The organism is Cohnella xylanilytica, assembly GCF_014212175.1.
In the GTDB taxonomy this organism is placed as follows: Bacteria; Bacillota; Bacilli; order Paenibacillales; family Paenibacillaceae; genus Cohnella; species Cohnella xylanilytica.
In genome coordinates this window covers 1-57,671 of sequence record NZ_JACJVR010000002.1, presented here as the reverse complement: position 1 = coordinate 57,671, position 57,671 = coordinate 1, and the positions used below count along the sequence as shown (strand labels likewise).

Here is a 57,671-nt window from a genome sequence, read left to right as displayed (position 1 = left end):
AGACGGCGATCGTCAGCTACTCCGAGGATCGCGCGATCGTCGTGCAGGCCAAGCTCGCGGAGGCGAAGAAGGAAGGCGTCAAGCTTCGCTTGATTCAAGGCAACGAGCTCGTCAAGAAGGACGGCAAATGGCTGTTCGACGAGGACGAGTACGTGCTGAAGCAAGAGGAATTATAAATCGATTCATCGATCGGGAACGACCCCCGTCCGAAGCGCCGGACGGGGGTTCGTTTCTTTTTATTTGACCGGCAAGGGAGGCATAGACGGGGAGTGCGGCGGAATAAAGTTGACTAGGAATGAGGAGAGAGAGGGAGAAAGAAGTGAACGTAGATGAAGCCGATCGTCGGAACCGCCCGTGGCTGTCGCGGTATCCGTGGCAGGTCGCCCCATCCTGCGAGTACCCCGCCGGGAACGCCGCCGGGCTGCTGGCGGAGCTGGCCGCGAAGGAGCCCGGGGCGAAGCTGATCTGGGGGAACTCCGCTTGGACATGTTCCCGGCTGTACCGCTCCTGCCGCCAATTCGCGAACGGCCTCCTCGGCCTGGGAATCTCCCGCGGGGAGCGGGTGGCGACGATGCTGCCGGAGGGCCCGCAGGCGTTCGTCGCCTTCTACGGGACGCTGCTCGCCCAGGCCGTCGCCGTGCCGATGGAAGACGATCTTCCGGACGAGGAGGCGCGCCGGCGGCTCGCCGAGACCGGGGCCAAGGTTCTCGTGGCGCCGGATTCCGCCCTGGCGCGGGCGGCGGCGCTCCGGACCGGGACGGAGGTCGGGAAGATCGTCGCGGCGGCCAAGACCGGCGCGCTCTCTTCGCTTCGCGCCAGGCTGCCGGCCTTCCCGCCCTTGCCGCCGCTGTCCCGGGGGGATAAGGCGGCCCTCTATCGTTCGGGCGCGGTCGTGCCATGGGGTTCCCTTCTCGGGCGGCTTCCGAAGGAGGACGGCTTCCCCGTCGATCCGGAAGCGGGAGAGCGGCTCGCGGCGATCCGCTACACGAGAGGGACGACGGGAACGCCCAAGGGCGTCATGCTGACCCACGCCAACCTGATCGCGGGGGCGGTTCAGCATGCGGCCTGGCATTACGGGGACAAGGAGGCTCTCGCGCGGATGCTGGCGGCTCTGCCGAAGGGCGGAGGGGCGCTGCCGCCCGGCCGCTTGAAGGGGAGCTACGTGCTCGCGGAGACGGCGGCTCCCTCTCTCGCCCAACCGGCGAACCGGTTCGGGCGGCCGGGAACGATCGGCATTCCGCTGCCCGATACGGAAGCGCGGATCGTCGGAGGGGACAGCCTGAAGCCGCTCGCTCCCGGAGAGGTCGGCGAGTTGGCGATCCGCGGCCCGCAGGTGATGGCGGGGTATTGGAACCGTCCGGTAGAGACGGACGCCGTTCTGCGGGAAGGGTGGCTGCGGACGGGGGATATGGCGACCGCGGACGAAGACGGCTTCTTCTCCTTCGCCGACCGCAAGCTGGATCTCATCCGGAAGGGAGATACGATCGTCTACCCCGCCAAGGTCGAGCGCGAGCTGATCCGCCATCCGGCGGTCGAGGACGCCGTCGTCTACGGCGTGCCTGCGGGAGGCGGCGAAGAGGAGGTGGCGGCCTGCATAGTCTTGCGGCGGGAGGTCAAAATATCGGAAGCGCAATTGAAGAGATGGGGCGCGGAGCGGCTCTCCGCCGCCGAAGAGCCGGCCTTCTACGAGTTCCGGGACCGCATTCCCTCCCGGCTGCGGCTCCGGGAACGGTCTCGGGCGGACGAGGAAGGCGGCAATCTTAAAATCGACTAAAAATTGGATGGCGATCGTTGAAGGCCGCCGTTAATTTCGGTATACTATCTATACGTCCAGCTCGTGAAGGACACTCTTTTTTAACTGGAATAGTAAGCGTTTACAATATAGATCGAGGTTCGCGTCGATCCGGGGGTGAAGCCGTTGGCCGTTCGTTCCGATATATATGGCAAAGGGGGGATTGAATTGATGTTGACGGTCGTGGACCGGATCGGACGATCCGGCCCGCGGGCGTTGGTGACGAGCGGGCGCGCGTTCGGGCGCGCCCGGGAACATCCGCAGAGAGAGACCGCCCCGGGAACGCGAATCCGTCGGAAGATCGCGCGATTGTCGGCGGCGGGAACCGCATGTTGGTTGGGATTCGGAGCAACGTCCGCGGAAGCGGCGGACCGGGCGGCGATGCCCGCCGCCCAAGGAGTCGGAACGCTGCCGCTGCTGGCGGCGATGGGAATCGGAATCGCGGCGGCGGCAGTGGCCGTCATCGCCTTCCTTCAGATGACGGCGAGGGCCAAGAATATCCCGGAAGACGACGACGACGTCCTCGAGGAGAAGGCGGACGCCGATAACGAGCTAGGGGGCGCCGATACGGCGCTCGGGGCCGCGGATACCGATCGCAGGGAGCCCGCGAGCGTACTCCAGACCGCCGGCGGCGAGCGGGCCGGCGATCCGGGGGACCCGGACGCCGAGTTCGCCGCCGGATTGGGGGCGCAGGCGCCCGATTACACGCGGCCGCTCCCGGCGATGCCGGCCGGGCCGGAGGCCGCGCTCCCGGCCGAAGAAGGAAGTCCGCGCCTCTGGGGCGTCGAAGGGGAGTTCGCCGGGAGCGGCTTCCGGGTGACGGAGCGCTGGCTCACTCTCGGCCGGGATTCTACCCAATGCGGCCTCGCCTTTCCCTATAACGCCGGCGAAGTCAGCCGCAGGCACTGTTCCTTGAAGTTCGAGGCGGAGAGGGGGCTGTTCCTGCTCGAGGACCACGACTCCTCCAACGGAACGTTCCTGTCCGGAGGCGAGCGCCTCGAGCCCGGAATCGTCTACGAGCTGAGGCCCGGCAGCCGGTTCTCCCTGTCCGGAACGAGACACTGGTTTGAAGTCCAAGTCTGACGGTTTCGCTTTCGCCCCCGGCCGATAACTGGTATAATGAGTTCATGCAGGATTAAATTTGTCGACAACAGGGGTGTATGTGAGCGTCAGATCAACTTGCGGGACTCGTTCCGCCGGGAGGGAATCGCAATGGCAAAACGAAGCCACAACGAAGTTCAGGAGAGTCTTAGAGAACTAACCAGAATTTTCCGGCCCAAGGACCCGCGCAAGTTTGTCAAGGATTACATCCGCAAATACCGAATAACAGGCGGTTACGAAGAAGAATTGACTCTCCTCGTGGAGCGAGAGTTGGTTAAATTAAATTCCCCGGCATCCTGACGAAGCGGGGAGGGGATCGGCCAGGCAGCCCTGCGGCATGCGGCCGGTCCCTTTTTGTTTCTTCTCCCGGAAGTCCCGATCGTTCGCCTCGCATAGATGCGCTGCCGGCCCTCGGCTCCTTCAACGCCGCCTTCACGAGCCTCACCCCGGATGGCGGGACGAAGGGGCAATGGAGCGCCGCGGGAGAGCCTGCGGAGAAGGCGCTATAAAATAGAAGAAACGGATGCAAAAGAACCGCCTTGGCCTAAGAGCCAAGGCGGTTCGATCGTTGCTATCGGGTCGCCGGCGGATGCTCGTACAGCGGCAGGGGGATGTCGCCGCCGTTCGCGAACATGTATTGCACGAGCCGGTTGAACGACTGCGTATGGGGGGCCAGCGGCTTGTTGCCCCACGAGAGCTTGGCGAATTCGAGCATCTGGTTGACGAATTCCCGGTTCGCGGAGATGTGGACCTCCTGAACGCGGGGGTGGCCCCGCCGAACCGTATCCCCGATCACCTGCTTCAGCTCCGAGGAGAGATCGGAGACGTCCTTGTGGGTAAAGTAAGAATTGTACGGGGTCGCCAGCCGAGGCCCGACGTTCGTCGTGCCGCCGGTGTCGACGTTGTACACTCCCTCGGTCGTCCCGGTATTGTCCTGCTCCCGGGTGGCCGCGCCGCCGTGGGACTTCGTTCCCGTCGCCGTCCAATCCGTCAGAATGGCGACGTAGGCGTTCTTGTCGGTCAGCATGACGATGGCCGAGTTCACGCCGGGGAGAGCCTTGACGTCGTAGGACAGCTTGGAGCTGTATTCGAAGTAACGGTTCTCGTGCTGCTTCGGATCGCCCGTGGACGCGCCGTAGGAGCGGACGCGCGTCATCTTGGGATCGTTCTTCGCGCGGCTGGAGTAATCGTGGGCGCTCTTCTGATAATAGGAGGTGTAATTGCAGGCGGCGAGACTTCCGACGAGAGCCAAGCCGCATGCGACGGCCAATATCCGATGCCCCAGGGGCGAGTGACGACGGGCAGCCATGGTTCCTTCCTCCTCGGGAGAAGCTTTCTAGGCGTAGGGTTAGCCGGGCGGACGAAAAGTATGCTCCCTTCCCGTACATAAAACCCGGTGACTTTGGCAAAAGATGATGGGGAGAACTTGTGTCGGACGGTTCGGATGTCCGGGACCGGAAAACGCTTGCGACGGTCGGCGGAGGGGGTCCGAAGACGCTTGCAAGCGGTTCGCCGGAAGGCGAAAAACCTTACGGCCCCAACGATTTTGACAGTTTTGAGAACAATTTGTGAACTGTTCTGTGAACATTGACAAAATGACATGCCAATCTTTATATTTATTAGAGTGATTAGGAACGTTTGTTGATTTTGCAGACATCCGTGAACCACACGTAGGCTGTTGCCGCCACGAGTTAGACAGTCTATGAAAACGTCGAGATGGGGATGAAAATGATGAATCGGTGGCGTGTTATGAAGCGGTTGATCCCGCTCTTGGCAGGGATGGCGTTCCTCTTGTCGGCTTGCGGCAGAGATGATCTGTCGACGCTGAAACCGCAAGGCCCTGTTGCCGAAGAGCAATTTAACCTGATGAAGCTGTCGATCAGCATCATGACGCTCGTAGTCGTTGTTGTCTTCGCGATTTGTATCTATGTCCTGATCCGGTTCCGCCGGCGCAAGGGCGACAACACGATTCCGAAGCAAGTGGAAGGCAACCACAAGCTGGAGATTATCTGGACGGTCATCCCGCTGATCCTGCTGCTGATTCTCGGCGTGCCGACGATCAACACGGTGTTCGGGCTCTCCAAGGATTACTCCAAGGATAAGGACGCCCTGCAGGTCAAGGTAACCGCGCATCAATACTGGTGGGAATTCGAATATCCGGAATACGGAATCGTCACCGCCCAGGAACTGGTCGTTCCGACCGGCAAGAAGGTCTCCTTCGAGCTGGCGTCGGCCGACGTCAAGCACTCCTTCTGGATTCCGTCCATCGGAGGCAAGATGGACACGAACACGGGCGTTACGAACCGCATGTACCTCGAGTTTCCGAAGGAAGGCATCTTCCGCGGCAAGTGCGCCGAGTTGTGCGGACCTTCGCACAGCTTGATGGACTTCAAGGCGAAGGCCGTCGACCAAGCGTCGTTCGACCGTTGGGTCGCCGCGATGAAGTCGCCTGCCGTCGTGCCGGAGGACGCCAAGATCAAGGAAGCGTTCGAGAGCAAGTGCTTGTCCTGCCACGCTGTCGGCGAGACCAACAGCGGAGCGAGCGCGCCGAACCTGACGGGCGTCGGCAGCCGCGAGACCATCGGCGGCATTCTCTACAACGACGAGAAGCCGATCGAAGATAACCTGAAGGAATGGATCACCGATCCTCAAAGCGTCAAGCCGGGTGCGACGATGCCTTCTGCCAAGGATGTCGGTCTGACGGACGAAGAACTCGACGGCATCTCCAAATACTTGGCAAATTACAAAATCGACTACTAATTCGGCTGTAACGAAGGGGGTACGCGGCTTTGGCTGCACACGCGCACAAGGTGAAGCGGTATCGCGGCTTGATGGACTGGCTGACGACCGTTGACCACAAAAAGATCGGTATCTTGTACTTAATGGCTGGCGGGTTGTTCTTCCTGGTCGGCGGTCTGGAAGCGGTCATGATCCGGATCCAGTTGATCAAGCCGATGAACGACTTCGTCGGAGCGGACACATTCAACGAATTGATCACAATGCACGGAACGACGATGATCTTCCTCGCGGCGATGCCTCTCCTGTTCGCCTTGATGAACGCCGTCATTCCGCTGCAGATCGGGGCGCGCGACGTCGCGTTCCCGTTCCTGAACTCGCTGGGCTTCTGGACGTTCTTCTTCGGCGGCGTGCTGCTGAACATCAGCTGGTTCGCCGGCAACGTTCCGGACGCGGGCTGGACGTCTTACGTCCCTCTCGCCGGTCCGACCTACAACTCGGGCCACGGCGTCGACTACTACGTGCTCGGCCTGCAGATCGCCGGTATCGGCACGCTGCTCGGCGGCATTAACTTCATGGCCACCATCATCAACATGAGGGCTCCGGGGATGTCCTTCATGAGAATGCCGATGTTCACCTGGACGATCTTCATCACGTCCGCCCTGATCGTCTTCGCCTTCCCGGTGCTGACGGTCGGTCTCGTTGCCTTGATGTTCGACCGCCTGTTCCAGGCGAACTTCTTCGAGACGGCGAACGGAGGAAGCTCGGTTCTGTGGGAACACGTCTTCTGGGTATTCGGTCACCCCGAGGTTTACATTCTGATTCTTCCGGCCTTCGGCATCATCTCCGAAGTCGTGAGCACCTTCGCGCGCAAGCGGCTGTTCGGCTACAGCTCGATGGTATTCGCGACCGTGCTGATCGCGTTCCTCGGCTTCATGGTATGGGCTCACCACATGTTCACGACCGGCCTCGGCCCCGTCGCGAACGGGCTGTTCTCCATCGCCACGATGCTGATCGCGGTACCGACGGGCGTCAAGATCTTCAACTGGCTGTTCACGCTGTGGGGCGGCTCCATCTGCTTCACCGCGGCATCGCTCTTCGCGATCGGCTTCATCCCGACGTTCGTCATGGGCGGCGTCACCGGGGTTATGCTCGCCGTAGCTCCCGCCGATTATCAATACCATGACAGCTACTTCGTCGTCGCTCACTTCCACTACGTTATCGTAGGCGGCTTGGTATTCGGCATCTTCTCCGGTCTTCACTACTGGTGGCCGAAGATGTTCGGCCGCATGCTGAACGAAGGTCTTGGCAAGCTGACGTTCTGGACGTTCTTCATCGGCTTCCATCTTACGTTCTTCGTTCAACACTTCCTGGGCCTCTTGGGCATGCCTCGCCGGGTATGGACCTATCTGCCGAACCAAGACTTCGATACGATGAACTTGGTCTCCACGATCGGTGCGTTCCTGATGGGCGTCGGCACGATCTGCTTCCTGATCAACGTCGTCGTCACTTCCGCGAAGGCTCGCAACGCCAAGGCCGACGCGTGGGAAGATGGCCGCTCGCTCGAGTGGACGATTCCTTCTCCGCCGCCTGAATACAACTTCAAGCAGCTGCCGCTCGTTCGCGGCTACGACGCATGGTGGAAGGAGAAGATGGAAGGCAAGTCCGCGATGACTCCGGCGGAACCGCCGGGACCGATTCATATGCCTTCGCCGTCCATCCTTCCGTTCATCATGAGCGTCGGATTGTTTATCGCAGGCTTCGGATTCATGTACGACAAGCTGTATCTGGCCATCGGCGGCATCGCAGTCACTCTCATCTGCATGTTCTTCCGCTCGGTATTCGACGATCACGGCTTCCATATCGAAGAGGACGAACAAGAGAAGGGGGTTCACGCATGAGTGCTCATGATCACGCAGACGGACATCTGCCTCATGAACCCGAGAAGGCGACGCTGGAAGGCCGCAACAAGGTTCTAGGCTTCTGGCTCTTCCTGGGCGCCGAGACCGTCCTGTTCGGCACCTTGTTCTCGGCATTCCTGGCTCTTCGCCACAATACCGGCGACGGACCGACATCGCAAGAGCTGTTCGAGCTCCCGATGGTATTCGCCGCCACGATGATCCTGCTGTTCTCCAGCTTGATGAGCGTCTTCGCCGTTCAAGCGATGCACAAGAACAAAGTGAAGCCGATGCTCGGCTGGCTTCTGGTCACGATTCTGCTGGGCCTCGGGTTCCTTGGTCTGGAAGTATACGAGTTCCTGAACTACATCGACGAAGGCCACAAGATGCCGACGAGCGCGTTCAGCTCCTCGTTCTACACGCTGGTCGGCTTCCACGGCGCCCACGTCGCGTTCGGGATTCTGTGGATCGGTCTTCTCATCCTTCAGGTTCTGAAGAAGGGGCTGACCGTCGTCACGGCGCCGAAGATCTACGTGTCCGCGATTTACTGGCACTTTATCGACGTCGTATGGGTATTCATCTTCACCGTTGTGTATCTGATGGGAAAGGTGGGCTAACCAGATGTCGAGCAATCATTCGGCTGCCGGCGAAGAGGCTAGACGCCATAAGGTGGAAGGCCCTCGCAAGCACATCGTCGCCTTCGTCCTGTCGCTCGCGCTGACGCTGATCGCGTTCGCGGCCGTGGCTTCGGGCGAGATCAACTCCCAATTCACCTACATCATCCTGATCGGCATGGCTCTCGTTCAAGTCTTCGTACAGCTTGCCTTCTGGATGCACATGAAGGATCGCGGACACCTGTTCCCGATTATGGGAATTATCTTCGGGGTCATCGTCGTGTTCACGATGGTCATTATGGCCAGCTATTGGGTATGGTGGTAATCGTCAAAGGTTAAACTTCAAAGAGGCGGGGGTCGATGTCCCGCCTCTTTTCTTACTGTCTAGGATCGATGGAAAGGAGGGGTTGCGGAAATGTTAGGACTCGAATACTTCTCGTTCGGCGACTTGTGGAGCCCTTATTTCCTCGTCTTCATGCTGGCGGTAGCGACTCTCTATTCGTTCGTCGTCGGGCCGTGGCGCGATCGCTTCGCCGGAAGCGAGCGGGTTCCGTTCGGGCGGCAGGCGGCATTCTACCTCGCGATCGTTCTGCTCTACGCGGTGCACGGCGGTCCGCTGAGCCTGCTCGGCCACTTGATGTTCACGTTCCATATGACCGATATGGCGATCTCGTACGTGATGGTTCCGCCGATGCTGATATACGGCATACCGGCTTGGCTGTGGCGCTCGATCTTCTCGCTTCGCGTCTGGAGGCCGTTCAAGTTCCTCGCGCAGCCGCTGTTCGGCTTGTTCCTGTTCAACCTGATGTTCTCGTTCTACCACATTCCGAGCATCCACGACTGGATCATGGTGCATTACTTCGTGCACGGCGTCTATTATGTCGCGCTGCTGGCGGCGGCTCTGCTGAACTGGTGGCATATCCAGTGTCCGGTGGCGGAATGGGCGAGGCTGACTTCGCTTCGCCGGCTCGGTTACATTTTCCTGAACGGACTGCTGCTCACTCCCGCCTGCGTGCTGATCATCTTCGCCAGCGAACCTGTATTCGCGGTATACAGCGATCCCGAAGTGTGGGCCAAGGCGATGAGGTACTGCGTGTCCGGAAGCGCGGCCGATCTGCTCGCCCAGTTCCAGGGGCCCGCGTTCTTCAACCTGATGGACGCCCGCGAGGATCAGCAGCTCGGAGGCATCATCATGAAGCTGCTGCAGGAGTTCATCAACATCTGGGCGCTGTTCACGGTGTTCATGCAATGGTATCGCAAGGAGCGGGCCCAGGAGGACGATCCTGCGTTCGATCATGCGTCCTCGGGACGTTTGAACAATGTGTGACGTTGCGTCCCGGACGTTTGAACATCTCGCCGGCGCAAGGTACAATGTTATCAGCCGGGAGCCGATCGCGATCGGTTCGGCACATCGTCCATTGGAGCAGGTGACCCGTTCATGTCATGGTACGAGATCTTTCCGACCGTTAGTACGAGCTTCATCGCCCTTAGCGCCATTCTCGTGGCGATCGGTTGGCGCTTGATCATTCTCGGCAAGAGAGAGGCGCATCAGAAGGTCATGCTGGCCGCGGCCATCGCGGCGGTGCTGTTCTTCATTATTTACATGTCGCGGACGATCTTCATCGGGAATACGGAGTGGGGCGGTCCCGACGATCTGAAGACGCTGTATACGATCTTCCTGATCTTCCACATCGTGCTCGCGATGGTGGCGGCCGTCTTCGGCATTACGACCTTGGTGCTGGCCTTCAAGAAGAACTTCGGCAAGCACCGCAGATGGGGACGCGTCACGGCGGTCATCTGGTTCATTACGGCGATCACGGGCATTACGGTGTACGTGCTGCTGTACCTGATGTATCCCGGCGGCCATACGAAGCCGGTGATCAACGCGATTTTCGGAATATGAGCAGAGAGTCAACGGTCGGGCAGGGCGAAGTCGCCTCGTCTCGGCCGTTTTCTTTTTCTCTTCGGATTCGTTGGAACTTGGCGGAAGAATTCAACGTTATATGGATGAAGATCGCCGATGGAGGTGTTAGCGAAGCCCGCGTTAGGGTGGAAAATGACGGAGGAATGGAACTCGAACGACGCGACGGAACCGTCCGATCTGTATGGATTACCCGAATTGGCGGAGCTCTCTGCCTTGTTGCCGGGGGAGGCGCCTTCGCGGTCTCGGCAATTCTCTGAACTAGCACGGCCTCGAACGCCATGCACCGCCAGGGAACCCGCTCTGACGGTGCTTTTGGTTTGCTTCTACGAGCATTGGCGATAGAACCGGTGAAGCTCCGTATCGGGAATCGGCTTGCTGATGAAGTAGCCTTGCAATTCGTCGCAGCCGCAGGAAGCGAGCCAGGCTTGCTGCTCTTCGGTCTCGACTCCTTCGGCCACGACGCGAAGGTTCAGATTGTGGGCGAGGGCGATGATCGTCGAGACGATCGAGCGGTCGTTCGCATCGGTGAGCATCGCGCGGACGAACGATTGATCGATCTTCAGGCAGTCGACGGGAAAATTCTTCAGATAGCTGAGCGAGCTGTATCCGGTGCCGAAGTCGTCGATCGAGATGGTGACGCCGATGTTCTTGAGCTGCCGGAGAGTCGAGATCGACCGGTTCACGTCGAGCGTCATCGACTCCGTGATCTCCAGCTCCAGCTGCTCCGGATTCATCCCCGTCTCGCTCAGCGTCCGCTGGATGGAAGAGACGAAGTCGCGGCTCAGGAACTGCCGGCCGGACAGATTGACGGCGATCCTCAGCGGCGGCAACCCTTCCTCCCGCCACCGCTTCCCTTGGAGACAGGCGGTCCGCAGCACCCATTCCCCGATCTGCACGATAACGCCCGTCTCTTCGGCCAGCGGGATGAAGTCCGAAGGCGGGATAAGCCCCTTCTTGCCGTGGTTCCAACGAAGCAAGGCTTCCACCCCGACCACGCGGCCGGTCGAGATGTCGATCTGGGGCTGGTACAGCAAGTAGAATTCGTTCCGCTCCAGCGCCTTGCGCAGCTCGATCTCGAGCAGCATCGTCTCGCTGAGATGGTCGTTCATGTCTCTCGCGTAGAAGGTGTACATATTCTTGCCGTTCTCCTTGGACGCATAGAGGGCGGTGTCGGCGTTCTTCATCAAGCCGACGAGGCCTTCCCCGTCCTCGGGATAGACGGCGATGCCGATGCTGGCCGTGATGTGAAGGTCGCGATCCCGAAGCGAGAACGGGGCGTCGACGCGGGAGACGATCCGCCCGGCGACGGCTCCCGCCCGCTCGCGCGCGGACGCTCCGGGAACGAGCAGCGCGAATTCGTCTCCTCCGAGACGGGCGACCAGATGATCGTCCTCCACGCATTCGAGAAGACGAGCCGCCACCTCCTTCAGCAGATCGTCGCCGTAATCGTGGCCTAGCGAGTCGTTCACGTTCTTGAAGCGGTCGACGTCGAGGAACAGCACCGCGAGGGACGACCGGTCCTTGGCGGCGGAGAAGAGAGCTTCGGAGACGCGCTGCTCGAACAGACGCCGGTTCGGAAGGCCGGTCAAGTCGTCGTGATGCGCCATATGGTGCATCGTCATCTCGGTGTTTTTCCGCTCGGTGATGTCCCGGACGATCGTATACACCCCGACGACTTGGCCTTCGACGACAACGGGGACGTTCGTGTTGTTCACTTCGATGCGCCTTCCGCTCCGATGCTTCAGCGCGCTGTCGAAGTTGCGGGACGCCCCTTGAACGGTCGCCATGAAGTGAACCCGCGTCGTATCGAAAAATTCGGGGAAGACCAGCGATCGGGGCGACATCGCGATCAGCTCGTGCCGGTCGAAGCCGGTGAGCCGCTCGGCCGCCTTGTTCATGTCGAGGAGCTTGCCGGTCAGGGAGAAGGAGAAGACGGCGTCTTGGCTATGCTGGAACAGCGACTCGATCCGCTTCTCCCTCTCCAGCTGACGCTTCATCTGGGTCGTCCATATTCTCTCGATATAAGCGTAAGACAGCGACAGGCCGATGAGAAAAAGAGTCGCGGTGCCGACGGAGAAGCCGAGCGAGGTGGACTGGGCCTTCAGCATGCCGGCCTGAAGGGCGCCGGGATCCGCATGGAACGAGGAACCGCCCATAGCGGCGAAGTGCAGTCCGAAGACGGCGGTGCCCAGAATCGCGCCCGCGCCGGCTTGAACCCAGGGCGAACGTCTTCCTTCCCGGCGGAAGACGAGCGAGAACGCGAGAGTCGCCGCGGCCGCCACGGCGAGAAGGGTCAAGACGAACGGCAGCGGCTCGAAGACGAGCCGGGCGGGCATGCGGAGGGCCGCCATCCCGGTCGCGTGCATGCCGGCGATGCCGGCTCCCATCGCGGCGCCGGCGGCGGCGATCCGCAGCCGGGAAGGCGCTGGCCGGCCGACGATGGCGAGAGCGGCGGCGGATGCGCCGGTCGAGACGAGCGAGGACAGGAAGACCCGAAGCGGGTCGTAATCGACGATAACGGGAAGCCGCAAGGCCAGCATGGCGACGAAGTGCATCGACCAGATGCCGATTCCCATCGCGAGGACTGCCCCCGTGCCCCAAGCCAAGCGGCTTCGGCCGCGCGAACGAACGAATCGCTGTCCCTGATTCAAGCCCGAGCAGGCGGAGATAACGGCCACCAAGTAGGATAGAACGACGAGAACCGGATGGTAGGATGTAGCCAGATGAGTCATGAATTCACCTTTGCATTGACATAAATCGACAGATTATGCAGTACTCTTATTGTAACTTCTCCTCGCTGGAAATCCTAGCGAAAAGATAAAAGACCGAATCCGCCCGGGGATTGGCCTCGGGCGGATTCGGTCTTCGGGTTCGCCTCACGCGTCCTACGGAGCGAAGCCGTTGCGGAAGGGGTTGAGGAATGCCTTCGGAATCGGGCTCTCGAACCGGAGCCGCTCCCCCGTCCCCGGGTGCTCGAACTCCAGCACGCAGGCATGCAAGCCGAGCCGTCCGATCGCCTTCGAGCGGGAGCCGTACTTCTTGTCTCCGACGATCGGGTGGCCGATGTCCTGCATATGAACGCGGATCTGGTTCTTGCGCCCCGTCTCCAGCCGAACCTCCAGCAGGCTGAAGCTGCCGTTCGACTGGAGCCTCTTGTAATGCGTGACGGCATGCTGGCCGTCGCCCGGATACGGGCTGGAATACATCTTGAGCGTCTTGCTCTCCTTGAGCCAGGAGGAGATCGTGCCTTCCGGCTTCTTGACCGAGCCCTCCACGAGAGCGATATACGCGCGCTCCTTGACCGCTTCCTGCCAATTCGTCTGAAGCGCCTGCTGGATTCGCTCGCTCTTGGCGAACATCATGACGCCGGAGGTGTCCCTGTCCAGCCGATGGACGACGAAGATCCGGTTCTTCGGATTCTCCCTGCGGACATGCTCCGTCAATTGGCGGTAAGCGGTCAATTCGCCGGCCTCGCGCGGAGACGAGATCGACAGAAGGCCGGCTTCCTTCTCGACGACGATCAGGTCGTCGTCCTCGTGAAGGATCGAGAGGCCGACCAGGGCGGGCTTCTCGTCGATCCGCTCCTTGCTGACGGAGACGAGATCGCCCGGCTTAAGCGGATGGTTATAGGCGGTGACGGTTTGTCCGTTGACCGACACCTGGCCGCGGGCCAGCATCGACTTCACGCTGTTGCGGCCTCTGCCCGCCAGTTTATCGAGCAGGTAAGGGAGAAGCTCGCCGGCTTCCGTAACGGAGAACGGCCTCGCGGCTTCCGGCTTGCGGCGAGGACCGGGCGGTTTGCGAATCATCGTGAATGCCTCCTAAGGATGAAGCCTCTTCTTCGATTATAAGGTCAGGCGGAGGCAAAGGGAAATCCTTACTCGTTCGCCGGCCGCGGAGAACCGGAGGAGCGCCCGCGAATCGCATGGAGCAACAGAAGAAGAACGGGAACCGCGGCGGTGAGGAGGAGATCCCAGAAGGGAAAGTATTTGAACAGGACGTCGTTGTAAAAAGGAACGTTGGGCGCCACGAGGTAAGCGAAGCCGAACAATATGAAGCCCGTCGGAAGAGCGAGGAACCGATAGTCCCGCAGCCGGAGCAGTTGGGCCGTTCCCACGACGAAGCCATAGTTGAATAGAGCCGCTTTGTAAAAAGTGGACAGAACCCAGTCGATGGCTTGAATCGCTTCGACGCGCTGCAGGAAGCTGCCGATGTTGATTTTCTTGGCCAGGGCATATGTCGGGTAGACGCTCGTCGCCGTCAGGTATGGGCCCAATACGAGGATGGCCAACAGAATGACGAGGAAGATCGCGAATCCCCCCAAGGCGGTCGCGAGCAAGAAGTCCCTCGTCAGGCGCCCGGAGGTTCTGACGCTAGGAAGAATCATCGCCAGCATGATGGCGTCCGAATACGGATAGATGATCATATACAAGGAGCCGTGCACGATATGGGACCATCCGCTGGCGAACATCGGCTGCAGCCTGGCCGCGTCGATCTTGGGCAGCAGGAACAAGATCAGGGACGCGAACAGCAGCATGAAGGAGGGGAAGAACAGCTCGGCCGAACGGACGAGCGATTCCAATCCGCTCCAGAGCGCGAACAGAAGAACGAGAATGAGAAGGAAGTGGACGGCTCGAAGCGGCGTCTCGGGCATGATCTGGATAGTCATGAAATCTCCGATCTCCCGAATGAGGCTCCCGGCTCCGAGCAGGAAGTAATACAAGTAGAGAAGCGACACCGCCGCTCCCGCCCAAGGCCCGCACAAGCGAAGGACGATCTCGAACAGATTGCATCCCGGATACCGGTTGTACAGGGCGAGCGTCAGGCCCAGCATCGGAATGCCCAAGGCCGCCCCCAACAAGCCCGAGATCCAGGCGTCCTGATCGGCCGCGTAGGCGCACAGGGACGGAACGATAAGGATCGAATCGCCGACGACGATCAGGAAGGCCAGCACCGCCATCTGCCTCGCGTTGATGACGCCGGGCTCCAACCGGGCACTCATCCTTTCCACCCCATGAACGAGAAGACGCGGTCGGCCACCGGCTTGAACAGAGAGACGATAACGTTGACGGAGCTCGGCGCCCGCGCGACATTGGCGGCCGCGACGCTCATCGCCGCTCCGGCCGCGAGCATGGCCGCGTAGACCGTTCCTTCCCGGGTCCATCCCTTGCGGAACAGTCGGGGCAAATCGATGGCCGCGGCCCCCGCGGCGGCGGCCAGAACCAGTATCGTTGCGAGCATAGGCATCACTCCTTGATCTCTTTGAGGAAGGTGTTGAGCGTCGTGCCGACTCTGCGTACTATTACTTCGATCTTGTAATTCACGGGCAGGCGTCCGAATTCTTCGGCCCAGGATTCCGAGATCGACTTCCAATACTTCGGGTGGGACCGATTGATCGCTTGCCCGAAGCCGAAGCTGTCCGTCTTGTTCGCCTTGGCTTGCTCGACCGCCGCCTGCATCGTCTCGATCCGTCTCTGCTTCAGCTTGTTCTCGATCCAGCGAATATTCTTCGGGACCGTGATGGAGAGATCGCACTCGACTTCCCCGATGTTCACTTCCGTCTTGAGCTTGACGTCGATGGCCGGACGCCCGTTCGATACCCGTCCCTTGACGTCCGTCTTGGAGCGGATCGTCTCCAGAACGATGTATCCGCCGTTCGGACAAGAGATGCGGCTGACCGTGCTCTTGACCTTGTCCTTGAGCAGGTTGTAGCCGATGCTCTCCTTCTCGTCGAACCAGCCGATAAGCTTATCCTTCCTGAAGACGGCGAGACCGGCCGTGCGAAGGTCCGCCCTGGCTTCGATTCGGGATACGTTGCGCATGGACTCTCCCTCTTCCTGAGCGCCCGCTACCTGAATGCCGGTCAACACCGGGTTCAACCCTTCGGAGACCAGTTGGTTGACGAATTCGTCCAAGGTGAAGGTCGTGGTCGGCGCCCACGCTTTGGCGGAGGCTTCCAGCATGTCGAACATTTTATATGACGGAATTTTATCGAGGGGGGTCAGAATTTGAAGAACCTTCTCCGCCGTCGTGTCTTTGGCGACCAGCATATAGAAGTCGGATCGAACCCCGGGATCCCTGAGGAGCAGATCGAGCACCTTCCCGACCCCTTCCCTGGCCAGCGCTTCTCCAATGATCAAGACCCGAATATGCGCAAGGCTTCGAATACCGTCGGCGCTTCCGCCTTGTACAGGACGACCGGCGATCGGCCCGGAGTCGTCGGCCGGGAAGAGGCGACTTCTCCCGGATCGACGACCTGGGCGCTGATCCGGTACCGGTCGCCGAACTTGTCGATGCCGAAGCCGAGCGCGATGCCGAGCGAATTGAGCTCGCGCCGGTTCCAGCATCCCGCGAGCAGCGCGGCCATCAGGAGAAGCGCCGCGACGGTCGCCCCCGTCCGTCCGAATCTGGTCATCGTCCCGCCCCCTTCCTCGAGCGATTGCCGTCGAATATTGTTCTGGCTGATCAGACGGGGTCTTGTGGTCATCTTCCGAATCGGGAGCCGGAACAAGGTGTCCTTGAGATCTTCCGGAATGATCGGCGCCCACGGAGCCATGTACGGAATCCCGAAGGAGCGCAGGCCGCTCACGTGCAGCGCGAGCGTGATCAATCCGATCAGAATGCCGTACAGGCCGAAGGACGCCGCCAGCCCCATGAACAGGAAGCGCAGCATGCGGACCGTGATGGACATGCTTCCGGAAGGGATGACGTAGCTCGCGATCGCGGTGATGGAGACGATGATGACCATGACCGCGGAGACGATCCCGGCCTGAACGGCGGCTTGGCCGATGACCAGGGTGCCGACGATCGACACCGCTTGTCCGACCGTCCTCGGCATTCGCACTCCCGCTTCGCGCAGAATCTCGTACGTGATCTCCATTAACAATGCTTCGATGAACGCGGGAAAAGGCACTCCTTCCCGTTGGGCCGCCAGGTTGATGAGCAGGTTGGTCGGCAGCATCTCCTGGTGGAACGTCGTCACGGCGATGTAGAGCGCGGGGGCGAGCAACGTAATCACCAGCGACAAGTACCGGATGGTACGGATCAGAGAGCTGATGTCGAAGCGCTGGGTATAGTCCTCCGCCGCCTGGAAGAAGTGGACGAACAACGCGGGCACGAGCAGGACGAACGGCGTTCCGTCCACCAGAATCGCCACGCGTCCTTCCAGCACTCCCGCCGCGATCGTGTCCGGGCGCTCGCTGTTGTAGACGGTCGGGAACGGCGTGTACGTCCTGTCCTCGATCCATTCCTCGATGTTCCCGCTCTCCAGAATGCCGTCGATATCGATCCGGTTCAGCCGAATGCGGACTTCCTCCACGATCTTGTCGTTCGCGATTCCGCTAAGGTAGACGAGGGCGACGTTCGTCTTGGTCACCCTGCCGATGTGCAGCGATTCCACCCGCAGGCGAGTATCCTTGATTCGCTTGCGGATAAGGGCGGAATTGGTCCGCAGGTTCTCGTTGAAGGCTTCCATCGGGCCGCGCGTCACCGATTGGGAGACCGGCTCGGTCACGTTCCGGTCCTCCGCTCCGGATACGCCGATCCGGACGGCTTCCTCGCAGCCGTCGAGCAGCAGAACGGCGTCTCCCGACAGGAGATTGTCGTAGAGGACGCTCAGCTCGGACGTGCGCCCGATGTCGCCCGCCACGAGAATCTCCTTGACGACCGAGTCCAGGAGGGAGGGGCCGGCCCCGCTCGCGCCGCCGTTCAACAAGGATTCCAGGATCGAATCGTGCAGCAGCTGCGAGTTGATCAGCCCGTCTATGTACACGAGAGCGGCTTCCGTGCCGCCCTGCAAGGCGAATTCGCGGAAGATGACGTCCTGGCTGCCGCCCATCGCGGAGCGGATCGCTTCGAGATTGCGCCGAAGCGAAGGGCCGATTCGGCCGTCTCCGTCGGCGGCGGTCGTACCGGAATTCATGGCAGCATCCCCTCCGAATAAGTTGGATCGGCTTCCTTATTATGGTCCCCGACGGCTCCGATTATGTTCCCTCGAAATGTTCCCTCGACGTGTTGACAGAGGTTGCCAAGTGTGTTTATACTGTGTATAAAGATATACACACTATAAACACTATAAACACTGCGAGTACGGCTAACACCATCGCGCACGATTACCTGGAAGCTCTAGAGAGGAGAAGAACACCATGAGAGGATGGCGGGCGGTAAGAACGATTATCGCGTTCGAGATGAGAAGAGAATGGACGGGGGTTCTCGTCACCTTCCTGTTCGCGTGCTACTTCGGCATCATCTTCTCCGGCTCGGCGATCGACCCGGCGGATCGATCGGCGGCGGCCCGGTTCTATGAAGGGGTGAGGGATTGGGTCTATCTCTTCGGGTTCCCTCTCTTCGGCTGCATGATGAACCGGACGATCTTCGCTTATTGGCGGGACGATCCCTTCACGAGAAGAATCGCCCACTGGCGGACGATGCCCATTCCGCTGTCGGCGATCGTCGGAGCGAGATACGCTCAGGCCGTTCTGATGACGGCGATCGTCGGGAGCGGGTTCATCGCCCTGCAGTATGCGATCCACGGGGGATTCCGGGAGCGGGTCGAATTATCGGATTGGATCGCGGCCGGACTCGTCTGGATCGCTTACGGGTTCGTCATTCAATCGGCCTATATTCTTCTGGAGCTCGGGTTCGCGGGCAAGACGTTCGTCAAGTGGTATCTGGGCTACTCGGCCATTCTGGCGCTGCTCTGCGCCTTGCTCGCCTGGCAGGACGTCAACGTCTTCGACGAAGTTCTGGCGGCGTCGACCGCAAGGCCGCTCCTCTGGTCCGCCGTCGCGCTAGCCGCCTTCGCCGCCGCCCTGTGGACCGGAAGCCGCCTTACGCTTCGGCGGATGCAGCGCCGGAGATATACCTTCTGAGCCGGATGGAAATGGGGTGGGCTTGTGTGGATACCGATACAGATTGACGAGAACCGTCCGGAGCCTCTATACCACCAGATCGAGTCCCAGCTCAGGGGGCTGATTCTGGGCGGACAGCTCACGGAAGGGACGCTGCTGCCCTCCATCCGCGAATTCGCGGCTTCGCTCAAGTGCAGCGTCATTACGGTGCGCCGGGTCTACCAGGACCTCGAGAGCGAGGGGCTGCTCCGCACCCGGCAGGGAACGGGCACCTTCGTCGCCGGAGTCGACGCGGCGGCCCGGGAGGGGCATCGTCTCGACCGGGTCGTCGAGGCGTTCGAGAAGGCGGTCGAGACGGGCCTGCAGCTAGGGTGTACGAGGGAAGAGATGGAGAAGATTCTGCGGGACGTCGTCGCCAGACAGACGGAAGGCAGAGAGGGGGAGACGAGATGATCGCGGATGGGAACCCGGAAGCGGCCGTATCGCTGCGGCAAGTCGCCGTCCGAAGGGAGCGGTTCACGCTCGGTCCGCTGAATATCGAAGTGCCGCGGGGGCTGGTCACCGCCGTCGTCGGGCCTAACGGCTCCGGGAAGAGCACGCTGTTCCGGCTCCTGCTGAAGATGGAGCCCTACGACGACGGCGGCGAGGTCGAGGTGCTCGGCCATCCGGTGAAGCCGGGGGCGGACGAGAGCTTCAAGACGGGAATCGGCTACCTGGCCGAGCTGCCGCACGCCTACGAGGATTCGCTGACCGCCGAGGAGAAGGCGCGCTTCGCGTCCATGTGGTACCCCGGCTGGGATTGGGACCGGTACCGCAAGCTGATCCGCAGCTTCGACGCGGAGAGCCCCGACAAGCTGAAGAAGATGTCCAAGGGAATGCGGCGGAAGGTGGAGCTCGCTTGCGCGCTGGCCCACAATCCGGAGCTGCTCCTCCTCGACGAGCCTTCGTCCGGGCTGGACCCGTTCGCCTGGAAGACGATGCTGGGAGAGCTGCAGCGATACATGGAGCAGGGAGACCGCACGATGATTATCGCCTCCCACATCACCGAGGAGGTTCGGCGCCTCGCCGACTGCATCCTGTTCGTTCATCGGGGCAAGGCGCTCGGCTTCTACGAGAAGGACCAGCTGTTCGACAGCTGGCGGGCGCTCGCGGTCGCGTCCCCGGAGCCGGGGCGGATCGCCGAGCTTGCCAAGTCCCCCGGCCTGCAGGGAGTGGCCGAGTCGGCGCCCGGCATCTATCAGCTGGAGACGGATCTCGCGGAGGAGGCCGAAGCTTACTGCCGCGAGAGAGGCTTCCAGGTCATGGGGAGCCGGCGAATGGAGCTCGAAGATATTCTAAGCTGTTTGATTCGGAAGGAGGACGCAAGACGATGAGACCGCTTGTATTGGAACGAGTCGTGAAGCATTACGGCGACAAGACCGCGGTTAGCGGCATCGGCCTGGAAGTGGCCGAGGGAGAGATCTACGGCCTGCTGGGAGCGAACGGGGCCGGCAAGACGACGACGATGAGAATGGTTTTGGGCCTTATTTTCCCCGATGAGGGCGACATTCGTTATTTCGGCAAGCCGTACGGGCCGGAGCAGCTCCGAATGCTCGGCTATCTGCCCGAAGAGAGAGGCATGTATCCGAAGGTGAAGGTGAGCGACCAGATCGTCTATCTGGGGCAGCTGAGAGGCTTGAGCCGCAAGGACGCCGACGCGAACCTGAAGAGGTGGCTGGAGCGGTTCGAGATCCCGGAGCATTACGACAAGAAGGTCGAGGAACTGTCGAAGGGCAACCAGCAGAAAATCCAATTTATCGCCTCCGTCATCCATCGTCCGAAGATCGTCATTCTCGACGAGGCGTTCAGCGGCCTGGACCCGGTCAACGTGGAGCTGCTGAAGGCGACGGTCAAGGAGCTGCGGGACTCCGGCACGAGCATTCTGTTCTCCACGCACCGGATGGAGCACGTCGAGGAGCTGTGCCGCAACATCACGATCATGCACCGCTCTAGACCGGTGCTGCAAGGCTCGATCAAGGAGATCAAGAGCCGCTTCCCGATGGAGCGGGTCGTGCTGGCGGCCGACAAGCCGATCTCGGGGCTGGACTCGATTCCGGGGGTCGTCAAGCTCGCCGTCCACGAGAACGACGGCTACGAGCTGAAGGTGAAGTCGCCGGACGTCGCCCAGCGCATCCTGCGGCACGCTCTCGAGCAAGGCCCGGTTCGCCGGTTCGAGCTGATGGAACCGACATTAAACGAAATTTTTATCCGAACGGTGGGTGAGAGCCATGAATAGCATGTGGACCGTCATGTCGTTCACGATGCGGAACAAGTTGAGAAGCAAGTCGTTCATCGTTACGACGATCATTCTCGGGGTTCTTCTATGCGTAGGCGCCAACGTTCCGTATCTGCTCGACAAGTTCGCCTCCGGCGGCGGCCCGACGAAGGTCGGCTACGCGGTAAGCGCTCAAGGGGAAGTCCAAGGCGAGGTCGGCGACATCATCAAGGGGCTGGAGATGGAGTTCGGCAAGGCGGAGGAGCAGGCCGTGCAGCTGGTGCCGGTCGAGGCTTCCGGGTCGCCGGACGAACAGGCGGCCGCTCTGAAGCAGGCGATCTCGGACAAGAAGATCCGCGGCTACCTGGTCTTTAACCCGAACGAAGCGGCCGGCTTCCCGGACGTCACCTATTATTCGAAGAAGATGCTGGACATGGACACGGCGCAGGCGCTGCAGAACGGCCTTCGGACGGTCAAGACCGAGCAGGCGGTGAAGGAAGCGAATCTGTCCCAGGAGCAGCTCTCGAAGCTGTTCGATCCGGTGAAGCTGGAATCGGTCCAGATCAATGAATCGGCGAACGGCAAGACCGAAGAGGAGCAAGGCACGGCGATCGGCTTGACGTACGCCATTCTCATCCTGCTGTTCATGTCGGTCATGATCACGGGGCAGCTGATCGCGACCGAGATCACGGCGGAGAAGAGCTCGCGGGTGATGGAGATCATCGTCACCAGCGTCTCCCCGCTCAAGCAGCTGTTCGGCAAGGTGATCGGCACGTTCCTCGTCGGGCTTCTCCAGCTCGTCGTGCTCGTCGGGGCCGCGCTCGCGAACCTGCTGCAGCCGCATAACCGCGACTCGCTGGAGTCGATGGGCATCCGGCTCGATTCGATCGAGCCGCAGATGGTTATTTTCGCGGTGCTGTTCTACCTGATCGGCTTCTTCCTGTACGCGATGCTGTTCGCGGCGGTCGGCTCCATCGTCAGCCGGACCGAGGACCTCGGGCAGGCGGTCATGCCGATCACGATTCTGACGCTGGCCGGCTTCTACATCGCGATCTTCGGCCTCACGCAGCCGGATAGCGCTCTGATCAAGGTCTGCTCGTTCATCCCGTTTTTCTCGCCGTTCATCATGTTCCTGCGCATCGGCCTCGCGAACCCCGCTTGGTGGGAGATCGCGCTGTCGGTCGCCATCCTGGCCGCAAGCGTGCTGCTCATCGGCTGGCTCTCGGCCAAGATCTACCGCGCCGGCGTGCTCATGTACGGCAAGCGTCCTTCCGTGAAGGACCTGATCAAAGCGATGAAGGCGTTCAACGTTTAAGACTCCAAACCGTTAGGAGAGTTTAAGATGAACCACAACAATCGTACGGCTCTGCTAAGCTTGTCGGTCGTCTGCATCACGGGCTCGACCGTGCTCGCGAGGGCGAACGTCGCCTCCGTCGGATTCCTGAGCGGCCTGCTCGTGGGAGTCGGAATCGTCGGCTGCGCGCTAGGGATCGCGCTGGTCGCCAAGAACCGGGGCAAGAGCAAGGCTTGATTGAGCCGGCTGTCTTTGCCTTTCAATAGGCCCGCAGGTCCGCTCGTTCCATTCGAGAACGCGGATCGGCGGGTCTTTCATTTTCGCGTCCGGATGCTCCGCTATAACTATAGGCTATAACCAGCTATAGAAAATTGGATACTCTTATCGCAAAGAAAGGCTTTAAGACGTAATTCCGAGGTGCTAAACTGGGATATAGAATCAAGCCCCGGCGGATAGGGGCCAGCGCTCGACATCCAGAACGTTAAGGAGAAGGCCATGCTCAAGCAGAAGATCGCGGACCGGCAAGCCGGCATATTGACATACGGAATTACGCCTCCCAAGGTGACCCACGACGCGGAGAAGATCGCCGAGATCGCGCGCAAGCAGATCGAGAGGCTGGAGGGCAGCGGCATCGACGGACTCGTGCTGTACGACGTGCAGGACGAAGCGGACCGCATCGACCAGGACCGCCCCTTCCCGTACCTGGAGACGATCGACCCGACGCGGTACAGCAAGGAATATCTGAGCGGGTTCGACGTGCCGAAGATTATCTACAAGGTGGTCGGCAAGCAGTCGAAGGAGGAGTTCGCCGATTGGCTTCGGGCCGACGGCGGCGAGGACCGGTTCTCCGTCTTCGTCGGAGCTTCCTCGAGCCGGCAAGCCGTTACGATGAGGCTTCCGGAAGCGTATCGGCTCGGGGCTCGGCTGAACGCCAATCTGGCTCTGGGCGGCGTCGTCATTCCGGAGCGCCACGAGAGCAAGGGCGACGAGCATCTGCGGGCGACGGGCAAGCAGCAGGACGGCTGCTCCTTCTTCATCTCGCAGGCGGTCTACGACGTCGAAGCTTCGAAGAACTTCCTCTCGGAGTACTACTATTATTGCATGGAGCATGGAATAGCGATGGCGCCGATCCTGTTCAACCTCGCGCCCTGCGGCTCTCAGAAGACGCTGGAGTTCATGAAGTGGCTCGGCATCAGCATTCCGAAGTGGCTGGAGAACGAGCTCGTCCATTCGCAGGACATTCTGGACAAGTCGATCCGGCTGTCGCGGAAGATTTTCGAGGAGCTGTTCGAGTTCGGATTGGAAAAGGGGATCCCGATCGGCTGCAGCGTCGAGAGCGTGTCCACGCGCAAGGTGGAGATCGAAGCGTCGGTCGAGCTGCTTCGCGAGATGAAGCTGTTCATGGAGAGCCGCTTGCAGGTCGGAGCGGCGGCCTTGAGAGGCTGATGGGGGCAGATCGGTCTTATATCCTATTGATTCACCGTCTGGAATCAGGCGTCTAGCAGCCTTGGTCGGACTCTTCGGAGTCGGCCGGGGCTTTTTTTCTACGAAAGATCCTTTTGTTAACAGGCTTCTTGGGGTATGGAGACAGGAAAGTCTCGTTTATGGCTGCAATCGGAATCCCAGGGGTCCGGTTTGTCACATTTCGTAGAAAATGATAAGGGGCTTCTGGTAGAATTGGAATAGATAGCGTACGGTGGGCTTGCCGCGGTGCAGTTCCTCTGAAAGGAGGGATGCCCGTGGCACATGACAAGCTTTATGACGTTTTGAAATGGATTTCCATGTCTCTAACGCTGTTCTTCGGCGTACGGAAGTTCATTCGCTTCATTCGTCGTAAGCTTCGTAACATGAAGAAACCCACCGCATAAGGTTGGCTCCTTCGGTGGGTTTCGCTGATATCAGCGCGCCGTGGTTGCCCACTACGCTATCGAAGCGGTGCCGTGCGGGAACACGGCACCGTTCTTTATTGTTACCTTCATTATAACCGGTAAACCAAATGGTTTACAAGCGCATATCCTTTCTGTTCTCCGAATTGGCCTCGATAAAGATCCCCTTTCTATCTGCCACTTATCCCCAGAGTTGTGGATAGAGTGTGGGTAAATCTGGGGATAAAAATTCAAGCGTGCTTTTGCAATCGGGCTCGGAGCAAGGTATCGTTAAGATATTCGGAACGAAAGGGGAGACGAGGGCAGGATGACGGACAAGCGAGTCGTGAAGTGGGGGATCATGGGACCGGGAGGCATCTCGGGCAATTTCGCGTCGGAACTGAAGCACGCTCCGGGGGCGGAGCTGGTCGCCGTGGCCGGCAGATCGAAGGAGAAGGCCGACGCCTTCGCGGAGAAGCACGGGGTGCCGCGGGCTTACGGAAGCTGCGAGGAGCTAGCGGGAGATCCCGAAGTCGAGATCGTCTATGTCGGAACGCTTCATCCGGTTCATAGGGAGAACGTTCTGACCTTGCTGCGGGGAGGCAAGGCGATCCTGTGCGAGAAGCCGTTCACGATGACCGAGGCGGAAGCGCGGGAGATCGCGGAAGAGGCGAGGAAGCGGAACCTGTTCGTCATGGAAGCGATGTGGACCCGGTACCTCCCGGTCATTCGCCAGGTGAGAAGCTGGCTTCGCGAAGGCGCGATCGGCGAAGTGAAGCTGCTTAAGGCCGAATTCGGCTTCGACGCGGGCTGGAATCCCGAAGGTCGGCTGCTGAACAAGGAGAAGGGCGGCGGAACGCTGCTGGACGCCGGCATCTATCCCGTCTCGTTCGCCTCCATGGTATACGGGGAGCGGCCGTCGCGCATTCTGAGCACCGCGTTCATCGGAGAGACCGGCGTGGACGAGCAGTATTCCTTGCTGTTCGAATACGAAGGAGGCCGCATCGCGTCTCTGCACGGCGGCGTTCGGCTGGCTATGAACAACGACGCCTGGCTCTATGGGACGAAGGGGAAGATCCACGTCCCCAACTTCTTGGCCGCGAAGGAAGCGACGCTGTACGCGAACGGCGAGGAGCCGGTAACCGTGACGGACGACCGCGACTTCGTCGGGCACGCCTTCCAAGCGATCGAGGCGATGGACTGCCTGCGCGAAGGGCGCAAGGAGAGCGCCGAGATGCCGCTGGACGAGACGATCGAGCTGATGGGCACTCTGGACGAGATCCGGTCGCAGTGGAACTTGACTTATCCGTGAACATAAGGCTAAACCTTCGCCGTCGACGGACGGCCAAGGAAGGGGCTTCGCTTAGGCGGAGCTCTTTTTTTGGGCATTCGGAAGTCGCATCTTCTCGCCAAACGCACTGTAGCACCTCCGGCCTCACGCAGTAATCCCCATATTCGAAGCAGATTGGACGAAAGAGAGTAACCACGTTCCTCACATCTAGCTATGCGTTGCAGAATGGCCGAAGAGAGTAACTGCGTTCCTCACATCCGGCTAATGTATCGCAGGACGACTGAAGAGAGTAACCACGTTCCTCACATTCAGCTAAAACCTTGCCCCGCCGCCTCGGCAACTTCTGCGCTGTGCTCTCGCAAGTCGAAAAAATCGACTTGCAGCGTCCACGCCTAGCGCGGCGCCGCGCGGGGGAGCTGCTTCGGCGGCCGCAAGACGGCGGAAGCGGCACTCGCGCGCCGGCGGCGCGGCGCAGCCCCGCCGATCCCTCAGCCGAGCTCCCCCGCCGGATTGACCGTCGTTGCTCACTTTGCTCATTCGCTTAACTGTGGTTAATCAATCCGAGAAACCAAGCTCCAGCCTCCCCCGCATATGATACAATGACCCTGAAATCGCATAGGAAGCGCTTAACAACCGACAAAATCGGCGTTCTAACGAAGGCCGCCCGCCAGGACAGGGAGCCGGCCGACGCGCGAAGCCGCCGATAATCACAATCAAACGCGGGGAAAGCGGGGAAGGGCCATGACGAACCCATCGCAAGCTCAGACACAATCGCAAGCTCAGACGCAATCGCAAGCTCAATCGGAGTCCCAATCCACGAAAGTCCGCTACGGCATCATCGGCGTCGGCAACATGGGCAGCGGCCACGCCGAGCTGCTGCGCTCGGGCCGGATCGAAGGAGCCGAGCTCGCCGCCGTCTGCGACGGATCGGCCGAGCGCAGGGAGTGGGCCCGTCAGAAGTGGAGCGGCGTGCCCGTGTTCGAGACGTCCGCCGACATGCTCGACTCCGGCCTGGTCGACGCGGTGCTGATCGCCTGCCCGCACTACGACCACCCGTCCGAAGCGATCCAGGCGTTCGAACGCGGCGTCCACGTGCTCGTCGAGAAGCCGGCCGGAGTGTACGTCAAGCAAGTGCGCGAGATGAACGAAGCCGCCGCGCGGAGCGGGAAGAAGTTCGGCATCGTCTACAACCAGCGGATGAACCCGTTGTACCGGAAGCTGCGCGAGCTGATCTCCTCCGGCGAGCTCGGCGAGATCCGGCGCACGAACTGGATCATCACGAACTGGTACCGGCCGCAGGCGTACTACGATTCCGGAACGTGGCGCGCGACGTGGGCCGGCGAAGGAGGCGGCGTTCTGATCAACCAGTGCCCGCACCAGCTCGACCTGTGGCAGTGGACGATCGGCATGATGCCGACCCGCATCCGCGCATTCTGCCAGGAGGGCAAGCACCGGGACATCGAAGTGGAGAACGACGTGACCGCCTACGCGGAGTACGCGAACGGAGCGACGGGCGTATTCATCACGTCCACCGCGGACGCGCCCGGGACGAACCGGTTCGAGGTGACCGGCGACAGGGGCAAGATCGTCATCGAAGACGGCAAAATGACGTTCTGGAGACTGCGGGTGCCGGAATCGCAGTTCAACGCGGAGAACGAGATCCCGTTCGCGTCCCCCGAGTGCTGGAAGATCGAAGTTCCGCACCAGGGGGAGAGCCCCGAGCACGCGGGCATCATCCGCAACTTCACCGACGCGATCCTCCGCGGAGCCGAACTCGTCGCCCCCGGAGAGGAAGGCATCCTCGGGCTGTCGATCTCCAACGCCATCCACTTGTCTTCCTGGACGGACGACTGGGCGACTCTGCCGCTCGACGAGGAGCTCCACTACGCCGAGCTGAAGAAGAGAATCGACGCTTCGACCTACGCCAAGAAGAACGTTCGGGCGGCTTCCCGTCCCGCCGACCTGAGCGGCACGTTCTGACGGCCGCGCGACCCGACGCATCGTAACTATCGACCATGCTCATCGATCCTGTCGCGAGCCAATCGAACTACCGAATCCACCGACGCAAGGAGACCGAACGCAGATGAACCGATCCGATGGAATGAACTACGCGCCGGTCGCGGCGAACAAGCCGAAGCCGGTCTGCCGGCCGGGAGAGTTCGTCTTCGCCGCGGCCGCTCTCGACCACGGCCACATCTACGGCCAGACGAACGGCCTGCTGGAAGCGGGCGGCACGCTCAAGTGGGTGTACGATCCCGATCCGGCCAAGGTCGCCCAATTCGTCAAGACGTACCCGCAGGCCGCCGTCGCCCCGACCCTCGAGACGATTCTGGCCGATCCCGGGGTCAAGCTCGTGGCCGCCGCCGCGATCCCGTCCGAGAGGGCGGCTCTCGGCATCCGGGCGATGGAGGCCGGCAAAGACTATTTTACCGACAAGACGCCCTTCACGACGCTGGAGCAGCTGGATGCGGCCAAGGCGGCCGTCGCGCGAACCGGGCGCAAATACATGGTGTACTACAGCGAGAGGCTCCACGTGGAGAGCGCGGTGTACGCCGGGCAGCTCGTCCGCGAAGGCGCTATCGGACGCGTCCTGCAGGTGATCGGCACCGGCCCCCACCGGCTGAACAAGGCGTCGCGTCCGGACTGGTTTTTCCGCAAGGAGAAGTACGGCGGCATCCTGTGCGACATCGGCAGCCACCAGATCGAGCAGTTCCTCTACTACGCGGGCTGCAAGGATGCCAGGGTGCTGCACAGCAAGGTGGCCAATTACGCCAATCCCGACGTGCCGGAGCTGGAGGACTTCGGGGACGCGACGCTGCTCGGCGACAACGGGGCTACGAATTATTTTCGCGTGGACTGGTTCACTCCGAACGGGCTGGCGACTTGGGGAGACGGCCGGACGCTTATCCTGGGCACCGAAGGCTACATCGAGATTCGCAAATATATCGACCTGGAGCGGGATCCGTCCGGCGACCACGTCTACTTGGCCAACCAGGAAGGGCAGTGGCGCTTCCACGTCTCCGGGCAGGTCGGCTATCCGTTCTTCGGGGAGCTCATTCTCGACTGCCTGAACCGGACGGAGAACGCGATGACGCAGGAGCACGCGTTCAAGGCGGCGCAGCTGTGCCTCGAAGCGCAGAAGGCGGCGATCCGCATCGAAGGATAAGGACGAGGGCGAGAGCCGGGCCATCCGTGATACAATCGGGGTAAACGAGTTCGCGGAGGAGCCCGACGTGACCTTCTCTATGTATCGCATGGAGCATCCCTTCGAGATGTCTTACCGGAACGATTGGCCGATCTCGGGCACGCTGTTCCATTCGCACGCTTTTTACGAGATCTATTACTTCCAGGAAGGCGAGTGCACCTACCTGATCGGAGACAAGCTCATGGCGCTGCGGCCGGGGGATCTGATCCTCATGCACGGCATGACGCTGCACTCCCCGAATCCGTCGCCGGGCCGCCCGTACGTCCGCTCGATCGTGCATTTCGATCCCGGCTACGTGCACCGTCTGCTGCAGCCCGAGCCGGCCGGGGCGCTGCTGAGGCCGTTCGAGGAGCTGCGCAACCATCGGATCTCTCTGGGAGAGGCCGAACGCGAGCTGGTGGAAAATCTGTTGTACTCCATGAACGAGGACTTCAAGAGTCGGAGACGGCAGGCCTCTACGGCCCCCGCGCCCGTCGACCGCCTCGACATTCGGTTCCTGGAGCTGCTTCAGCTCGTCTCGGAGTGGTGCTCCGGACCGATCGACGACCGGAGTCCGTCCTCCGAGCGAGAACGGCACGTCCAGGAGGTCGTCTCGTACCTGGAGGAGCACTACCGGGAGGAAGTGACGCTCGAAGCGATCGCCGCGTCCCTTCATCTCTCGAAGCCGTACCTCGCGAACCTGTTCCGAAAAGTGACCGGAACGACGATTTTCAAATATTTGCACAACCGTCGCTTGAACCAGGCGAAGATTCTGTTCCGGTTCGACCCGAACCGGTCGGTCTCATCGGTGTGCCGGGAAGTAGGGTTCGTGCACCCGGCCCACTTCAGCCGGCTGTTCAAGGAATTGGAGGGCGTCAGCCCCGAAGTCTACCGCCGCCGCATGAGAGAGCTGTCGGAGCGATGAGCGCCGCTTCTCCTTCGCGCGCGGAGCATTCACCAATCGGAAGGGAAGTGGCAGCGCATGGACAAGAGCCGAATCGGCGCCCAGTTGTATACCGTGCGGGAATTCACCAAGACCCCGGAGAGCCTGAAGGAGACGCTGCTCCGGGTCAAGGAGATCGGCTACGCGGCCGTGCAGGTGTCGGCCATCGGTCCGATCCGGCCGGAGGTCGTGAAGGAGCTGGCCGATGAGGCGGGGCTGGCGATCTGCGCGACGCACGTCGGCTTCGACCGTCTCCGAGGGCAGTTGGACGAAGTCGTCCGCGAGCACAAGCTGTGGAATTGCCGCTACGTCGGGCTCGGATCGATGCCTCCGGAGTACCGGGATTCCAAGAAAGGGTACGAGAAGTTCGTGCGGGAGACGGCTCCGATCGCTCGCAGGCTGCATGAAGAAGGGCTGCAATTCGTCTACCACAACCATCGCTTCGAGTTCGCGAGAATCGACGGAACCCGTACCGGGATGGACATTCTGCTGGAGGACACCGACCCGGACGCGTTCGGAATCGAGCTGGACGTCTACTGGGCGCAAGCCGGAGGAGGCTCGCCCGACGCCTGGGTGCGGAAGGTGAAGGGGCGCATGGCGGTCGTTCATCTGAAGGACATGGAGATCGTGAAGGACCAGGCGGTCACGGCCGAGCTCGGGGAAGGCAATATGGACGTCTCGGGGATCGTCCGCGCGTGCCGGGATACCGGCGTGGAGTGGTACGTCGTCGAGCAGGACGACTGCCGCAGAGACCCGTTCGAGAGTTTGGCCATCAGTTACAGACGTTTGATGAGAGAAATGAGTTTCGAACATTAAGGAATTCTCACGATTTTCTCAGAAACCCTTCCGATGCGCTGATAGAGTTGGATTCGTTTTCACCTTGGGAAAAATTAGGCTGTTTCAGATGTGTTATAGTGATCCCAGCGAAAAAACGGTTCGACTCTACAGCAATGTCGGGAGGAAATACGATTCATGGCGCGTAAGATCACCAAGACGAGAACGAAGTTGTTATCGATATGCCTGCTCGCTTCCATCGGCTGGTTCGGCATGGCGGCCGGCCACTCCGGCCAGGCGAGCGCGGCTACCGCGGAATCCCTTGAATTGTTGTCCATCGGCAAAGAATATATCGGCACTCCTTACGAATTCGGCGCGACGGCCGGCGATACGGAGAGCTTCGACTGCTCTTCCTTCGTGCAATACGTCTTCAAGCAGATGGACGTCTCGCTGCCCCGCACTTCCGTCACTCAAGCCAAGATGGGAGTCAAGGTGGAGAAAGGGTACTTAAGCGTCGGAGACCTGGTGTTCTTCCGGACGGGAGGCTCCGGCATCAGCCACGTGGCCATCTACGCGGGCAACGGCAAGATCCTTCACGCCAGCAGCAGCAAGGGCGTCGCGATCTCCGACATGAACACGAGCTATTGGAAGAAGAGCTACGTAACGGCGCGCAGAGTGCTGTAATCGATCGATAGAAAAGAAAAGGTCCTTCGCCGGGCGGAAGCGCCCCGGCGGAGGATCTTTTTTTGGTTCTCGGCCGCAGGCTCGCGCGATTACGGACGCCGTCCGATATAGGCGTACGAGAGCACTCCTCCGGCGAGCAGGACGAAGAAGGCGGCCAGCAGCGCGAGATGGAGGCCGGAGAGGAACGAGCCGCTGGCGGCGATAATCGCTCCGGGGATCGCGACGCCGAGCGCCGAGCCGACTTGGCGGCTGGAGTTGAGGGCGCCCGAGGCGGCTCCCGTCAGCTCCTTCGGAGCCGAGGAGAGAACCGCCGCCGTAAGCGGCGGAATGATAAACGGGATGCCGATGCCCGTCAGCAGGAGCCCTGCGGCGGGGACGGCATAAGGAGTATCCGCCCCGATCCAGGCTTGCACGAGAGTGCCCGCGGAGACGAGGACGAAGCCGACCGTGAGCGGGATGCGGGGACCGATCCGGCTCGCGAGGCGACCGGTCAGAATCGGGCCTACCGCCATCGGCAGCGTCAGCGGAAGCAGGGCGAGACCGCTCGAGCCGGCGGACCAGCCGAGCGTCTGCTGGAAGTAGAGAGGCAGCAGGAACAAGATGCCGGCGAACCCGACGTTGATCGCCATGCCGGCGAGCATGCCGGCCGATACCGTCGGATGGCGGAAGAGCGACAGGGGGAGCAGAGGGCTTCTGCCTCTCGCTTCGATGACGACGAAGGCGGCGGCCGCGGCTATGGCGATAGCCAGCGCGCCTAGAACCGGGGCGGATCCCCAGCCGTAGCTCTCGCCTTCCATCAGCGCGTAGGAGAGGCCGGCGATCGCCGCGATGGCCGCGAGCTGGCCGGCGGGGTCGAAGCCGCGGCTCCTCTGCCGGGGAGTCTCGGCGGCGAGCCGAACCGTCGCGGCCAGGCTGGCGAGGCCCAGGGGCACGTTAAGCAGGAAGATGCTGCGCCAGCCGAACGCGTCGACGAGCACCCCGCCGGCGACGGGGCCCGAGGCGAGCGCGACGCCGGTGACGGCGGCCCAGATGCCGAGGGCGCGGGTGCGCCGGGCCGGGTCGGGGTACTCGTTCGCGACGAGGGCGAGCGACGCGGGCAGCAGCGCCGCGCCGCCGAGGCCGAGCAGCGCGCGGAGGGCGATCAGCGCGCCGAGCGAGGGCGCCGCTGCCGACAGCGCGGACGCGGCGACGAACGCGGCCAGTCCGGCCGCGTAGATCCGCTTCGCTCCGAGGCGGTCGGACAGGGCGCCCATCGTGAGCAGCAATCCGGCGAAGACGATCGTATACGCGTTCGCCACCCATTGCAGGCCGGCCAGCCCGCCTCCCAGGTCGGAGCGGATGGCCGGCAGCGCGACCGAGACGACCGTCGTGTCGAGAAGGACCATGAAGTAGCCGAGGCAGAGGCCGGCGAGCATCCAGAATCGGCTCCGGCTTCGGACGCGGGAGGAGGCGGAGGGGGATGGAATGGTTTTGGCGTCAGAATGAGGGGCGGAATTAAGGTTGGGGGACATAGGCGATGAGGACTCCTTTCCGGGTCGGATCTATTCGGGAAGACGTGGCGGCTTCCACGGGCAATAGTGTATGATGGCATCGATGGGCAAGCGAGATGAGGGTTTATCCTAGGAGGATAACTCCTAGTTATTCGATCGAGAGGAGAGTGCGGCCCGGTGTCGGAACAATCGGAGAGCGACCGGCTGAAGGAGCTGGCCGAATTCCTTCGTTCGCGAAGGGCGCGGATCTCGCCGGAAGAAGCCGGCTTCGCGGACGGAGGACGGAGGCGGACGCCGGGGCTCCGGCGCTCGGAAGTGGCCCAGCTGTCGGGGATGAGCGTGGACTGGTACACGTGGATGGAGCAGGCCCGTCCGATCCAGGTGTCCGCTCAAGTGCTGGAGAGCCTGTCCCGCGCGCTCCGGCTGGACGCCGGGGAGCGCAAGCATCTGTATCTGCTGGCGCTGCGGCAGCTGCCCGCGGATGCTCTCGGGGGCGAAGGCGTCGCGAGCGAGACGCTGCGCCTGTTCCTCGAGCGACAGGAGGACATGCCCGCCGTCGTCTACGATCTTCGCCTGAACGTGGTCGGCTGGAACCGGCCCGCCTGCGTCGTCTACGGCGATTACGAGCGGATGACCGCGAGAGAGCGCAACACCGTCTGGCGGACGTTCACCTCCCCGTACGTCCGGGAGCTGCTCCGAGACGGCTGGGAGGCTCAGGCGCACCGCAGGCTGGCGCAATTCCGGGCCAATTACGCCAAGCTCGCCGGCGATCCTTGGTGGAAGGAGTTCGTCGAAGAGCTCGGGGTAGCGAGCCCCGAGTTCCGGGAATGGTGGCCCCGCCATGACGTGAAGGAAGCCAAGGAGGGCAGCAAGCTGCTGTATCATCCGGTCGGGGGTCCTTTGGCGTTCGGACACCTTTCTTTTCAACCGTTCGACGCTCCGGACCTGACCGTGACGATTAACCTGCCTCTGGAGGAACACGACACGGCGGCGAAGATTCGGAGGCTGCTCGCGGGCGGATGAGCGGCGCTAATGGATCGAAGGGCTCTTCGTCGCGAAGGGTCGGGACGGCCTTACTTTATTTCGCTTTTGGGATTACAATAGGTAGCGGTGAACTTATTGGAGCAGGAGGATGAACCATGCGGATTGGCGCCATCGAAGCGGGCGGAACGAAGATCGTCTGCGGATACGGCAACGAACAAGGAATCATCGAAGACCGCGTCAGCTTCCCGACGGAACAGCCGGAGAAGACGCTGGAGAAGGTCATCGCTTATTTTAAGGACAAGCAGGTCGAGGCGATCGGGGTCGGTTCCTTCGGACCGATCAATATCGATCCGGCGAGCCCCGAATACGGATACGTCACGACGACGCCGAAGCCGGGCTGGACGAACTACCCGTTCCTGCCGACGCTGAAGAGCGCGTTCGACGTTCCGTTCGGCTGGGATACGGACGTGAACGCCGCCGCCTTCGGGGAAGCGACTTGGGGAGCGGCCAAAGGCTTGGATAGCTGCGTTTATTATACGATCGGAACCGGAGTAGGCGTCGGCGTGTACGCCGAAGGCAAGCTGGTGCACGGCCTCGTGCATCCGGAGGGCGGCCACATTCTGACGAGGCGGCACCCGGACGACACGTACGAAGGCTTCTGCCCGTACCACGGCGACTGCCTCGAAGGCATCGCGGCCGGCCCGGCCCTCGAGGGCAGATGGAAGGTCAAGGGCAGCGAGCTGCCCGAGGATCATCCGGCTTGGGCGATGGAAGCCTTCTACATCGGGCAAGCGGTCGCCGGGACGATTCTGATGCTGTCGCCGAAAAAGGTCATTCTGGGCGGCGGCGTCATGCATCAGAAGCAGCTGTTCCCGCTCATCCGCGAGGAAGTGCGCCGCAACCTGAACGGCTACGTCCGCGCGTCGGCCGTCCTCGAAGGCATCGACGACTACATCGTCCCGCCGGGCCTCGGCGACAACGCCGGCCTGTGCGGCTCGCTCGCGCTCGGCCTGAAGGCTCTGCGCAGCCAGTGATAGGGCCTCTTTTTTACGCCACGGTCTCCCGCGACAGCGGGGGGCCGTTTTTATTTTGCTATGGGGCGCGTTGGAAGCCCGGTAACCCCTTCGCAGCTCCGTAAGTCTAAGACCCTAACTTCCGAGCCCCCGATCAACCGCCACCCACCATCAACCGCCGCACACATCAACCGTCACACACATCAACCGTCACACACATCAACAGCCCCACACATCAACCGCCACGCACATCAACCGCCACGCACATCAACCGCCATACACATTATCCGCCCTACCAGCCCTTCCGTTCTCCGTAATTCCCAGCCTCTAACTGCGGCCACAAAATCGACGAAATGATGAAATCGCCTTGCACCGCAAAGGCTCGGAGAGCGCAAGTCATCCCATAACCCGCCCTAATTGATATTGACAATCATTATCATTGAGTTATAATCATAAAAGCCGAATCGTTGATAATGATTATCAATGAGAGGATTTGTTTGGAATTGATTAGGACAATTTGGAATTCGATCGAACGGCCGAGTCCGCTAACTCGCGAAGCCATCAAGCCCAATCCCATGGAAACGCGAAGCTGTCGAACCCAATCCCATGGAGCGCGAAGTTATCGGATCGTTCGAATCCATCCTCTCCGTCCGTCGAATCGCCAAATCATCGAATCTCGAATCCAACGAATCTCGGCCGTAGCGAAAAAACGGCCAATCCCGAACGACCCGAGTCTATAGAAAGCGAACCGATAGCCATGAGAAGAAGTTACCTGATCGCCGCTCTCGTCCTGTTATCGTTAATCTCGCTGTTCGTCGGCGTCAGCAGCGTGTCGCCGCTTCACTTGTTCAACCTGCCCGACGACGAGCGGCAGGTTCTGTGGATCAGCCGGATCCCCCGGCTCCTCAGCATCGTGATCGCCGGAGCGAGCATGAGCGTCTGCGGTCTCATCATGCAGCAGCTGACGCGCAACAAGTTCGTGTCGCCGACGACGGCCGGCACGATGGATTCCGCCAAGGTCGGCATTCTCGTCTCCATGCTGCTGTTCACGTCCGCGGCGCCGCTCGTCAAGATGGCCGTCGCCTTCGCGTTCGCGCTGGCGGGCACGCTGCTGTTCATGAAGATCCTGGACCGCATCCCGTTCAAGGACGCGATCTTCATCCCGCTCGTCGGTCTCATGGTCGGCAACGTCATCAGCTCGGTCGCGACCTTCATCGCGTACAAGTACGATCTCGTCCAGAACATGTCGTCCTGGCTCCAAGGCGACTTCTCGGGCGTGCTCAAAGGCCGCTACGAGCTCATGTACGTCAGCGTCCCGCTCATGGTCGTCGCTTACCTGTACGCGAACAAGTTCACCGTCGCCGGAATGGGCGAAGAGTTCTCCGTCAACCTGGGGCTGTCCTACCGCAAGGTCGTCAATCTCGGCCTTGTCGTCGTGGCGCTCTCCAGCTCGGCGACGATTCTGACGGTCGGCACGATTCCGTTCCTCGGCCTCGTCATCCCGAATATCGTCAGCCTTTATCTCGGGGACAACCTGAAGCGCACCCTGTCGCACACGGCGCTGCTGGGCGCCGCGTTCGTGCTCGCCTGCGACATCGTCGGGAGGCTGGTCATCTACCCGTACGAGATTCCGATCAGCCTGACGGTGGGCGTCATCGGCAGCGCGCTCTTCCTGTACTTGCTCGTAAGGAGAAGGACGTATGGCTAACCGCGCGAACCTCAATTGGAAAATCGTCGTCCTCGTCGCCCTGTCGCTCGCGCTCATCGCGCTGTTCCTGTTCCTGCACGTCGGCAATTGGGACTACGCGATCCCCAGAAGGTCGCTCAAGATCGCGGCCCTCGTCATGACGGGATGCGCCATCGCGTTCTCGACGACGGTGTTCCAGACGATCTCGAACAACCGGATTCTGACGCCGAGCATTCTCGGGCTCGACTCTCTTTATATGCTTTTGCAGACCGCCATTATCTACTTCGTCGGGTCCGGGTCGATCCTCGTCAAGAACGGCAGCTACAACTTCCTGCTGTCCGCCGTCCTGATGATTCTGTTCTCGGCCGTGCTGTACCGGTTCGTCTTCCGCAAGGACCGTCAGAACTTGTACTTCCTGCTGCTGATCGGCCTCGTCATCGGCACGATGTTCCAGAGCTTCTCCACCTTCATGGAAGTGCTCATCGACCCGAACGAGTTCCTCATTCTGCAGGGCAAGATGTTCGCGAGCTTCAACAACGTCAATACGAAAATCGTCGCGATCTCCGCCGCCGCTCTGCTGCTTACGACGGCTTACTTCCTGAGGTACGCCAAGTATCTCGACGTCCTGTCGCTCGGCCGGGATCACGCGGTCAACCTCGGCGTCGATTACGAACGCATCGTCCGCCGCCTGCTCGTCGTCGTGTCCGTTCTCGTCTCCGTCTCGACGGCGCTGGTCGGGCCGATCACCTTCCTCGGGCTGCTCGTCGTCAACGTGGCGCACGCGTTTTTCCGGACGTACCGGCATCGTTACCTGATCGCGGGGTCCATTCTGATCGCCGTCGTGGCGCTGGTCGGAGGACAGCTGCTCGCGGAGCGGGTCTTCGTCTTCTCGACGCCGATCAGCGTCATCATCAACTTCGCCGGCGGCTTGTACTTTCTATATTTGCTGCTAAAGGAGAACCGATCGTGGTAGAGGTCAGAGACGTATCCAAGAGCTACGGAGGCCGCAAGGTCGTCGATCGCGCGTCCGTCCGGCTCGCGAAGGGGAAGATCACTTCGTTCATCGGGCCCAACGGGGCGGGGAAGAGCACTCTCCTCTCCATCGTCAGCCGGCTGATCGCCAAGGATGAAGGAGAGGTTCGGATCGAAGGCAAGGAGATCGGGGAGTGGAAAAGCAACGAGCTGGCCAAGAAAATCTCCATTCTGAAGCAATCGAACCACGTCAACCTGCGTCTCACCGTCCGGGAGCTCGTCTCGTTCGGCCGCTTCCCGTATTCGCAGGGGCGGCTGACCAAGGAGGACCAGGCCTTCGTCGACGAGGCGATCCGCTATATGGATCTCGAGGACCTTCAGCACAAGCATCTCGACGAGCTGAGCGGAGGGCAGAACCAGCGGGCGTACATCGCCATGGTCATCGCCCAGAACACCGAGTACGTCCTGCTGGACGAACCGCTTAACAACCTGGACATGAAGCATTCGGTCCAGATCATGAAGACGCTTCGCCGGCTGGCCGACGAGCTGGGCAAGACCGTCGTCATCGTCATCCACGACATCAACTTCGCGTCTTGCTACTCGGACTTTATCGTGGCGCTCAAGGGCGGCCGGGTCGTCCGGCAGGGCCCGACGGAGGAGATCATCGATCCCGAGGTGCTTCGGGAGGTCTACGACATGGAGATGGACATTCGCGTTCTGAACGGCAACAAGATTTGCCTGTATTACGCGTAACATCGGTAAATTCGCCGCCGAACCCGCGCCTGTCCGCGGGAGCTGGCGACGCGATTTTATAAAACTTTTTTCGTAGAGGTGGAGAAATGAAAAAGGCATTATCCGTGCTTCTGGTAGGTCTGTTCGTCCTGGTCATGGCCGCGTGCGGCTCCAATAACGAGAAGAACTCCGGGGCTTCTTCGTCCCCGTCAGCGAGCCCTTCGGCTTCCGCGTCGGCAAGCGCGTCCGCTTCCGCCGGCGAATCGCCTGCGGCCAGCGAATCTGCGACTCCGGCCGAGATCAACGTTAAGCACGCTTCCGGAGAGACGGCCGTCAAGACGAATCCCGCCAAGGTCGTCGTGTTCGACTTCGGCACGCTCGATACGCTCGACAAGCTGGGCGTCGAAGTGACCGGCGTTCCGCAGCAGAATCTGCCTTCCTATCTCAAGAAATACGAAGATGCCAAATACGTCAACGTGGGCGGGCTGATGGAGCCGGACTTCGAGAAGATCGCCGAGATCAAGCCGGATCTGATCGTCATCTCGGGCCGCCAGGCGTCCTCGTACGAGGAGTTCAAGAAGATCGCCCCGACGATCAACCTGGCGCTGGATACGACGAAGTACATGGATTCGTTCAAGGCGAACTTGACGACGGTCGGCCAGATTTTCGGCAAGGAGAAGGAAGTGACGGGCGAGCTCGCCGCCATCGAAGGCGAGATCCGGGCGTTGCACGACAAGGCCGCCGCGAACGGCAAGACCGGGTTGATCGTGCTGACGAACGAAGGCAAGATCAGCGCATACGGCCCGGGCTCCCGCTTCGGCCTCATCCACGACGTCTTCGGCGTGAAGCCGGCGGACGACAAGATCGAAGTGTCGACCCACGGCCAGAGCGTCTCGTTCGAATACGTCGCGGAGAAGAACCCGGACTATCTGTTCGTCGTCGACCGCGGCGCCGTCGTCGCCAGCGAAGGCGGAGAGTCGCAGCCGGCGAAGGCCGTCATCGAGAACGATCTCGTCAAGAAGACGAACGCCTTCAAGGACGGGCACATCGTGTACCTCGATCCGAACTACTGGTACCTGTCCGGCGGCGGGCTGGTCTCCCTGTCGGAGATGGTGAAGGAAGTCTCCGCGGCTTTTAACTGATCGAAGCAAGGGAAATCAAAAAAACGACAATTGCAGGCGGTTTAACGAGTGCGATATTTCGTATAAAATCGTCGAAATCATCGCAAACAAATGAAGTCTGTATGATTTTTCACATAAAACGCAAGCATCGCACCGTCATAAGGAAGAATTTGTATGGTTTTTCATACAAACCTAACGGTGAGTACCTTCTTATGGCGTATTTTATACGATTTTTCATACACGAGTACGAATCGAAAAAAGCGGTTCGCCGAACGGGCGACCGCTTTTTTTGTCGTTCAGTGCGGAATGATCCCTCAATCGGCCGCGAGCCCCAGCGATTCGCGTAGGCGCTTGGCGTCCCGAATCGGGGGCAACCCGAACATCCGGGCATACTCCCGGCTGAACTGGGTGGGGCTCTCGTACCCGACCCGGAAGCCGGCGTCCGCGGCTTCGGCCGCCTCCGACAACAGAAGCCGTCGAGCCGTCTGCAAGCGGACCTGCTTCTGATACTGAAGCGGGCTCATCGCGGTAATCTCCTTGAACCTGTGGTGGAGGGACGACGGGCTCATATGGACGGCGGCGGCCAACTCGGCGATCGAGAGCGGCTTATCGTAATCGCGTTCGATGAGGCGAACCGCCTTCGCGATCCGTTCGGCGTGGCTTCCGATCCTGGCGAACTGCGCGAGGGATTGGCCCTGCTCCGCCTGGAGAATTCGGAACAGAATCTCCTGCGTGAAGAGAGGCGCCAGAACGGGAATGTCCCGCGGCCGGTCCAGAAGGCGCGCGAGCCGGACGACGGCTTCCAGCAGCTCCCGGTCGACGCGGTTGACGTATAGGGCCCTCCGGGAACCGGACGGTTTGACGATCGGAGGATCGCTGCGGCTGACCAGATCGAAGATGCGGCCCGGGTCGACGTTCAGCCTCAGGCATAGATAAGGCCGTTCCGGCGAGGCTTCGATCACTTGGCCCGTCACGGGCAATTGAAGGGACACGACCAAATAGCTGGAGGGGTCGTACAGATAGTTTTCCTGAGCCAACAGGACCAGCTTGGTGCCTTGAGCCACGAGGCAGAGAGCGGGTTCATGCACGGAGTGGATCGGCTCGGACGGCTTGGACGCCCGAATCAGCTGCAGATCGGGGATCGGCGTCGAATGCGTTCCGTCTTCTCCGGAGTGCTTCTCGATCAAGGCGACCAGCTCGTTTTGCAGCTTCTTGTCTTCCTCGTCCGCGATCACGATGCATCCCCCTTCTCGCTTTGTCAATTGAACGTCGACACCATCTCATCGTAATCGATATTGCAGGATTAGGCAATAATCGTGGCGGATCCGGCTACCTGGTCGGCATCGGTGTTCGGCATAATGAGGATGCAGGCAGGAACAGACAAGGGAATGAGGAGTGGGCGAGATGAATGCAACCGGCCAAGACGATCGCAAGCCGCATCCGTACGTCGGAATGTGGGTGACCAAGGACGGCTATATCCGTCACGAGCTGCTGCCGAACGGACGATACGACGAAGCTCGCGGCAATCGCAAGAGCGCCTATCAAGGCCGTTACTACCTGGTGGGCGACCACATCGAATATATCGACGACACCGGTTTTACGGCGGACGGCGACTTTCGGGACGGGATTCTATATCACGCGGGAATGGTTTTGTACCGGGAAGAATAGGGAGCTCGCCCCGCTCGGGAGAGCGGAGCGAACCGAACCGGATATCTGGAGGAGGAGATAACGTTATGTCTGCCATTCAAGGAAAAGTCGTGGCGATAACGGGAGCGAGCAGCGGGATCGGAGAAGCGGCGGCGCGGCTGCTGGCCAGCCGCGGGGCCCAGGTCGTGCTGGGGGCGCGGCGCGAGGACCGGCTGGAGAAGCTGGCCGCGGAGATCGCCGCGGACGGAGGAACGGCGATCTGCCAGAAGCTCGACGTCACGAAGCGGGAGCAGATGGAGGCGTTCGTCCGGACGGCATGCGACCGGTTCGGCCGGATCGACGTCCTTCTCAACAACGCGGGCATCATGCCGCTGTCCCCGTTGGAGTCGCTGAAGGTGGAGGAATGGGACCGGATGATCGACGTCAACGTCCGGGGCGTGCTCTATGGCATCGCCGCGGGATTGCCCGTCATGAAGAAGCAGGGCTATGGCCACTTCGTCAATATCGCTTCCATAGGCGCCTACTCGGTCACGCCGTCCGCGACCGTCTACTGCGCGACCAAGTACGCCGTTCGCGCCATCTCGGACGGGCTGCGCAAGGAGGTCGGAAGCGACATCCGCGTCACCCAGGTCTCGCCGGGAGTCACGGAGTCGGAGCTGGCCGACAGCATTACCGACGAGGGGGCTAGGCAGTTCATGAAGGAATACAGAAGAATCTCGATCCCCGCCTCGTCGATCGCGCAAGCGATTCTGTTCGCCATCGAGCAGCCGCCGGAAGTGGACGTGAACGAGATCATCGTCAGACCGACCGCCAGCGCGGTCTAAGCTTGGGCCGAGCCTGTTGCCAGGCGAAGAAGCGAATAGGCTGCCGAGAGCTTCTCGGCGGTCTTTTGTGCGCCTGCACCAAGAGACGCGAGTCCTTCGAATCAAGAGAAGAGTATCGACAGGCATTATCCATAACGGGAAAGCGTAACGGACACCACGGCCATTATGGAAGCCGAATTCGCCTTTTTTGAGATTTAACGGACATAGATGCGCTTATTTTCGGAGAAAACGCTTATTCCGGACGTCTGTCGAGACATTAAGGGCCGTGGTGTCCGTTGCGTGTCGCAAATGGCTGTTTTTGGCGAGATAACGTCTGTGGCGTCCGTTAGAAGGATGGCTGGTGCCAAGCGAGGACCGCGGTTTGCGGAAGGGGCAGAAATAGATTTAAACCAGAGGATAATCTCTTACGTCTCTTCATAATAGAAGAATTTGGCATCATACGGCAAATAACCAATATAAGGGCGATGTCCGGTGAGAAAAGGGAGCTGGCTCGCGTTAGGCTGCTCGGCGGTTCTGTGGATCGCGTTGACGGGGTGCGACGGAGGAGGCGGAGGGGAACGAGCGGGCGAGGCCGAATCGGCAGAGGCCTCCGTCACGGCCGCGTCTCCTTCCGCGGCCGCCAAGGAAGAGATGGTCCAGCTGCTCAAGGAGCTGCAGGAGGAGAACCGAACGCTGCGCGAATCCGTCGAGCGATATGAACGAATCGAACGCGCACAAGAGTACGGTCTGGACGCTTGGAAGAAGGAGTATCCGAAGATCGCTCCCTTCGGCGAGACGCGCGAATGGACCTCCATCGAGATTATCGCGGACGGAGAGTCGGTCAAGCTGACGGATCCGCTTCTTCTGTCGATCGTCGGCCCCTTGCTTCAGATCCAAGGAACCGCCGACTACACGAACGGTCCGCAGAGCGACATCGATCCGTTCTCTCTTAGACTGACGGATAAGGACGGCTCGTATCTCCTGAACGTGACCAACCGAGAGTCCGTCGAATTCCCGGAGCTCGATCAGGCGGGAGCGTTCCGGGTCTCGCCGGAGATCGCCAACTTCGGCCGGGCGTGGATGAAGCGTCCAACGTAGTCCTTCGGATTCGAATGAAGAGCTGCGGGCGCACTTGCGGAAGCTTCTCTCGAGAATCGAGCCGGACTCGCCGAGACATGAGGAGGTCGATGTGGGTATCGAAGGAGATGAACTCATTTGAGCGTACCCTCTCGCGGCGATCTCATCTGGCTGGATTTCGACCCGCAAGCTGGACGGGAGCAAGCCGGCCGTCGGCCCGCCATTGTCCTGTCCGAAGCGAATTTTAACGAATTGACGGGATTTGCGGTCGTGTGTCCGATTATGAATCAAGCGAAGGATTACGCCTTCGAAGTAGCCTTGCCGGAGGGGCTGCCTTTTACGGGCGTCGTACTGACCGATCAGTTTAAGAGTTTGGATGTCAGGACTAGGAAGATTAAGATTGCGGGCAGCCTGCCGTTCGATTCCGATACAATGGCGAGTATTCTCCGTAATGTTCGCTCCATTCTTGCCTAACCCCGCTTTCCGACCTCATCCGAATCCCCTTCCCGCCCGCGGGTGAGGGGATTTTTGGCCGTCTTCCTTGCGAATCTCCTCGTGAAGCGTTATCATGCGACCGGGTGAGGCCAATTTCCTATTCTATTGTTGAAAAAAGGCGATGCCCTGTTTAAACTAAAACCGACTTCTACGTTTTGAGACCGTGACAAAGGGATCGTCCGACGATAGAGAAGGATGCGGCGGGGTTCAAGCGGCCGGCGGAAGCCAGGCGCGAATTCCGACGGGAATGGAGGCCAAGATGACGGATTCGACCATTATCCGCTTCGACAAGGTAACGCTGCAGTACGACGGAGACGACGCCGTTCTAAGCGACGTCAGCTTCGAGATCGAGCACGGCAAGTTCTACACGCTGCTCGGTCCCTCGGGCTGCGGCAAGACGACCATCCTGAGGCTGATCGCGGGCTTCATCCAGCCGACGCAAGGAGACATCTATCTCAGCGGCCGAAGAATCAACGACGTGCCGGCGAACAAGCGGCAGGTCAACACCGTGTTCCAGGACTATGCCCTCTTCCCCCATCTGAACGTGTACGAGAACGTGGCGTTCGGCCTGCGCATCAAGAAGATGAAGCAGGCGGCCATCGACGCGAAGGTGAAGGAGGCGCTCCGGTTCGTCAACCTGACCGGCTACGAGAACCGGGAGATCCGCGAGATGTCGGGCGGTCAGCGGCAGCGCGTCGCCATCGCCCGGGCGATCGTCAACGAGCCGGAGGTGCTGCTGCTGGACGAGCCCCTCTCCGCGCTGGACCTGAAGCTGCGCACGGAGATGCAGGTCGAGCTGCGCGAGCTTCAGCGACGCCTCGGCATTACGTTTATTTTCGTCACCCACGATCAGGAAGAGGCGCTGGCGATGTCCGACGAGATCTTCGTCCTGAACCAGGGCCGCATCGAGCAGAGCGGAACGCCGACGGACATCTACGACGAGCCGATCAACCGGTTCGTGGCCGACTTCATCGGGGAATCGAACATACTGCCCGCCGTCATGGTCCGCGACTACCTCGTCGAGTTCGCGGGGCGCGAATTCGAGTGCGTGGACGGAGGCTTCCACCCGGGCGAGAACGTGGAGATCGTCATCCGGCCGGAGGATCTGGAGATTACCGCTCCGGGAGAGGGCAAGCTGAAGATTCGCGTCGACTCGCTCCTGTTCCGCGGCGTCCACTACGAGATCGTCGGCAGCGACGAAGACGGCAACCGCTGGCTCGTCCACTCCACGCGGAAGGCGAAGGTAGGCGACGAGATCGGCCTCGACTTCGAGCCGGAGGCAATCCACATTATGCGCTTCGGCGAGTCCGAGGAGGACTTCGACAAGCGGATCGAGGAATTCACCGAGGTGGGCGATGAAGACTAATTCCCGCAACCTCTATCTGATTCCGTACGCCGCCTGGATCGCGCTGTTCGTCGTCGCTCCGATCGTCCTGATCGTCTATTATTCGTTCCGGGACATCGAGGGGAACTGGTCGCTGTCGAACTACGCGCATTTCTTCACGCCGGTATACATGCGCATGACGCTCAGCTCGTTCTGGTACGCGCTGCTCATCACGCTGTTCTCGCTGCTCGTCGCGTATCCGACGGCGTATCTGCTGACGAAGGCGAAGCATAAGCAGCTGTGGCTGCTCCTTATCATTCTGCCGAGCTGGGTCAACCTGCTGCTCAAGGCGTACGCGTTCATCGGCCTGTTCGGCACGTACGGCTTCGCGAACGCGTTCCTCGAATCGGTCGGCCTCGGCCGGCAGCAAATTCTGTTCACCGACTTCAGCTTCGTGTTCGTGTCGGTGTATATTTTCATACCGTTTATGCTGCTGCCGATCTTCAACTCGCTCGAGGAGCTGAACCCGACGCTCATCCAGGCGGCCCGCGACCTCGGCGCGTCCCCGTGGACGACGTTCCGCCGCGTCGTGTTCCCGCTGACGATCGACGGGGTGAAGTCCGGCTGCCAGGCCGTCTTCATCCCGGCGCTGTCGCTCTTTATGATTACGCGGCTGATCGCCGGCAACCGGGTCATCACGCTCGGCACCGCGATCGAGCAGCACTTCCTGGTGACGCAGGATTGGGGCATGGGCGCGACGATCGCCGTGTTCCTCGTCATCGTGATGGCGGTCATCATGGCCGTCACCGGACGCCGCAGAAGGGGGGCGAGAGGATGAACGCACGGGCCAAGGGCCGGGGCGGATGGTCGTGGGCGAACCTGTATCTGATCGCGGTGTTCGTCATTCTGTACGCCCCCATTCTGTATCTCGTGTATTACTCGTTCAACGCCGGGGGAACGATGCACGGTTATGACGGGTTCACGCTCGAATGGTACGGGGAAGTGTTCTCCGACACGCGGCTGCTCATTATCGTGCTGAACACGTTCGTCATCGCGCTGTTCTCTTCGGCGATCTCGACGGCGCTCGGCGTCGTCGGCGCGCTGGCCATTCACAAGGTTCGCAGGCTGCAGGCGAAGAACGCGCTGCTGTCCCTCAACAACGTGCTTATCGTCAACCCGGACGTCGTCATCGGCGCTTCGTTCCTCATCCTGTTCACGATGATCGGGCTGAAGCTCGGCTTCGGCTCCGTGCTCGTGTCGCATATCGCGTTCAGCGTGCCGATCGTCGTCCTCATGGTGCTGCCGAAGCTGCAGGAGATGAACGCGACCTTGATCGACGCCGCGCGGGACCTGGGGGCGAGCGGCTGGCAGGTGCTGTCCAAGGTCGTGCTGCCGTTCATCAAGCCGGGCATCTTCGCGGGCTTCTTCATGGCGCTGACCTATTCGCTGGACGACTTCGCCGTCACGTTCTTCGTGACCGGCAACGGCTTCTCCACGCTGTCCGTCGAGATCTACTCGCGGGCGCGCCAAGGGGTGTCGCTGTCCATTAACGCGCTGTCGACGCTGCTGTTTCTGTTCACCATCCTGCTCGTCATCGGCTATTACCTGATCAATCGCCGAAGCGGCAAGATCACGGAAGCGGGGGCCCGGCCATGAAGCAGATCGTTCGCCTGTTCGCGTCGGTGCTGATCGCGGGCTTCGCGCTTATGTACTTGACCTCGTACCTGAACTCGGAGCAGGGGTATTCCGGCGGCAACACGCTGACCGTGTACAACTGGGGCGACTACATCGACCCCGACCTGATCGGGAAGTTCGAGAAGGAGACGGGCGTCAAGGTCATCTACCAGACGTTCGATTCCAACGAAGCGATGCTGACGAAGGTCGCCCAAGGCGGCACGACGTTCGACGTCGCCGTTCCGTCCGATTATGCCATTAGCAAAATGAGAGAAGAAAACCTGCTCCTCCCCATCGACAAGGAGCAGATTCCGAACCTGAAGAACATCGATCCCCACTTCATGGACCTGTCGTTCGATCCGGGCAACGTCTACTCCGTTCCTTACTTCTGGGGAACGGTCGGCGTCGTGTTCAACCCCGAGCTCGTGAACGGCAAGACGTTCGAGAGCTGGGAGGACCTGTGGTCGCCCGATCTGCGCAACCAGATCCTGCTCGTGGACGGCGCCCGCGAAGTCGTCGGCATGGGGCTGAACAGCCTCGGCTATTCGCTGAACGATACGAACGAGGAGCATCTGCAGGAGGCTTTGAAAAAGCTGAACAAGCTGACGCCGAACGTCAAGGCGCTCGTCGGGGACGAGATCAAGATGCTGCTCGCGAACGAAGAAGCGGCGGTCGGCCTCGTCTGGTCGGGCGACGCTTCGGAGATTCTGAGCGAGAACGAGAAGCTGGACTACGTCGTGCCGAAGGAAGGGTCGAACCTGTGGTTCGACAACATGGTCGTCCCGAAGACGGCCAAGAACCTGAAGGCGGCGCATCAGTTCATCAACTTCATGCTCGATCCGGAGAACGCGGCCAAGAACGCGGAGTACGTCGGCTACTCGACGCCGAACCGCGAAGCGTTGAAGCTGCTGCCGGAGGATATCTCGGGGGACGAGAGGTTTTACCCGCCGGCGGAGCTGACCGAGAAGCTGGAGGTGTACGACAACCTGGGGAAAAAGATGCTCGCGCATTACAACGAGCTGTTCCTCGAGTTCAAGATGCACAGCAAATAAACAAGGAGGAACCGCGCACTCTACGAGAGAGGGCGCGGTTCTGTCATTCGCGACCAAGGGAGGAGCTTCGCGCGATGGAATTCATTACGTTGGACCGGTTGGACGACCGGTATTGGCCCGCGGCGCTGGTCCTGTACCGGGAGGCGTTCCCGAACGGGAAGCCGCTGCGAGTCCTGGAGAATACGTTCGCCAAGGGAGTCGGCTATCTTCATGTAGAGCTGGAGGACGGGGAAGTCGTCGCGATGGCGCTGACCGGGAAGCTCCCCAAGGCGAACGCGCTATTGATCGACTACATAGCGGTTCGCGCGGAGGAGCGGGGACGCGGCCGGGGAACGAGGCTCGTTCGGGAGATCGAGGGGGAGGCCCGCACGATGGGGCTGGACGGGCTCATTCTCGAAGCCGAAGCCGGGCCGGAGCCGGAGAACGAGAAGCGGATCCGGTTCTGGGAGGGCTGCGGCTTCACCGCGACGCCTTACGTGCACCAATACATCTGGGTGCCGGAGCCGTACCGCGCCCTGTACTTGACGTTCGATCCGAAGAAGCCGCTCCCCGCGGACGGCCGGGAGCTGTTCCGGCATATCACCTCGTTCCATTCGCTCGTCTTCCGCACTGCGAGAGGCCGCTCCGATCCGGAATAAGCTTCTTGCCGCGAACGTTAGGCGGAAGTCCGCTCCGATCGTTCCGCGGGCGGGGCGGCGGGCAGCTCCAGCTCGAACGCCGAGCCTTCCGGCGAGCTCTCCAGCAGCCTCAGCTCTCCGCCTTGCGCCCTCGCAAGCAGCTGGCTGTACGTCAAGCCGAGGCCGAGGCCGCGCGTTCGCAGCTTCTTGCTCTCTCCCCGGTAGAACCGCTCGAAGATGTGAGGCCGATCCTCCGCGGCGATGCCGGTTCCGTTATCCGCGATCTCGATCGAGGCGCGGTTCTCCTTCGCGCGCAGCCGAATCGCGATAACCGTCGGGCGGCCCGGATCGGCCGCCTGAAGCGCGTTGTTCAGCAGATTGACGACGATCTGCTGGATGCGGAGCGCGTCTCCGGCCGCCTGGACGGGGGCTTCGGGGAAGTCCGTCGACACGGAGAGAACGGCTCCCTCGTTCTTCGACGTCAGCTCCCACTGGTAGGCGATCTCGGACACGAGCGCTCCCAGGTCGAGCCGGTCCCGGCGCACCTCGACGCTGCCGGCGGACAAGGCGTTGTAGTCCAGCAGATCGGCAACCATGCGTTCGAGCCGTCCCGATTCCCGCAGGGCAATGTCGAGGAACTCCTTCGCCTCCTCCGGCCCCACGACGTCGTCGCGCACCGCCATGACGAGTCCCTTGATCGAGGTGACGGGCGTCTTCAGCTCGTGCGTCACGCCGGCCAGAGACAGCGCCCGCCATTCCTCGAGCTGCTTCAGCCGGCTGGCCATGTCCTTGAACGACACGACGAGCTCGTCGATCTCCCTCTCCTTCGTGTCCACTTCCAGATTCACGTCGTAATGGCCTTCGCGGATGCGGCGCGCGCTCTCGGCGACGCGGCGAATCGGCAGCGACAGCTTCCGCGACAGCAGGTAGATCGTGAGCCAGCCGCACAGGATCAGGGCGACCAGCAGGACGCAGGCGAGAGCCAACTCGTTGGGGCTGGCGGCCAGCGACCTCTTGGACAGGAGCAGCGATACCTGGCCGTACGTCCGCCCGCCTTCGTCCCCGATCGGGATGCCGATAACCTTCTTCGCCGGGTCCCTGGACTTCAGATCCTTGGTCAGCCATTGATGCAGTTGCTCTTCCTTGATAGGGGGTCTAGAAAAGACCAAGTCTCCGTCTTTATCGGTGATGATCAGACAGAATTCCCCTTTGAAGTTGAAGTAGCCCATTCGGCTGTCCAGCAGCTTGTTCATCGTGTAGGGGACGCTCAGCTTCCCGTCCTGCCCCACTTCCACCCGGTCGGCGATCTCCTGTCCGAGCAGCCCGGCCGTCTTCTGCCGGTTGTCGGAGGCCGTCTCGCGAATCCAGTACACGGCGAACAGGGTGATGAGCGTCATCCCGACAACGAGAATCAGAATATATCGGCGCGTCCAGTAAGACAGGATGGACGTCATCTTCTTCCGCTTCATTCTCCGATCCACAGCTGATACCCCGTTCCCCTTAGAGTGCGGATCTCGCCAGCTTCGGCGGACCAATGCGACAGCGATTGGCGCAGCCTTTTGACCGCCAGGTCCACCGCCCGGTCGCTTCCCTCGTAGTCCATGCCCCATACCTGCTCGATCAGTTGCTCCCGCGTGAAGATCCGGTTCGGGTATTCGGATAGGAAAAGCAGAAGGGACAACTCCCGAGGATTCAGGTCGACCTCGGCGGCGTTCAGGTACACGCTTCGCGAGGCCAGGTCGACGACCAGGTTGCCGAAGATGCGCTTGCTCTCCCCGTCCGTCCAATGCGGCCGCCTGCGCAGAACGGCGTTCACGCGCGCGACGACCTCCTCCGGGACGAACGGCTTCGTCATGTAATCGTCGGCGCCTCCGTTCAACCCGCCGAGCCGATCCAGCAGCCCGTCGCGGGCGGTCAGCATGATGACGGGGCAGGCGCTTTTCTCCCGGATTCGCCGGAGCAGCTCCCACCCGTCCATGCCCGGGAGCATGACGTCGAGCAGCACGAGCGAGAAGTCGCGCGAATCGAACATCCGCATCGCCTCGTTGCCGTCGGCCGCCCTCTCCGGGGCGAAGCCGCTCTTGCGAAGGTAAGCGGCCAGCACCCGGGCGATCGCCTCTTCGTCTTCCACGATAAGGATCGGCTTCACGACGCACCCTCCCATTCTCTCGATCCGGTCTCCTTTTATAGCTACTTTTGCACAAGAGCCGCCGGTCCGCAACCCTTCCGGAACATTTCCCAAGTCTTTTTGCGCCCGACATTCGCCCGACACATTCCTTTGATATCTTGGACCCGTGTCTATCTATCCGATAGAGAGAATGGGAGGAATCGATTGTGAAGAGGAAAACGAAGATTTGGCTCATTGCCGGAGCGGCCGTCGTCGCCGTCGCGGTCACCGGGGCGTTCGCGTTCTCGGACAGCTACCTCGGCAACAACATCGACATCGAGGAAGTGCTTCCGGCCGCGGCGGCGACCGCTTCTCCGGCGGCATCGGGGGGATCGCCGTCCGCATCCCCGGAAGCGGCCGGAGAGTCGGTCGCCGGAGAGCAGCTCAACGGGAATTGGAGCATCGCGGATTCCTCGAAGGTGTATTTCTCGGTGACGACGTCGCGGGAGACGGTCAACTTCGTGGACGAGGCGGTCAGCGGCAGCTGGACCGTGGACGTGGACGATCCTTCGAAGATGCAGGCGGAAGGGCGGATCGAGATGGCGTCCGTCGATTCGGGCAACGGCCAGCGCGACGGGCACGTCAAGGGAGAGGAGTTCTTCAACGTCGCGGAGTTTCCGCAGGCGGCCTTCAAGGCCTCGTCGATCGAAGGATTGCCGCAGGAGTGGACGGAAGGTCAAACGTACGATTTCAAGATCGCGGGCGCTCTGACCGTGCGCGGCATCGAGAAGGAAGTCGAGTTCGCCAGCCGATCGGCGTATCAGGACGGCCAGCTTCTCCTGTCGGGGACGACGACGGTTACGTTCGCCGACTTCGGGATGAAGAACCCGCACAACGTCGTGCTGGACACCGAGAACGACATCGGCGTTCGGCTGGAGCTGGTATTGACGAAGTAAGAGCGGAACTTGGCGTGAAAATAGAGAAGACCCGGCGCGCGATGGCGCTCGGGTCTCTCGTTGTTTTTCTGGGGCGGGGGGAAGGGTCATTCGGGATGGTTCCCGGTGGAGCGGCCCGCCTCGTACGGCGTCGTCACTCCTTCGTACATGAGATGCATCGTCATGCCGACCACGGCGTGCGTCAGATTATGGCAGTGGTCCATCCAGACGCCCGGATTGTCGGCCCGGAACGCGATCTCGTAGGTGTCGCCCGGCAGGACGTCGAGCGTATCCGACCACCAGGGGGAACCGTCGGCCGGCTCCCCGTTGCGCGAGAGCACGAGGACGTGATGGCCGTGCAGATGCATCGGATGGTCGACCATGCCCCGGTTCACGATCGTCGTCTTGACGAGGTCGCCTTCGCGGACCATGAAGGCGGGCGTATTCGGGAACACTTCGCCGTTGAGCGTATACAGCATCTCGAACTTGCCGTCGTAGAAGCCGAGCTTGTTGTCCAGCACCATCGTGAACTCGCGGTCGAAGGCGCTGTCCGGACCGAACGGGGTCTTAGCCGGCTTGCCGTAATGCAGCGGGTCGAATTCGGAGCCGCCGCTCGGGGCGTCCGGGATGTCGCCGCTGCCGTCCGGGCTCATCAGGATGCCGAGCCGGCTGCCGGCCGCGAAGCCGATGCCGAGGAACACCGGCCGGTCCGGCATGACGAATGTGACGTCGTACCGTCCGCCCGTCGTCAGGACAAGCTTCGTTCCGCCGGCCAGATCGCCCGGCTCGTTCAAGTCGGTCCCGTCGATGGCGGCCACCTGGAAGTCCGATCCGACGAGCCGGTACGTCTGCCGGATCCAGTTGTCGGTGTTGATCAGGCGCAGCCGGACCGGCGTTCCGGGAGCGATTCGCACGCGGTCCACGCCGTCGGAAGCCCCGATCGCGATGCCCGCGTCGTCCCACAGGTGAGTCATCACCGTGATGTCCTTCTCGCGGGCGCGGTCGGGATCGGGATGGGCCGGTTCGACGACGAGGGAGCCGAACAGGCCCTTGGACACCCCCTCCAAGGAGTCCTGGTGGGTGTGGTACCAGAACGTGCCGACCTGCTCCGCCTTGAATCGGTACGTGTGCCGCTCTCCGGGCATCACCGCGTTCTGGGTGACGCCGGCGACCCCGTCTTCCGCGTTAGGGACGTCGAGCCCGTGCCAGTGGATGGTGGAGCCCGCATCGATGTCCTTGTTGACGAGCGTCACCTCTACGACTTCGCCTTCCTTGACGCGCAGCTCGGGCCCGGGAATTTGGCCGTCGTACGTCCACGCTTCGATCGTCTGGCCCGAGGCGAGCCGGACGGTCTTCTTCTGCGCGGTCAGCGTGAACCGGCGGTCCGGCTCGGAGTCGGGGCCGGTCAAGTCGGCCACGGACACTGGAGCCGGCGCGGCGTCGGCCGTCGCGGCGAGGTGGGCCGCATGGCCGGAGCCATGGTCATGGGCGGCGGCGACGTTGCCCTTCCCGTCGTCCATCGGGCCGGCCGTCATGTCGATTCGATCCGGAAGCGGGCTTGTGCTCGCTCCGATCGTCAAAGGAACCGCCGCGGCTGCGACTACGGCCGCCGCAATGGCGAGGCCGCGCAGCCCGCGCTTCCACAGCGGCGGCCTCGGGAACGCGCCGGGGGCGTGGGCGGCCCGGCCGGCGCGTTCGCCGCGGAGGTAGTGGCCGAACCAGATGGCGGCCATCGCCGCGGCGTAGACGAGAAGCGGAATCGTCGCCTCCGCGAGGTCGAACGGAACGGGGGCGTTCAGCACGTAGTAGAAGGCGGTCAGCGCTCCCAGGGCGGAGGCGCGATACGCCGTGGCGAGCCCGGGTTCGGCGGCCGCGCGGCGAAAGGCCGGAGCGATCGGGGCCGCGGCGTCCTGGAGGCCGGGATCCCGGAGCATCCGCCGCAGCTTCGGTACCGAGACGAGCCAGACGAACAGGAGCGGGACGGCGGCCAGAGGCGCCTGCAGGAGCACGCGGCCGAGCCAGAACAGCCGGTCGAAGGCGACGGCCATGGCGACGACGCTTCCCGTCGCGGCCGCGGCGGCGAGCGTCGTCGCGACGGTCCAGACGATCAGCCGGCGCCCTTGCCGGCGAAGCCGGTCGCCGGAGGGGGCGTGCGCCAGCTTGTAGGCCAGATTGCCCGCCATCCAGCCGAGCAGGGCGAGGATGAGCAGGCTGGCCATTTCTATGCTTACGAGTAATCCGTACATGGAGGAGATCTCTCCTTATCGAGTGTCGAGCTTATTGTAATGGTTTTGACGATCGGAGAGATCGGGCAACGGACGCAACCGGTGCCAGCCTGTTGTCGGGGGGGCGAACTGGCCTTAGGTCGAGGATGGCGGGGGCGGGGCTCGGGAGGGGAGGGGCTTGCAACGAAGAGAGCCGCCGCGCCCGATCGCAAGGGCGCGGCGGCTCTAATCATAAGCGAGGCTTATGCTTGAGACGTGCGGATCCAGACGCTCATCTCGCCGGCCTCGCGGTTGCCCCACAGGTAGTAGGGCACCGCCTTAAGCGGCTTCGGCTTGGCGAGAGGGCGGTACGGCGCGTACGGCTGGTCCTCGTCGGACCAGGCCGCGCCGTCCGTCGCGACGCCGTCCAGCTCGACGACGACGCAGCCGCCGAGCAGATCGGCGTCGAAGCGCTCGGCCGGCTTCGCGTCCGCGGACACCGCGAGCGAGGCGAGAGGCGCGCCGTTGTCCGCTTCTTCCAGGCAATACACGAGCGGCCCGCGCTGGATGGCGACCCGGCCGGCGTCGGCGCGAATCTGCGGATGCGCCGCGATCAGCTTCGTCTCCAGCGGCAGCAGCCAATCGGCTTCGTCGCCGTCCGCCCACGTCCGCTCCGCCAGCGCGTAGCCGTTCTCGACGCGGTACTCGACCGCCTGCCCGTTCACGCGCAGCTCCGGCCGCCCGCTCTGGAACCAGGCCGGCACGCGCAGCGCCAGCGCGAACTTCGCGCCGCCCGCGCCTCCGCCCGGCAGCGACACCTTAAAGCGGACGCGGCCGTCCCATGGCAGGGCGGACTGCTGCTCCAGCGATACCTTGCCGCTCCCCAGCTCGAACGTCGCTTCGCTGCCGATGAACAGATGCGCGTAGATCCGGTTCTCGTCCGGAGAGACGCCATAAATATATTCGTTCAGCGAGCTGAGCAGACGGGCGACGTTGGGCGGGCAGCAGGAGCAGCCGAACCACTTCTGGCGCACGGCCTTGACGTGATGCTTGCCCGGGTTCTTCGCGCTCGCTTCCGGCCACACTTCAAGCGGATTGACGTAGAAAAAGTGCTTGCCGTCCTTGGACATGCTGCCGAGCACGTTGTTGTACAGCGCCCTCTCCAGGACGTCCGCGTACTCGCTCTTCGCTTCGAGCTGAAGCATCCGCCGCGCGAAGAAGATAAGTCCGATCGAAGCGCAAGTCTCCGCGTAGACCGTATCGTTCGGCAGGTCGTAGTCGAACGAGAACGCTTCCCCGTGATGCGTCGAACCGATGCCTCCGGTGATGTACATCTGCTTGCGGGTCACGTTGTTCCACAGCCGCTCGCACGCCGCGCGAAGCTCCGCGTCCCCGGTCAGGCGCGCCAGGTCCGCCATCGCCGTGTACATATACACCGCGCGTACGGAATGGCCGACCGCCACGGATTGCTCCCGCACGGGAAGATGGCTCTGGTTATACTCGAGATTCGGCGAAGGAACCGTGCCTTGCACCCAATGGCTCGTCCTTCCGCGCCGTTCCCACTCCTCCACGAAGTAGCTCGGCTTGCGTCCGCGCTCGTCGATGAAGTATTGGCTGAGCTTCAGGTACTTTTCGTTCCCCGTCGCCTCGTACAGCTTCACCAGAGCCAGCTCGATCTCCTGGTGGCCGCAGTAGCCCCGCAGCTTGCCCGGCTCCGTGCCGAACGTCTCGTCGATATGGTCCGCGAACCGGCACATGATGTCGAGCAGCTTCCGCTTGCCCGTTCCGTTGTAATAAGCGACGGCGGCTTCCATCATATGGCCGGCGCAATAGAGCTCGTGGGCGTCGTGAAGGTTCGTCCATTCCTTGCCCGGCTCCTTGATCGTGAAGTACGTGTTCAGGTATCCGTTCTCGCGTTGGGCTTGGCCGATCAGGTCGATGGCGTCGTCCGCGATCTTCTCGAGCTCCGGGTCGGGATGGTTCGCCAGCGAGTAGCCGACCGCCTCCAGCCACTTGGCCAGGTCGCTGTCCTGGAACACCATGCCGCCGAATTCGCCTTCCTGCAAGCCGGCCGCGATCCGGAAGTTCCGGATGGCGAAGCTCGGCTCCGCCCCTTCCACGCGGTCGTTAAGCGCTTCCCATTGATACGGAATGACCGTCTGTCTCACCAGCTCCGAATAATCGTTCCAGAAGTCGTCGCGAATGCGAACCTCGGGAACGCGGAGGCCGTTCGTTGGCGTGATCATGGGCATTCTCCTCCCAAAACATCAGAAATTGACTCCTCACAGCAACGAGTATATCCTTTTGATGACGGACTGAATATGTCGAAAATGAACTCCTTTTTTATAAAATATCACACAGCGGGGAGGGACGGAGATGAGCGCGGAACCGATCGTGATGCTGAAGGCGCCGCCGCTGCCGTACTATCTGGGCTCCGGCTTCACGGAGTACGAGCCGGGCGAGCAGCACCCGAACCGCAAGAGCCTCGGCTTCTTCGATCTGCTGATCGTCGTCAAGGGGGAGCTGTACATCGGGGAGAACGGCCGGGAATGGGCGCTCGGCGAAGGAGAGACGCTGCTGCTCCTGCCGGAGGGAGAGCATTATGCGACGAAGCCGTGCGACCGGAAGACTTCGTTCTATTGGGTTCACTTCGACCATGCCGGACTTTACGGGGAGGAGCCCGAATCGGGGCATATTCCGCAGCCCGCCGCGGAGCAGCCGTTCGCGAATCCGTACTCCGTCGGCATTCCGAAGCGATCCGCGCTGGCCGATCCGGCCGCCGCGGCCGACCTGCTCCGCCGGCTCGTCGGCCTGTCCTCGCGAAGCCGCTCCGACGCTTATTGGAAGGAGCAGGGCCTGCTCCTCGAGCTGCTGGAGCTGCTGGAGCACGGGGAGAAGGGCGAGCTGGCGCCGCCTCCGGTGCGGCTGGCGGAACGGACGGAAGCGTACATCAAGCAGCATTACCGGTCGGACTTGACGAACGAGACGTTGGCGGAAGCCCTCCATTTTCACCCCAATTACGTCGTTCGCTGCATGAAGGCGCGGTATCGGAAGTCGCCGATGGAATACTTGCACGAATACCGGCTGGAACAGGCGAAGCGGCTGCTCGTCACGACGGCCTGGTCGGTCGCGCAGATCGCCGAGCACGTCGGGTTCCGGCACGCGCCTTACTTCTCGGGCTGCTTCAAGCGAAGCTTCGGCATCTCGCCGCTGCGCTTCCGCAAAATGTATCTAAACTAACGAGCCCATCGTATAGGAAGCGACTGCCGGAATCGCACGCACAAGGAGCGGCATCCGCTCCCCGGCCGAGCCCGGAGAAGCAGGCAGATGCGGCTCGGACAGGACATCGGCCTCCGATGGACAAAGTTGCGCTTGGTATTAAAGGCCCATTGGTTTACAATCGAGGGTAGCGAGCGTTTTTTTATCGACAAGGAGGCATGGCGTCATTGGTCTTCTATTTGATATCCTTATTCGTTATCGCCATCGACCAGCTGTCCAAGGGATGGATTCGCGCGAACCTGGCGATGGGGGAAGAGACTTCGGTCTGGTCGGGGCTCATTCACGTGATTCGGCTGGAGAACACGGGCGCCGCGGGCAGCTCGTTCCAGGGGTACGGCCGCTGGTTTGTGCCGGTGGCGGTGCTGATCGTCGCGTTCGTCCTCTATTCTCGCAGCAAGGGAAGGCTGAAGGGGCTGTGGATGGAGATCGGCACGGGCTTCTTCGTCGGCGGGGCGATCGGCAACGCGATCGACCGGGTGCTGTTCGAGGGCGTGACGGATTTCATCCAGTTGAAGGGCCGCGGGGGAGTCATGAACATCGCCGATATCGCCTTGAATATCGGGGTCATCGTTCTGCTGCTGACGACGCTCTTCACGCGCCGCAAGCAGGCCAAGGTGACAACCGCGGAGTGACCGTCGGCGGGAAAAGGAAGGGGCTGCTCCGCAAGGGCGTTCGTCCTTGCGGACAGCTCCTATGTTTATGCGGCAACTTATTTTTCGCAACCGCCGGATTTTCATTCAACTGCAAATCGATTAAAAATGGAAAAACAAACCTGTTGCAGCAGTCTAGGTCCGCATGATATATTCTAATTCCGGCCGCGACAAACGGTCGGCGACAGAAGCAAAAACTTGTTCCTTGAAAACTGAACATCGAGTGTAATCGTGCAATACCAGCAATGAATTGAGCCTTCAAGGCTCTCGCGTAAAGGTTGGACATTTTGACTCTCGGGATTTCCTTGCGGAAACCCTGCCGTCAAAAGTCCTTTTATGGAGAGTTTGATCCTGGCTCAGGACGAACGCTGGCGGCGTGCCTAATACATGCAAGTCGAGCGGATCTTCAAGGGAGCTTGCTCCTAAGAAGGTTAGCGGCGGACGGGTGAGTAACACGTAGGCAACCTGCCCTCAAGACCGGGATAACATTCGGAAACGAATGCTAAGACCGGATACGCAAGAAGGAGGCATCTTCTTCTTGGGAAACACGGCGCAAGCTGTGGCTTGAGGATGGGCCTGCGGCGCATTAGCTAGTTGGCGGGGTA

The 57,671-nt window shown here is 61.4% G+C and carries 52 protein-coding genes, 1 rRNA gene and 2 pseudogenes (1 of these 55 running past the window's edge); 42 read left to right on the top strand and 13 right to left on the bottom strand.

Annotated elements, in window-relative coordinates:
- From H7B90_RS00350 to H7B90_RS32655, 4 genes are all read left to right on the top strand, one after another.
- Positions 1 to 176: the final stretch of a copper amine oxidase N-terminal domain-containing protein gene (locus H7B90_RS00350; RefSeq protein WP_185133875.1), read on the top strand. It extends 1,006 nt beyond the left edge of the window; 176 of the gene's 1,182 nt are visible here — the last part of the coding sequence; its start codon lies off the left edge, out of view; the stop codon is at positions 174 to 176.
- A 143-nt stretch (positions 177 to 319) separates the two neighbouring features.
- Positions 320 to 1,774 (top strand): AMP-binding protein, encoded by a 1,455-nt coding sequence (locus tag H7B90_RS00345; protein ID WP_185133874.1) that lies wholly within the window; start codon positions 320 to 322, stop codon positions 1,772 to 1,774.
- A gap of 189 nt (positions 1,775 to 1,963) precedes the next feature.
- Complete coding sequence (locus H7B90_RS00340; protein ID WP_185133873.1) at positions 1,964 to 2,875, top strand: FHA domain-containing protein; 912 nt, start codon at positions 1,964 to 1,966, stop codon at positions 2,873 to 2,875.
- A 129-nt stretch (positions 2,876 to 3,004) separates the two neighbouring features.
- Positions 3,005 to 3,193: a hypothetical protein gene (locus H7B90_RS32655; RefSeq protein WP_260410621.1), complete on the top strand. Its 189-nt coding sequence runs from the start codon at positions 3,005 to 3,007 to the stop codon at positions 3,191 to 3,193.
- 271 nt (positions 3,194 to 3,464) lie between these two features.
- On the opposite strand, the gene H7B90_RS00335 is transcribed toward H7B90_RS32655, so the two are convergent.
- The gene (locus tag H7B90_RS00335) at positions 3,465 to 4,202 is read right to left on the bottom strand and encodes a hypothetical protein (protein ID WP_185133872.1); all 738 of its coding nucleotides are present in this window, start codon (positions 4,200 to 4,202) and stop codon (positions 3,465 to 3,467) included.
- Positions 4,203 to 4,621: 419 nt separating this feature from the next.
- Between H7B90_RS00335 and coxB the strand changes: the two genes are divergently transcribed.
- From coxB to H7B90_RS00305, 6 genes are all read left to right on the top strand, one after another.
- Entirely contained in the window at positions 4,622 to 5,653 is a 1,032-nt protein-coding gene (gene coxB, locus H7B90_RS00330) for a cytochrome c oxidase subunit II (protein ID WP_185133871.1), read from the top strand.
- A 71-nt stretch (positions 5,654 to 5,724) separates the two neighbouring features.
- A complete protein-coding gene (ctaD, locus tag H7B90_RS00325; protein WP_185133993.1) occupies positions 5,725 to 7,530 on the top strand; it encodes a cytochrome c oxidase subunit I in 1,806 nt (601 codons plus the stop codon).
- A complete protein-coding gene (locus H7B90_RS00320) occupies positions 7,527 to 8,144 on the top strand; it encodes a cytochrome c oxidase subunit 3 (protein WP_185133870.1) in 618 nt (205 codons plus the stop codon). Before ctaD ends, H7B90_RS00320 begins: the two co-directional genes overlap by 4 nt.
- Before the next feature lie 4 nt (positions 8,145 to 8,148).
- Positions 8,149 to 8,466: a cytochrome C oxidase subunit IV family protein gene (locus H7B90_RS00315; protein WP_185133869.1), complete on the top strand. Its 318-nt coding sequence runs from the start codon at positions 8,149 to 8,151 to the stop codon at positions 8,464 to 8,466.
- 90 nt (positions 8,467 to 8,556) lie between these two features.
- Positions 8,557 to 9,468, top strand: a complete 912-nt coding sequence (ctaG, locus tag H7B90_RS00310) for a cytochrome c oxidase assembly factor CtaG (RefSeq protein ID WP_185133868.1) — start codon at positions 8,557 to 8,559, stop codon at positions 9,466 to 9,468.
- 111 nt (positions 9,469 to 9,579) lie between these two features.
- Positions 9,580 to 10,044, top strand: a complete 465-nt coding sequence (locus H7B90_RS00305) for a DUF420 domain-containing protein (protein ID WP_185133867.1) — start codon at positions 9,580 to 9,582, stop codon at positions 10,042 to 10,044.
- A 344-nt stretch (positions 10,045 to 10,388) separates the two neighbouring features.
- Here H7B90_RS00305 and H7B90_RS00300 read toward each other — a convergent pair whose 3' ends face one another.
- The 6 genes and pseudogenes from H7B90_RS00300 to H7B90_RS00275 form a co-directional block, all read right to left on the bottom strand.
- Entirely contained in the window at positions 10,389 to 12,797 is a 2,409-nt protein-coding gene (locus H7B90_RS00300; RefSeq protein WP_185133866.1) for an EAL domain-containing protein, read from the bottom strand.
- Positions 12,798 to 12,950: 153 nt separating this feature from the next.
- Positions 12,951 to 13,874, bottom strand: a complete 924-nt coding sequence (locus tag H7B90_RS00295; RefSeq protein WP_185133865.1) for an RluA family pseudouridine synthase — start codon at positions 13,872 to 13,874, stop codon at positions 12,951 to 12,953.
- A 68-nt stretch (positions 13,875 to 13,942) separates the two neighbouring features.
- The gene (locus H7B90_RS00290; protein ID WP_185133864.1) at positions 13,943 to 15,067 is read right to left on the bottom strand and encodes a GerAB/ArcD/ProY family transporter; all 1,125 of its coding nucleotides are present in this window, start codon (positions 15,065 to 15,067) and stop codon (positions 13,943 to 13,945) included.
- Positions 15,064 to 15,306, bottom strand: a complete 243-nt coding sequence (locus H7B90_RS00285; protein WP_185133863.1) for a hypothetical protein — start codon at positions 15,304 to 15,306, stop codon at positions 15,064 to 15,066. Before H7B90_RS00285 ends, H7B90_RS00290 begins: the two co-directional genes overlap by 4 nt.
- 5 nt (positions 15,307 to 15,311) lie before the next feature.
- Positions 15,312 to 16,432, bottom strand: a pseudogene (locus H7B90_RS00280) (Ger(x)C family spore germination protein).
- A gap of 30 nt (positions 16,433 to 16,462) precedes the next feature.
- Positions 16,463 to 17,986, bottom strand: a pseudogene (locus H7B90_RS00275) (spore germination protein); the annotation flags it as partial.
- A 223-nt stretch (positions 17,987 to 18,209) separates the two neighbouring features.
- Here H7B90_RS00275 and H7B90_RS00270 point away from each other — a divergent pair.
- The 13 genes from H7B90_RS00270 (at position 18,210) to H7B90_RS00210 (ending at position 31,203) form a co-directional block, all read left to right on the top strand.
- A complete protein-coding gene (locus H7B90_RS00270) occupies positions 18,210 to 18,935 on the top strand; it encodes a hypothetical protein (RefSeq protein ID WP_185133861.1) in 726 nt (241 codons plus the stop codon).
- Positions 18,936 to 18,959: 24 nt separating this feature from the next.
- Positions 18,960 to 19,367, top strand: a complete 408-nt coding sequence (locus H7B90_RS00265; RefSeq protein ID WP_185133860.1) for a GntR family transcriptional regulator — start codon at positions 18,960 to 18,962, stop codon at positions 19,365 to 19,367.
- Positions 19,364 to 20,287, top strand: a complete 924-nt coding sequence (locus tag H7B90_RS00260) for an ATP-binding cassette domain-containing protein (protein ID WP_185133859.1) — start codon at positions 19,364 to 19,366, stop codon at positions 20,285 to 20,287. Before H7B90_RS00265 ends, H7B90_RS00260 begins: the two co-directional genes overlap by 4 nt.
- Complete coding sequence (locus H7B90_RS00255; RefSeq protein WP_185133858.1) at positions 20,284 to 21,189, top strand: ABC transporter ATP-binding protein; 906 nt, start codon at positions 20,284 to 20,286, stop codon at positions 21,187 to 21,189. The genes H7B90_RS00260 and H7B90_RS00255 overlap by 4 nt, the downstream gene beginning before the upstream one ends.
- Complete coding sequence (locus H7B90_RS00250; RefSeq protein ID WP_185133857.1) at positions 21,182 to 22,483, top strand: ABC transporter permease; 1,302 nt, start codon at positions 21,182 to 21,184, stop codon at positions 22,481 to 22,483. The genes H7B90_RS00255 and H7B90_RS00250 overlap by 8 nt, the downstream gene beginning before the upstream one ends.
- A 27-nt stretch (positions 22,484 to 22,510) precedes the next feature.
- On the top strand, positions 22,511 to 22,699 hold the full coding sequence (locus H7B90_RS00245; RefSeq protein ID WP_185133856.1) for a hypothetical protein: 189 nt from the start codon (positions 22,511 to 22,513) through the stop codon (positions 22,697 to 22,699).
- Positions 22,700 to 22,957: 258 nt separating this feature from the next.
- Entirely contained in the window at positions 22,958 to 23,908 is a 951-nt protein-coding gene (locus H7B90_RS00240; protein ID WP_185133855.1) for a methylenetetrahydrofolate reductase, read from the top strand.
- A 747-nt stretch (positions 23,909 to 24,655) separates the two neighbouring features.
- Complete coding sequence (locus H7B90_RS00235) at positions 24,656 to 25,639, top strand: Gfo/Idh/MocA family protein (protein WP_185133854.1); 984 nt, start codon at positions 24,656 to 24,658, stop codon at positions 25,637 to 25,639.
- A 720-nt stretch (positions 25,640 to 26,359) separates the two neighbouring features.
- Positions 26,360 to 27,598: a Gfo/Idh/MocA family protein gene (locus H7B90_RS00230; protein WP_185133853.1), complete on the top strand. Its 1,239-nt coding sequence runs from the start codon at positions 26,360 to 26,362 to the stop codon at positions 27,596 to 27,598.
- Between the two features lie 103 nt (positions 27,599 to 27,701).
- A complete protein-coding gene (locus H7B90_RS00225; protein WP_185133852.1) occupies positions 27,702 to 28,784 on the top strand; it encodes a Gfo/Idh/MocA family protein in 1,083 nt (360 codons plus the stop codon).
- 67 nt (positions 28,785 to 28,851) lie between these two features.
- Positions 28,852 to 29,727, top strand: coding sequence for a helix-turn-helix transcriptional regulator (locus H7B90_RS00220; RefSeq protein ID WP_311772651.1), 876 nt, complete (start codon positions 28,852 to 28,854; stop codon positions 29,725 to 29,727).
- A gap of 57 nt (positions 29,728 to 29,784) precedes the next feature.
- Positions 29,785 to 30,561, top strand: a complete 777-nt coding sequence (locus H7B90_RS00215) for a sugar phosphate isomerase/epimerase family protein (RefSeq protein WP_185133851.1) — start codon at positions 29,785 to 29,787, stop codon at positions 30,559 to 30,561.
- Positions 30,562 to 30,717: 156 nt separating this feature from the next.
- Positions 30,718 to 31,203, top strand: coding sequence for a C40 family peptidase (locus tag H7B90_RS00210; protein WP_185133850.1), 486 nt, complete (start codon positions 30,718 to 30,720; stop codon positions 31,201 to 31,203).
- A gap of 89 nt (positions 31,204 to 31,292) precedes the next feature.
- Here H7B90_RS00210 and H7B90_RS00205 read toward each other — a convergent pair whose 3' ends face one another.
- Positions 31,293 to 32,618, bottom strand: coding sequence for an MFS transporter (locus H7B90_RS00205; RefSeq protein ID WP_185133849.1), 1,326 nt, complete (start codon positions 32,616 to 32,618; stop codon positions 31,293 to 31,295).
- Between the two features lie 252 nt (positions 32,619 to 32,870).
- Here H7B90_RS00205 and H7B90_RS00200 point away from each other — a divergent pair, with 252 nt between their 5' ends.
- The 6 genes from H7B90_RS00200 (at position 32,871) to H7B90_RS00175 (ending at position 39,223) form a co-directional block, all read left to right on the top strand.
- Complete coding sequence (locus H7B90_RS00200; protein ID WP_185133848.1) at positions 32,871 to 33,716, top strand: helix-turn-helix transcriptional regulator; 846 nt, start codon at positions 32,871 to 32,873, stop codon at positions 33,714 to 33,716.
- A 116-nt stretch (positions 33,717 to 33,832) separates the two neighbouring features.
- Positions 33,833 to 34,711, top strand: a complete 879-nt coding sequence (locus tag H7B90_RS00195; protein ID WP_185133847.1) for an ROK family protein — start codon at positions 33,833 to 33,835, stop codon at positions 34,709 to 34,711.
- 736 nt (positions 34,712 to 35,447) lie between these two features.
- On the top strand, positions 35,448 to 36,398 hold the full coding sequence (locus H7B90_RS00190; protein ID WP_185133846.1) for an ABC transporter permease: 951 nt from the start codon (positions 35,448 to 35,450) through the stop codon (positions 36,396 to 36,398).
- Positions 36,391 to 37,350: an iron chelate uptake ABC transporter family permease subunit gene (locus H7B90_RS00185; protein ID WP_185133845.1), complete on the top strand. Its 960-nt coding sequence runs from the start codon at positions 36,391 to 36,393 to the stop codon at positions 37,348 to 37,350. Before H7B90_RS00190 ends, H7B90_RS00185 begins: the two co-directional genes overlap by 8 nt.
- Entirely contained in the window at positions 37,344 to 38,102 is a 759-nt protein-coding gene (locus H7B90_RS00180; RefSeq protein ID WP_185133844.1) for an iron ABC transporter ATP-binding protein, read from the top strand. Before H7B90_RS00185 ends, H7B90_RS00180 begins: the two co-directional genes overlap by 7 nt.
- Before the next feature lie 86 nt (positions 38,103 to 38,188).
- A complete protein-coding gene (locus H7B90_RS00175) occupies positions 38,189 to 39,223 on the top strand; it encodes a siderophore ABC transporter substrate-binding protein (protein WP_185133843.1) in 1,035 nt (344 codons plus the stop codon).
- A gap of 293 nt (positions 39,224 to 39,516) precedes the next feature.
- On the opposite strand, the gene H7B90_RS00170 is transcribed toward H7B90_RS00175, so the two are convergent.
- The gene (locus H7B90_RS00170) at positions 39,517 to 40,434 is read right to left on the bottom strand and encodes an AraC family transcriptional regulator (RefSeq protein ID WP_373315936.1); all 918 of its coding nucleotides are present in this window, start codon (positions 40,432 to 40,434) and stop codon (positions 39,517 to 39,519) included.
- A 172-nt stretch (positions 40,435 to 40,606) separates the two neighbouring features.
- Between H7B90_RS00170 and H7B90_RS00165 the strand changes: the two genes are divergently transcribed.
- The 9 genes from H7B90_RS00165 (at position 40,607) to H7B90_RS00125 (ending at position 47,912) form a co-directional block, all read left to right on the top strand.
- Positions 40,607 to 40,870, top strand: coding sequence for an Atu4866 domain-containing protein (locus H7B90_RS00165; protein WP_185133841.1), 264 nt, complete (start codon positions 40,607 to 40,609; stop codon positions 40,868 to 40,870).
- Positions 40,871 to 40,935: 65 nt separating this feature from the next.
- Entirely contained in the window at positions 40,936 to 41,673 is a 738-nt protein-coding gene (locus H7B90_RS00160) for an SDR family oxidoreductase (RefSeq protein WP_185133840.1), read from the top strand.
- A 471-nt stretch (positions 41,674 to 42,144) separates the two neighbouring features.
- On the top strand, positions 42,145 to 42,750 hold the full coding sequence (locus H7B90_RS00155; RefSeq protein ID WP_185133839.1) for a hypothetical protein: 606 nt from the start codon (positions 42,145 to 42,147) through the stop codon (positions 42,748 to 42,750).
- A 117-nt stretch (positions 42,751 to 42,867) separates the two neighbouring features.
- Positions 42,868 to 43,203, top strand: a complete 336-nt coding sequence (locus H7B90_RS00150; protein WP_185133838.1) for a type II toxin-antitoxin system PemK/MazF family toxin — start codon at positions 42,868 to 42,870, stop codon at positions 43,201 to 43,203.
- Between the two features lie 280 nt (positions 43,204 to 43,483).
- Positions 43,484 to 44,590 carry an ABC transporter ATP-binding protein gene (locus H7B90_RS00145; RefSeq protein WP_185133837.1) on the top strand — a complete coding sequence of 369 codons (1,107 nt, stop codon included), beginning with the start codon at positions 43,484 to 43,486 and terminating at the stop codon, positions 44,588 to 44,590.
- Entirely contained in the window at positions 44,580 to 45,386 is an 807-nt protein-coding gene (locus H7B90_RS00140) for an ABC transporter permease (protein ID WP_185133836.1), read from the top strand. Before H7B90_RS00145 ends, H7B90_RS00140 begins: the two co-directional genes overlap by 11 nt.
- Positions 45,383 to 46,204, top strand: coding sequence for an ABC transporter permease (locus H7B90_RS00135; RefSeq protein WP_185133835.1), 822 nt, complete (start codon positions 45,383 to 45,385; stop codon positions 46,202 to 46,204). Before H7B90_RS00140 ends, H7B90_RS00135 begins: the two co-directional genes overlap by 4 nt.
- A complete protein-coding gene (locus tag H7B90_RS00130; protein WP_185133834.1) occupies positions 46,201 to 47,274 on the top strand; it encodes an ABC transporter substrate-binding protein in 1,074 nt (357 codons plus the stop codon). The genes H7B90_RS00135 and H7B90_RS00130 overlap by 4 nt, the downstream gene beginning before the upstream one ends.
- 74 nt (positions 47,275 to 47,348) lie before the next feature.
- Positions 47,349 to 47,912, top strand: coding sequence for a GNAT family N-acetyltransferase (locus H7B90_RS00125; protein WP_185133833.1), 564 nt, complete (start codon positions 47,349 to 47,351; stop codon positions 47,910 to 47,912).
- Positions 47,913 to 47,929: 17 nt separating this feature from the next.
- Here the strand turns inward: H7B90_RS00125 and H7B90_RS00120 are convergent, their stop codons facing one another.
- Both H7B90_RS00120 and H7B90_RS00115 read right to left on the bottom strand, forming a co-directional pair.
- On the bottom strand, positions 47,930 to 49,372 hold the full coding sequence (locus H7B90_RS00120) for a HAMP domain-containing sensor histidine kinase (RefSeq protein WP_185133832.1): 1,443 nt from the start codon (positions 49,370 to 49,372) through the stop codon (positions 47,930 to 47,932).
- Positions 49,357 to 50,040 (bottom strand): response regulator transcription factor, encoded by a 684-nt coding sequence (locus tag H7B90_RS00115; protein WP_185133831.1) that lies wholly within the window; start codon positions 50,038 to 50,040, stop codon positions 49,357 to 49,359. The genes H7B90_RS00120 and H7B90_RS00115 overlap by 16 nt, the downstream gene beginning before the upstream one ends.
- A 185-nt stretch (positions 50,041 to 50,225) precedes the next feature.
- Between H7B90_RS00115 and H7B90_RS00110 the strand changes: the two genes are divergently transcribed.
- On the top strand, positions 50,226 to 50,954 hold the full coding sequence (locus H7B90_RS00110) for a YceI family protein (RefSeq protein WP_185133830.1): 729 nt from the start codon (positions 50,226 to 50,228) through the stop codon (positions 50,952 to 50,954).
- 86 nt (positions 50,955 to 51,040) lie between these two features.
- On the opposite strand, the gene H7B90_RS00105 is transcribed toward H7B90_RS00110, so the two are convergent.
- On the bottom strand, positions 51,041 to 53,179 hold the full coding sequence (locus H7B90_RS00105; protein ID WP_185133829.1) for a multicopper oxidase family protein: 2,139 nt from the start codon (positions 53,177 to 53,179) through the stop codon (positions 51,041 to 51,043).
- A 221-nt stretch (positions 53,180 to 53,400) separates the two neighbouring features.
- Positions 53,401 to 55,383, bottom strand: coding sequence for a glycoside hydrolase family 127 protein (locus H7B90_RS00100; protein ID WP_260410617.1), 1,983 nt, complete (start codon positions 55,381 to 55,383; stop codon positions 53,401 to 53,403).
- Positions 55,384 to 55,513: 130 nt separating this feature from the next.
- Between H7B90_RS00100 and H7B90_RS00095 the strand changes: the two genes are divergently transcribed.
- The 3 genes from H7B90_RS00095 to H7B90_RS00085 all read left to right on the top strand — a co-directional run.
- Positions 55,514 to 56,377: a helix-turn-helix transcriptional regulator gene (locus tag H7B90_RS00095; protein WP_185133827.1), complete on the top strand. Its 864-nt coding sequence runs from the start codon at positions 55,514 to 55,516 to the stop codon at positions 56,375 to 56,377.
- A gap of 197 nt (positions 56,378 to 56,574) precedes the next feature.
- Positions 56,575 to 57,048, top strand: a complete 474-nt coding sequence (gene lspA, locus H7B90_RS00090) for a signal peptidase II (protein ID WP_246578595.1) — start codon at positions 56,575 to 56,577, stop codon at positions 57,046 to 57,048.
- A 351-nt stretch (positions 57,049 to 57,399) separates the two neighbouring features.
- A 16S ribosomal RNA gene (locus tag H7B90_RS00085) occupies positions 57,400 to 57,671 on the top strand; the annotation flags it as partial.

Coding starts and splice junctions, on each gene's coding strand:
- H7B90_RS00340 (WP_185133873.1), top strand. CDS start 1,964: ATGTTGACGGTCGTGGACCGGATCGGACGATCCGGCCCGCGGGCGTTG.
- H7B90_RS32655 (WP_260410621.1), top strand. CDS start 3,005: ATGGCAAAACGAAGCCACAACGAAGTTCAGGAGAGTCTTAGAGAACTA.
- H7B90_RS00335 (WP_185133872.1), bottom strand. CDS start 4,202: ATGGCTGCCCGTCGTCACTCGCCCCTGGGGCATCGGATATTGGCCGTC.
- coxB (WP_185133871.1), top strand. CDS start 4,622: ATGATGAATCGGTGGCGTGTTATGAAGCGGTTGATCCCGCTCTTGGCA.
- ctaD (WP_185133993.1), top strand. CDS start 5,725: ATGGACTGGCTGACGACCGTTGACCACAAAAAGATCGGTATCTTGTAC.
- H7B90_RS00320 (WP_185133870.1), top strand. CDS start 7,527: ATGAGTGCTCATGATCACGCAGACGGACATCTGCCTCATGAACCCGAG.
- H7B90_RS00315 (WP_185133869.1), top strand. CDS start 8,149: ATGTCGAGCAATCATTCGGCTGCCGGCGAAGAGGCTAGACGCCATAAG.
- ctaG (WP_185133868.1), top strand. CDS start 8,557: ATGTTAGGACTCGAATACTTCTCGTTCGGCGACTTGTGGAGCCCTTAT.
- H7B90_RS00305 (WP_185133867.1), top strand. CDS start 9,580: ATGTCATGGTACGAGATCTTTCCGACCGTTAGTACGAGCTTCATCGCC.
- H7B90_RS00300 (WP_185133866.1), bottom strand. CDS start 12,797: ATGACTCATCTGGCTACATCCTACCATCCGGTTCTCGTCGTTCTATCC.
- H7B90_RS00295 (WP_185133865.1), bottom strand. CDS start 13,874: ATGATTCGCAAACCGCCCGGTCCTCGCCGCAAGCCGGAAGCCGCGAGG.
- H7B90_RS00290 (WP_185133864.1), bottom strand. CDS start 15,067: ATGAGTGCCCGGTTGGAGCCCGGCGTCATCAACGCGAGGCAGATGGCG.
- H7B90_RS00285 (WP_185133863.1), bottom strand. CDS start 15,306: ATGCTCGCAACGATACTGGTTCTGGCCGCCGCCGCGGGGGCCGCGGCC.
- H7B90_RS00270 (WP_185133861.1), top strand. CDS start 18,210: ATGAGAGGATGGCGGGCGGTAAGAACGATTATCGCGTTCGAGATGAGA.
- H7B90_RS00260 (WP_185133859.1), top strand. CDS start 19,364: ATGATCGCGGATGGGAACCCGGAAGCGGCCGTATCGCTGCGGCAAGTC.
- H7B90_RS00255 (WP_185133858.1), top strand. CDS start 20,284: ATGAGACCGCTTGTATTGGAACGAGTCGTGAAGCATTACGGCGACAAG.
- H7B90_RS00250 (WP_185133857.1), top strand. CDS start 21,182: ATGAATAGCATGTGGACCGTCATGTCGTTCACGATGCGGAACAAGTTG.
- H7B90_RS00245 (WP_185133856.1), top strand. CDS start 22,511: ATGAACCACAACAATCGTACGGCTCTGCTAAGCTTGTCGGTCGTCTGC.
- H7B90_RS00240 (WP_185133855.1), top strand. CDS start 22,958: ATGCTCAAGCAGAAGATCGCGGACCGGCAAGCCGGCATATTGACATAC.
- H7B90_RS00235 (WP_185133854.1), top strand. CDS start 24,656: ATGACGGACAAGCGAGTCGTGAAGTGGGGGATCATGGGACCGGGAGGC.
- H7B90_RS00230 (WP_185133853.1), top strand. CDS start 26,360: ATGACGAACCCATCGCAAGCTCAGACACAATCGCAAGCTCAGACGCAA.
- H7B90_RS00225 (WP_185133852.1), top strand. CDS start 27,702: ATGAACCGATCCGATGGAATGAACTACGCGCCGGTCGCGGCGAACAAG.
- H7B90_RS00215 (WP_185133851.1), top strand. CDS start 29,785: ATGGACAAGAGCCGAATCGGCGCCCAGTTGTATACCGTGCGGGAATTC.
- H7B90_RS00210 (WP_185133850.1), top strand. CDS start 30,718: ATGGCGCGTAAGATCACCAAGACGAGAACGAAGTTGTTATCGATATGC.
- H7B90_RS00205 (WP_185133849.1), bottom strand. CDS start 32,618: ATGCTCGCCGGCCTCTGCCTCGGCTACTTCATGGTCCTTCTCGACACG.
- H7B90_RS00195 (WP_185133847.1), top strand. CDS start 33,833: ATGCGGATTGGCGCCATCGAAGCGGGCGGAACGAAGATCGTCTGCGGA.
- H7B90_RS00190 (WP_185133846.1), top strand. CDS start 35,448: ATGAGAAGAAGTTACCTGATCGCCGCTCTCGTCCTGTTATCGTTAATC.
- H7B90_RS00185 (WP_185133845.1), top strand. CDS start 36,391: ATGGCTAACCGCGCGAACCTCAATTGGAAAATCGTCGTCCTCGTCGCC.
- H7B90_RS00175 (WP_185133843.1), top strand. CDS start 38,189: ATGAAAAAGGCATTATCCGTGCTTCTGGTAGGTCTGTTCGTCCTGGTC.
- H7B90_RS00165 (WP_185133841.1), top strand. CDS start 40,607: ATGAATGCAACCGGCCAAGACGATCGCAAGCCGCATCCGTACGTCGGA.
- H7B90_RS00160 (WP_185133840.1), top strand. CDS start 40,936: ATGTCTGCCATTCAAGGAAAAGTCGTGGCGATAACGGGAGCGAGCAGC.
- H7B90_RS00145 (WP_185133837.1), top strand. CDS start 43,484: ATGACGGATTCGACCATTATCCGCTTCGACAAGGTAACGCTGCAGTAC.
- H7B90_RS00140 (WP_185133836.1), top strand. CDS start 44,580: ATGAAGACTAATTCCCGCAACCTCTATCTGATTCCGTACGCCGCCTGG.
- H7B90_RS00135 (WP_185133835.1), top strand. CDS start 45,383: ATGAACGCACGGGCCAAGGGCCGGGGCGGATGGTCGTGGGCGAACCTG.
- H7B90_RS00130 (WP_185133834.1), top strand. CDS start 46,201: ATGAAGCAGATCGTTCGCCTGTTCGCGTCGGTGCTGATCGCGGGCTTC.
- H7B90_RS00125 (WP_185133833.1), top strand. CDS start 47,349: ATGGAATTCATTACGTTGGACCGGTTGGACGACCGGTATTGGCCCGCG.
- H7B90_RS00105 (WP_185133829.1), bottom strand. CDS start 53,179: ATGTACGGATTACTCGTAAGCATAGAAATGGCCAGCCTGCTCATCCTC.
- H7B90_RS00100 (WP_260410617.1), bottom strand. CDS start 55,383: ATGATCACGCCAACGAACGGCCTCCGCGTTCCCGAGGTTCGCATTCGC.
- H7B90_RS00095 (WP_185133827.1), top strand. CDS start 55,514: ATGAGCGCGGAACCGATCGTGATGCTGAAGGCGCCGCCGCTGCCGTAC.
- lspA (WP_246578595.1), top strand. CDS start 56,575: ATGGCGTCATTGGTCTTCTATTTGATATCCTTATTCGTTATCGCCATC.